At 75.1% G+C, this 55896-nt stretch carries 53 protein-coding genes, 1 rRNA gene and 1 pseudogene (1 of these 55 only partly in view); 30 read left to right on the top strand and 25 right to left on the bottom strand.

Features of this window, described 5'->3' with window-relative positions:
- A 5S ribosomal RNA gene (rrf, locus tag ACPXCB_RS21455) occupies positions 1–109 on the top strand; the annotation flags it as partial.
- Between the two features lie 66 nt (positions 110–175).
- Here the strand turns inward: rrf and ACPXCB_RS21460 are convergent.
- Positions 176–1264, bottom strand: coding sequence for a spore photoproduct lyase family protein (locus ACPXCB_RS21460; protein WP_425877356.1), 1089 nt, complete (start codon positions 1262–1264; stop codon positions 176–178).
- A gap of 75 nt (positions 1265–1339) precedes the next feature.
- Between ACPXCB_RS21460 and ACPXCB_RS21465 the strand changes: the two genes are divergently transcribed.
- Positions 1340–2089, top strand: coding sequence for a DNA-formamidopyrimidine glycosylase family protein (locus tag ACPXCB_RS21465; RefSeq protein WP_425877357.1), 750 nt, complete (start codon positions 1340–1342; stop codon positions 2087–2089).
- Between the two features lie 119 nt (positions 2090–2208).
- Here the strand turns inward: ACPXCB_RS21465 and ACPXCB_RS21470 are convergent, their stop codons facing one another.
- From ACPXCB_RS21470 to ACPXCB_RS21480, 3 genes are read right to left on the bottom strand one after another with little or no spacing between them, the layout of a single operon-like run.
- Positions 2209–2508: a BON domain-containing protein gene (locus tag ACPXCB_RS21470; protein ID WP_425877358.1), complete on the bottom strand. Its 300-nt coding sequence runs from the start codon at positions 2506–2508 to the stop codon at positions 2209–2211.
- Positions 2509–2564: 56 nt separating this feature from the next.
- Positions 2565–3224, bottom strand: coding sequence for an STAS domain-containing protein (locus ACPXCB_RS21475; protein WP_425877359.1), 660 nt, complete (start codon positions 3222–3224; stop codon positions 2565–2567).
- Complete coding sequence (locus ACPXCB_RS21480; RefSeq protein WP_425877360.1) at positions 3221–3589, bottom strand: GlsB/YeaQ/YmgE family stress response membrane protein; 369 nt, start codon at positions 3587–3589, stop codon at positions 3221–3223. Before ACPXCB_RS21480 ends, ACPXCB_RS21475 begins: the two co-directional genes overlap by 4 nt.
- A 173-nt stretch (positions 3590–3762) precedes the next feature.
- Between ACPXCB_RS21480 and ACPXCB_RS21485 the strand changes: the two genes are divergently transcribed.
- From ACPXCB_RS21485 to ACPXCB_RS21495, 3 genes are all read left to right on the top strand, one after another.
- A complete protein-coding gene (locus ACPXCB_RS21485; protein WP_425877361.1) occupies positions 3763–4437 on the top strand; it encodes a response regulator transcription factor in 675 nt (224 codons plus the stop codon).
- Positions 4434–5789, top strand: a complete 1356-nt coding sequence (locus ACPXCB_RS21490; protein WP_425877362.1) for a sensor histidine kinase — start codon at positions 4434–4436, stop codon at positions 5787–5789. The genes ACPXCB_RS21485 and ACPXCB_RS21490 overlap by 4 nt, the downstream gene beginning before the upstream one ends.
- A 200-nt stretch (positions 5790–5989) precedes the next feature.
- The gene (locus ACPXCB_RS21495) at positions 5990–6532 is read left to right on the top strand and encodes a GerMN domain-containing protein (RefSeq protein WP_425877450.1); all 543 of its coding nucleotides are present in this window, start codon (positions 5990–5992) and stop codon (positions 6530–6532) included.
- 60 nt (positions 6533–6592) lie between these two features.
- Here the strand turns inward: ACPXCB_RS21495 and ACPXCB_RS21500 are convergent.
- A pseudogene (locus ACPXCB_RS21500) lies at positions 6593–9128 on the bottom strand (CDP-alcohol phosphatidyltransferase family protein).
- A gap of 56 nt (positions 9129–9184) precedes the next feature.
- On the opposite strand from ACPXCB_RS21500, the gene ACPXCB_RS21505 reads away from it, so the two are divergent.
- The 7 genes from ACPXCB_RS21505 to ACPXCB_RS21535 are packed head-to-tail and all read left to right on the top strand — an operon-like array spanning position 9185 to position 14761.
- Entirely contained in the window at positions 9185–10165 is a 981-nt protein-coding gene (locus ACPXCB_RS21505; RefSeq protein ID WP_425877363.1) for a zinc-dependent alcohol dehydrogenase, read from the top strand.
- Between the two features lie 3 nt (positions 10166–10168).
- Positions 10169–10567: a 6-pyruvoyl trahydropterin synthase family protein gene (locus tag ACPXCB_RS21510; protein ID WP_425877364.1), complete on the top strand. Its 399-nt coding sequence runs from the start codon at positions 10169–10171 to the stop codon at positions 10565–10567.
- A complete protein-coding gene (locus ACPXCB_RS21515; protein WP_425877365.1) occupies positions 10568–11605 on the top strand; it encodes a glycosyltransferase family 4 protein in 1038 nt (345 codons plus the stop codon).
- Positions 11602–12423 carry a methyltransferase domain-containing protein gene (locus ACPXCB_RS21520; RefSeq protein WP_425877366.1) on the top strand — a complete coding sequence of 274 codons (822 nt, stop codon included), beginning with the start codon at positions 11602–11604 and terminating at the stop codon, positions 12421–12423. Before ACPXCB_RS21515 ends, ACPXCB_RS21520 begins: the two co-directional genes overlap by 4 nt.
- A gap of 58 nt (positions 12424–12481) precedes the next feature.
- On the top strand, positions 12482–13408 hold the full coding sequence (locus ACPXCB_RS21525) for a lysylphosphatidylglycerol synthase transmembrane domain-containing protein (protein ID WP_425877451.1): 927 nt from the start codon (positions 12482–12484) through the stop codon (positions 13406–13408).
- A gap of 11 nt (positions 13409–13419) precedes the next feature.
- Complete coding sequence (locus ACPXCB_RS21530; RefSeq protein ID WP_425877367.1) at positions 13420–14076, top strand: GTP cyclohydrolase II; 657 nt, start codon at positions 13420–13422, stop codon at positions 14074–14076.
- Positions 14069–14761 carry a RibD family protein gene (locus ACPXCB_RS21535; RefSeq protein WP_393166356.1) on the top strand — a complete coding sequence of 231 codons (693 nt, stop codon included), beginning with the start codon at positions 14069–14071 and terminating at the stop codon, positions 14759–14761. The genes ACPXCB_RS21530 and ACPXCB_RS21535 overlap by 8 nt, the downstream gene beginning before the upstream one ends.
- Here ACPXCB_RS21535 and ACPXCB_RS21540 read toward each other — a convergent pair.
- Positions 14728–15864, bottom strand: a complete 1137-nt coding sequence (locus ACPXCB_RS21540; RefSeq protein WP_425877368.1) for an FUSC family protein — start codon at positions 15862–15864, stop codon at positions 14728–14730. The two genes, ACPXCB_RS21535 and ACPXCB_RS21540, sit on opposite strands and share 34 nt — an antisense overlap.
- 334 nt (positions 15865–16198) lie before the next feature.
- Between ACPXCB_RS21540 and ACPXCB_RS21545 the strand changes: the two genes are divergently transcribed.
- Both ACPXCB_RS21545 and ACPXCB_RS21550 read left to right on the top strand, forming a co-directional pair.
- A complete protein-coding gene (locus ACPXCB_RS21545; protein WP_425877452.1) occupies positions 16199–20728 on the top strand; it encodes a HAMP domain-containing protein in 4530 nt (1509 codons plus the stop codon).
- A gap of 217 nt (positions 20729–20945) precedes the next feature.
- Positions 20946–22556 (top strand): hypothetical protein, encoded by a 1611-nt coding sequence (locus ACPXCB_RS21550; RefSeq protein ID WP_425877369.1) that lies wholly within the window; start codon positions 20946–20948, stop codon positions 22554–22556.
- A 49-nt stretch (positions 22557–22605) separates the two neighbouring features.
- Here ACPXCB_RS21550 and ACPXCB_RS21555 read toward each other — a convergent pair whose 3' ends face one another.
- The 4 genes from ACPXCB_RS21555 to ACPXCB_RS21570 form a co-directional block, all read right to left on the bottom strand.
- Positions 22606–23172 (bottom strand): GNAT family N-acetyltransferase, encoded by a 567-nt coding sequence (locus ACPXCB_RS21555; RefSeq protein WP_425877370.1) that lies wholly within the window; start codon positions 23170–23172, stop codon positions 22606–22608.
- Between the two features lie 100 nt (positions 23173–23272).
- The gene (locus ACPXCB_RS21560) at positions 23273–24112 is read right to left on the bottom strand and encodes an ABC transporter ATP-binding protein (RefSeq protein ID WP_425877371.1); all 840 of its coding nucleotides are present in this window, start codon (positions 24110–24112) and stop codon (positions 23273–23275) included.
- A 47-nt stretch (positions 24113–24159) separates the two neighbouring features.
- Positions 24160–25185, bottom strand: a complete 1026-nt coding sequence (locus ACPXCB_RS21565; protein ID WP_425877372.1) for a FecCD family ABC transporter permease — start codon at positions 25183–25185, stop codon at positions 24160–24162.
- Positions 25182–26258, bottom strand: a complete 1077-nt coding sequence (locus ACPXCB_RS21570; protein WP_425877453.1) for a FecCD family ABC transporter permease — start codon at positions 26256–26258, stop codon at positions 25182–25184. Before ACPXCB_RS21570 ends, ACPXCB_RS21565 begins: the two co-directional genes overlap by 4 nt.
- A 90-nt stretch (positions 26259–26348) precedes the next feature.
- On the opposite strand from ACPXCB_RS21570, the gene ACPXCB_RS21575 reads away from it, so the two are divergent.
- Both ACPXCB_RS21575 and ACPXCB_RS21580 read left to right on the top strand, forming a co-directional pair.
- A complete protein-coding gene (locus ACPXCB_RS21575; RefSeq protein ID WP_425877373.1) occupies positions 26349–27386 on the top strand; it encodes an ABC transporter substrate-binding protein in 1038 nt (345 codons plus the stop codon).
- Positions 27383–28231, top strand: coding sequence for a siderophore-interacting protein (locus ACPXCB_RS21580; protein ID WP_425877374.1), 849 nt, complete (start codon positions 27383–27385; stop codon positions 28229–28231). Before ACPXCB_RS21575 ends, ACPXCB_RS21580 begins: the two co-directional genes overlap by 4 nt.
- A 64-nt stretch (positions 28232–28295) precedes the next feature.
- Here ACPXCB_RS21580 and ACPXCB_RS21585 read toward each other — a convergent pair whose 3' ends face one another.
- Both ACPXCB_RS21585 and ACPXCB_RS21590 read right to left on the bottom strand, forming a co-directional pair.
- Complete coding sequence (locus ACPXCB_RS21585) at positions 28296–28781, bottom strand: GNAT family N-acetyltransferase (RefSeq protein ID WP_327028717.1); 486 nt, start codon at positions 28779–28781, stop codon at positions 28296–28298.
- Positions 28782–28879: 98 nt separating this feature from the next.
- Positions 28880–29377, bottom strand: coding sequence for a DinB family protein (locus ACPXCB_RS21590; RefSeq protein ID WP_425877375.1), 498 nt, complete (start codon positions 29375–29377; stop codon positions 28880–28882).
- A gap of 79 nt (positions 29378–29456) precedes the next feature.
- Between ACPXCB_RS21590 and ACPXCB_RS21595 the strand changes: the two genes are divergently transcribed.
- The gene (locus tag ACPXCB_RS21595; protein ID WP_425877376.1) at positions 29457–29897 is read left to right on the top strand and encodes a hypothetical protein; all 441 of its coding nucleotides are present in this window, start codon (positions 29457–29459) and stop codon (positions 29895–29897) included.
- A 145-nt stretch (positions 29898–30042) separates the two neighbouring features.
- Here the strand turns inward: ACPXCB_RS21595 and ACPXCB_RS21600 are convergent, their stop codons facing one another.
- Positions 30043–30330, bottom strand: coding sequence for a hypothetical protein (locus tag ACPXCB_RS21600; protein ID WP_425877377.1), 288 nt, complete (start codon positions 30328–30330; stop codon positions 30043–30045).
- A gap of 244 nt (positions 30331–30574) precedes the next feature.
- Here ACPXCB_RS21600 and ACPXCB_RS21605 point away from each other — a divergent pair, with 244 nt between their 5' ends.
- From ACPXCB_RS21605 to ACPXCB_RS21615, 3 genes are all read left to right on the top strand, one after another.
- Positions 30575–30937 (top strand): YciI family protein, encoded by a 363-nt coding sequence (locus ACPXCB_RS21605; protein WP_425877378.1) that lies wholly within the window; start codon positions 30575–30577, stop codon positions 30935–30937.
- Positions 30938–31094: 157 nt separating this feature from the next.
- Positions 31095–32339 carry an RNA polymerase sigma factor gene (locus ACPXCB_RS21610; protein WP_425877379.1) on the top strand — a complete coding sequence of 415 codons (1245 nt, stop codon included), beginning with the start codon at positions 31095–31097 and terminating at the stop codon, positions 32337–32339.
- A gap of 137 nt (positions 32340–32476) precedes the next feature.
- Positions 32477–33175 (top strand): class I SAM-dependent methyltransferase, encoded by a 699-nt coding sequence (locus ACPXCB_RS21615; RefSeq protein ID WP_425877380.1) that lies wholly within the window; start codon positions 32477–32479, stop codon positions 33173–33175.
- Positions 33176–33276: 101 nt separating this feature from the next.
- Here ACPXCB_RS21615 and ACPXCB_RS21620 read toward each other — a convergent pair whose 3' ends face one another.
- Entirely contained in the window at positions 33277–34836 is a 1560-nt protein-coding gene (locus ACPXCB_RS21620) for an NAD(P)/FAD-dependent oxidoreductase (RefSeq protein ID WP_425877381.1), read from the bottom strand.
- A 216-nt stretch (positions 34837–35052) separates the two neighbouring features.
- Here ACPXCB_RS21620 and ACPXCB_RS21625 point away from each other — a divergent pair, with 216 nt between their 5' ends.
- Positions 35053–36306 (top strand): hypothetical protein, encoded by a 1254-nt coding sequence (locus ACPXCB_RS21625; protein WP_425877382.1) that lies wholly within the window; start codon positions 35053–35055, stop codon positions 36304–36306.
- Between the two features lie 6 nt (positions 36307–36312).
- On the opposite strand, the gene ACPXCB_RS21630 is transcribed toward ACPXCB_RS21625, so the two are convergent.
- Positions 36313–37536 (bottom strand): MAB_1171c family putative transporter, encoded by a 1224-nt coding sequence (locus tag ACPXCB_RS21630; RefSeq protein WP_425877383.1) that lies wholly within the window; start codon positions 37534–37536, stop codon positions 36313–36315.
- Between the two features lie 12 nt (positions 37537–37548).
- The gene (locus ACPXCB_RS21635) at positions 37549–38025 is read right to left on the bottom strand and encodes a hypothetical protein (protein ID WP_425877384.1); all 477 of its coding nucleotides are present in this window, start codon (positions 38023–38025) and stop codon (positions 37549–37551) included.
- 258 nt (positions 38026–38283) lie between these two features.
- Here ACPXCB_RS21635 and ACPXCB_RS21640 point away from each other — a divergent pair, with 258 nt between their 5' ends.
- Positions 38284–38895: a phosphoesterase PA-phosphatase gene (locus ACPXCB_RS21640; protein WP_425877385.1), complete on the top strand. Its 612-nt coding sequence runs from the start codon at positions 38284–38286 to the stop codon at positions 38893–38895.
- 19 nt (positions 38896–38914) lie between these two features.
- Here the strand turns inward: ACPXCB_RS21640 and ACPXCB_RS21645 are convergent, their stop codons facing one another.
- Both ACPXCB_RS21645 and ACPXCB_RS21650 read right to left on the bottom strand, forming a co-directional pair.
- The gene (locus tag ACPXCB_RS21645) at positions 38915–39319 is read right to left on the bottom strand and encodes a helix-turn-helix domain-containing protein (protein WP_425877386.1); all 405 of its coding nucleotides are present in this window, start codon (positions 39317–39319) and stop codon (positions 38915–38917) included.
- Positions 39320–39752: 433 nt separating this feature from the next.
- Positions 39753–40817 (bottom strand): LacI family DNA-binding transcriptional regulator, encoded by a 1065-nt coding sequence (locus ACPXCB_RS21650; RefSeq protein WP_425877387.1) that lies wholly within the window; start codon positions 40815–40817, stop codon positions 39753–39755.
- A gap of 293 nt (positions 40818–41110) precedes the next feature.
- Here ACPXCB_RS21650 and ACPXCB_RS21655 point away from each other — a divergent pair, with 293 nt between their 5' ends.
- The 6 genes from ACPXCB_RS21655 to ACPXCB_RS21680 all read left to right on the top strand — a co-directional run bounded on the left by ACPXCB_RS21655 (position 41111) and on the right by ACPXCB_RS21680 (position 47655).
- Positions 41111–42262 carry a Gfo/Idh/MocA family protein gene (locus ACPXCB_RS21655; RefSeq protein WP_132234929.1) on the top strand — a complete coding sequence of 384 codons (1152 nt, stop codon included), beginning with the start codon at positions 41111–41113 and terminating at the stop codon, positions 42260–42262.
- Positions 42263–42377: 115 nt separating this feature from the next.
- Positions 42378–43532 carry a dihydrodipicolinate synthase family protein gene (locus ACPXCB_RS21660; protein ID WP_425877388.1) on the top strand — a complete coding sequence of 385 codons (1155 nt, stop codon included), beginning with the start codon at positions 42378–42380 and terminating at the stop codon, positions 43530–43532.
- A 123-nt stretch (positions 43533–43655) separates the two neighbouring features.
- Positions 43656–44453 carry a sugar phosphate isomerase/epimerase family protein gene (locus ACPXCB_RS21665; RefSeq protein WP_425877454.1) on the top strand — a complete coding sequence of 266 codons (798 nt, stop codon included), beginning with the start codon at positions 43656–43658 and terminating at the stop codon, positions 44451–44453.
- Positions 44454–44507: 54 nt separating this feature from the next.
- Positions 44508–44951 (top strand): hypothetical protein, encoded by a 444-nt coding sequence (locus ACPXCB_RS21670; protein WP_425877389.1) that lies wholly within the window; start codon positions 44508–44510, stop codon positions 44949–44951.
- 203 nt (positions 44952–45154) lie between these two features.
- Positions 45155–46540: an FAD-binding oxidoreductase gene (locus tag ACPXCB_RS21675; protein WP_425877390.1), complete on the top strand. Its 1386-nt coding sequence runs from the start codon at positions 45155–45157 to the stop codon at positions 46538–46540.
- The gene (locus ACPXCB_RS21680) at positions 46537–47655 is read left to right on the top strand and encodes a (Fe-S)-binding protein (RefSeq protein WP_425877391.1); all 1119 of its coding nucleotides are present in this window, start codon (positions 46537–46539) and stop codon (positions 47653–47655) included. Before ACPXCB_RS21675 ends, ACPXCB_RS21680 begins: the two co-directional genes overlap by 4 nt.
- Positions 47656–47703: 48 nt before the next feature.
- Here ACPXCB_RS21680 and ACPXCB_RS21685 read toward each other — a convergent pair whose 3' ends face one another.
- The 3 genes from ACPXCB_RS21685 to ACPXCB_RS21695 are packed head-to-tail and all read right to left on the bottom strand — an operon-like array spanning position 47704 to position 51181.
- Entirely contained in the window at positions 47704–49983 is a 2280-nt protein-coding gene (locus ACPXCB_RS21685; protein ID WP_425877392.1) for an FtsX-like permease family protein, read from the bottom strand.
- Entirely contained in the window at positions 49980–50660 is a 681-nt protein-coding gene (locus ACPXCB_RS21690; RefSeq protein WP_425877393.1) for an ABC transporter ATP-binding protein, read from the bottom strand. The genes ACPXCB_RS21685 and ACPXCB_RS21690 overlap by 4 nt, the downstream gene beginning before the upstream one ends.
- Positions 50657–51181, bottom strand: a complete 525-nt coding sequence (locus tag ACPXCB_RS21695; RefSeq protein ID WP_151453153.1) for a PadR family transcriptional regulator — start codon at positions 51179–51181, stop codon at positions 50657–50659. The genes ACPXCB_RS21690 and ACPXCB_RS21695 overlap by 4 nt, the downstream gene beginning before the upstream one ends.
- 80 nt (positions 51182–51261) lie before the next feature.
- Between ACPXCB_RS21695 and ACPXCB_RS21700 the strand changes: the two genes are divergently transcribed.
- Positions 51262–51837, top strand: a complete 576-nt coding sequence (locus ACPXCB_RS21700) for a GNAT family N-acetyltransferase (RefSeq protein ID WP_425877394.1) — start codon at positions 51262–51264, stop codon at positions 51835–51837.
- On the opposite strand, the gene ACPXCB_RS21705 is transcribed toward ACPXCB_RS21700, so the two are convergent.
- The 3 genes from ACPXCB_RS21705 to ACPXCB_RS21715 form a co-directional block, all read right to left on the bottom strand.
- Positions 51808–52395: a TOPRIM nucleotidyl transferase/hydrolase domain-containing protein gene (locus ACPXCB_RS21705; protein ID WP_425877395.1), complete on the bottom strand. Its 588-nt coding sequence runs from the start codon at positions 52393–52395 to the stop codon at positions 51808–51810. The two genes, ACPXCB_RS21700 and ACPXCB_RS21705, sit on opposite strands and share 30 nt — an antisense overlap.
- A 151-nt stretch (positions 52396–52546) precedes the next feature.
- On the bottom strand, positions 52547–54088 hold the full coding sequence (locus ACPXCB_RS21710; RefSeq protein ID WP_425877455.1) for a chitinase: 1542 nt from the start codon (positions 54086–54088) through the stop codon (positions 52547–52549).
- A gap of 227 nt (positions 54089–54315) precedes the next feature.
- Complete coding sequence (locus ACPXCB_RS21715; protein ID WP_425877396.1) at positions 54316–55101, bottom strand: RNA ligase family protein; 786 nt, start codon at positions 55099–55101, stop codon at positions 54316–54318.
- Between the two features lie 166 nt (positions 55102–55267).
- Between ACPXCB_RS21715 and ACPXCB_RS21720 the strand changes: the two genes are divergently transcribed.
- On the top strand, positions 55268–55693 hold the full coding sequence (locus ACPXCB_RS21720; protein ID WP_425877397.1) for a type II toxin-antitoxin system Phd/YefM family antitoxin: 426 nt from the start codon (positions 55268–55270) through the stop codon (positions 55691–55693).
- A 198-nt stretch (positions 55694–55891) separates the two neighbouring features.
- Here ACPXCB_RS21720 and ACPXCB_RS21725 read toward each other — a convergent pair whose 3' ends face one another.
- Positions 55892–55896 carry the final stretch of an ABC transporter ATP-binding protein gene (locus tag ACPXCB_RS21725; protein ID WP_425877398.1) on the bottom strand. The gene runs 1060 nt beyond the window's last position, so the window shows 5 of its 1065 coding nt (coding positions 1061–1065); its start codon lies beyond the right edge, outside the window; its stop codon occupies positions 55892–55894.

Below are 55896 nucleotides of genomic sequence, written 5' to 3' on the forward strand. Positions count from 1 at the left end.
TCATGGCGGAGGGGAAACGCCCGGTTACATTCCGAACCCGGAAGCTAAGCCCTCCAGCGCCGATGGTACTGCACTCGGGAGGGTGTGGGAGAGTAGGACACCGCCGGACAATCTTTCAGTTCAGGGTCACCCTTTTCGGGGTGGCCCTGAACTGCTTTCCGTGAACCGGAGCCGGTCAGAACGCGTAGCGGACGCGGCAGTACGGCGCCTTCGCGGCGATCAGTTCCGTCAGCGCCGCCACGTAGGCGCCCTTGCTGCCGGTGCGGTACCGCACGTTCCAGCCGCCGGTCTGCGACCGCTTCGGCTGCTGGAGATCCGGCCGCCAGAGGATCTCCTCGGCCTTCGGGTGCCAGCCGAGGTTCACCTCGTGCAACCGGTCGTTGTGGGTCAGGAAGATGACCTCGGCGGCGAGCTGCGCCTTGGCGGCGGGCCCGAGCGCGTCGTCGAGCTGGTCGAGCAGCTCCGCCCAGTCGTCCAGCCACCCGTCACGGACCACCACCGGGCTGAAGTTGACGTGCACCTCGTAGCCGGCCGCGACGAAGTCGTCGACGGCGGCCAACCGCTCCGCGACCGGGGACGTCCGGATGTCGAGCAGTTTGGCGTCGCGGGCCGGCATCAGCGAGAACCGGACGCGGGTCCGGCCCCGGGGATCCCAGTCGAGCAGGTCACGGTTGACGTGCTTCGTGGCGAACGTGGCCTTCGCCGTGGGCAGGCCCCGGAACAGGGCCACCAGGTCCCGGACGTTGTCGGAGATGCGGGCGTCCAGCGAGCAGTCGGAGTTCTCGCCGATGTCGTAGACCCAGGCGTCAGGGTCGCACTGGTTCGGCTCACCCTTGACGCCCTGCCGGCCCACGTGCCGGCCCAGGTAGCCGGTGATCCGGTCGATGTTGGCGAAGACCGTCACCGGGTTGCTGTAGCCCTTGCGGCGCGGCACGTAGCAGTAGGCGCACGCCATCGCGCAGCCGTTCGCCGTGGACGGGGCGATGAAGTCGGCCGAGCGGCCGTTCGGGCGGGCGGTGAGGGACTTCTTGACCCCCAGCACCAGGGCCTCCGTCTTGATCCGCACCCACCGGGCCACGTTCGTCTCGTCCCCGTACAGCTCCGGGATGCGGGAGTGGCTCTCGACCTCGACGCGCTCCGCGTCGGGAAAGCGCTCCAGCACGGCCCGCCCACGGGGCAGCGCGGCGGCCTCCGGCTCCACGTAGATCCGGCGGATGTCGAAGAGCCGAGGGTGCGGGACGACGTCGGTCACAAAGAGGGACAACTGCGGACCGATCGCCGTTGTTCCCGCACCCCGGACGCGCCGTTTTCGCGCCCGCGCCGCGGGTACCCGGACCGCATGCCCGAGGGCCACCTCGTCCACCGGTACGCGCGCGACCAGCACGCCGCGCTCGCCGGGCAGGTCCTCGCCGTGTCCAGCCCGCAGAATCGCCTCGACGCCGGCCCGTACGACGGGCGGCGGTTGCGCGCGGTGGAGGCGTACGGCAAGCACCTGCTCTACCACGTCGACGACGCGCCGGCTCTGCACGTGCACCTCGGCATGCGCGGGCTGTTCCTGCGCCACGACGACCCGGCCGTCCCGCCCCGCAAGGGCGTCCGGCTGCGCCTGGCCCGCGCCGACGTCGCGTACGACCTGATCGCGCCCATCCGCTGCGAACCGCTCCCGGACGACGGCGAGCGCGCGCTGCGGGCCTCGCTCGGCCCGGACCCGTTGCGCGCCGACGCCGACGGCGAGGACGCCGTACGCCGGCTCGGCGCCGCCAGGGGCGCGGTCGGCGCGGCGCTGCTCGACCAGGCGGTGTGGGCGGGCCTCGGCAACGCCTGGCGGGCGGAGCTGCTCTTCCTCGCCGGCCTCGACCCGGAAGCCCGGGCGGTCGGGCCGGCGCCGGCCCGCCGGCTGTGGGACCTCGCCGTCGGGTACCTGACGCTGGGCCGCGACGCCGGCCAGGTGGTCAGTGACCCGGCGGCGCCCGACGAGCGGTGGGTCTACAAGCGGCCGACCTGCCGGCGCTGCGGCGCCCGGGTGCGCACGTGGCAGCTGGGCGGTCGCACGGCGTACGCCTGCCCGGTCGACCAGCCCGCGGCCTGACCCGTCCCCGGGACGCCGGTCCGCCGCGACCGCCTCCGACCGGGAGGACCGGCCCCCCCCCTGGCGCCGGACGCCGGGGCGTTCGTCGGGAGCGGGCGCTCGATGAAAGGGGCGGGCGCTCAGTGGCGGGGCCGGCGCGAGGCGGCGAGCCGCAGGACGTTGCAAACGTCGGCGACGCCCCGGACGTCCCAGGCGATCTCGCCGGCCACCCGCCGGGTGTCCGGACCGGCCACGATGCCCGCGAGGATGACGACGCGGTTCTGCACGGTCACCACGATCTGCTGGCGACGGGTGGTCCAGTCGCTGCTCAACCGCTGGGCGACCAGCGCCGCCAACCGGCCGTCCTCGTCGTCCGGCGAGGGGCCCGGCGGCTCGGGGCGGAACCCGCCCTCGTCCGGGTACGGCCAGGGGATGAGCATGGCGTGCTTCCTCTCGATGGTCTGCGGGCCGGGGCCACCCGGGCCCGGCGATCGGGTCAGCGGGACGACGCGTCGGTCACCGCCGCCGTACGGAGGCCGCCCGGATCCGGCCCGGCGGCGACGGCCACCAGCCCCGCGGTGTCACCTGCCCCGCCCGGGGAGAGCCGCCGGACCGCCTCCTGCGGGCTCGCGAAGACCGGGAACAGCCCGTCGAGCCGCATGGTGTGCAGCACGGTGCGGATGAAACGGGACGGAGCGGCCAGGCAGAGCACGGCGCCACGCTCCCGGGCGTCGCGATGGGCCCGGACGAGCAGCGCGAGCCCGCCGGCGTCGATGAGGCGCACCCGGGTCAGGTCGACCACCACGTGTCCGCCGACGTCCACCGCCTGCCGCAGGGCGGCCCGCAGCTCGTCGGCGGTGTTGACGTCGACGTGCCCGGCGGCCGTCGCCGCCGCGACGTCGTCGAGGTGGTCCACGCCCGGCACCCCGCCGCCCGGCGCCCCGCCCTGACCGGTGGCGTCGCCCCCGAGACCCGGCAGACTGCACCGGGGACAGCGGTGCGGGCCCGTGGCGAACGGCGAGCCGCTCCAACCGTGTTCGGCCACCAGCGTCCAGACGACCTCGGCGTCGGGCAGGACGCAGGCGGTGCCCGTGGTCGTGTCCCCGCAGCTGTCGCAGATCAGCGTCATCAGGTGCTCGTCCGGTACGACGGTCATCGTGTCTTCCTCCACGGGAGGTCGGGCCGTGCCACGCGCCGGCCCGCGACCGGCGGCGTCTGGGCGGTGTCGAGGTCCGGCCCCGTCCCGCGCGGGGCGGCGGCGCGCCGAGGACCGGCCGTGGCCGCCACGAGGGCGACGCCGACGACGGCCGAGGCGGCCGGCACGCCGACGCGCCACGCGCCCGACCGGTCGGTGTCGAGGCCGACGATGCGGGCCAGGATGACGCCGAGCAGCGCGGTGACGATCCCCGCCACCAGGGCCAGCCAGACCGGCACCTCCCGCCGGCGCGGGGTCACCCACCAGCCCGCCCCGGCGACGAGGAGACCGACGGCGAGCGCGGTGAGGAGACCGGCGACGGTCATCTGGTCCCTCCTGCCGGGCCGGTCGGCCGACGGCAGCCGGCCCACGGGTGTTCCCCACCACCCTCGGCGTCGCCCGTGGCGCGGGTCACGCGGTTGTATGACAGTTGCGTGACAAAACCGCCGTACGCCGGACACGGTTGGGCGCCCGTCGCCGCCTTGGGGATGATGCCGGTATGACGGACGTGCTGGTGATCGAGGACGACGACCGGATCCGTCTGGCGTTGCTGCTCGCGCTCGAGGACGAGGGCTACCGCGTCCGGGGCGTGGCCACCGCCGAGGAGGGACTGCTGCGGCAGCGTCGGGAGCCGGCCGACACCGTACTGGTCGACCTGATGCTGCCGGGCCTCGACGGCTTCGAGTGCATCCGGCGGCTGCGCCGCGACGACGACGTGCCGATCGTGGTGGTCAGCGCCCGCGACGACACCCACGACATCGTCGCGGCACTGGAGGCGGGGGCCGACGACTACGTGGTCAAGCCGGTGGCGATCAAGGAACTGTCGGCGCGGCTGCGCGCCCTGCGGCGCCGGGCCCGGGCGGCGCCCGACCCCGTACCGGTGCTCACCTTCGGGCGGCTGGAGATCAGCCCGGACGCCGGGGAGGTACGCCTGGCGGGGCAGCCGGTGCCGGTCACCCGCACCGAGTTCCGGCTGCTGTGCGAGCTGGCCGAGCACGCCGGCCGGGTGCTGTCGCGCCACCAGCTGCTGCAACGGGTCTGGGGCTACGACACCGGTGACGAGCGGCTCGTCGACGTGCACGTGGGTCGGCTGCGGCAGAAGATCGAGGACGATCCGGGCAACCCCCGGCACCTGGTCACCCTGCGCGGCCTCGGCTACAAGCTGACCCGGTGAGGCGCCTCGGACTGCGGGCCCGGGTGTCCGCCGGGTTCGCGGTCGGCGCGCTGCTGCTGTCGGCCTCGATGGCGCTGGTCTCGTACGAGCTGACCAGGCGATCCCTGCTGGACGAGCGGGAGCGCACCGCCGTGCGGGCGGCGTACTTCGACGCGGCGGTGGTGCGTACCGGCCTGGACACGGAGGCCCCCGACGTGGTGGAGGTGCTGCGGTCGCTCGACACCGGCGGCAACCGCCGGCCGCTGCTGCACCGCGGCGACGACTGGTACGCCCGTACGGCCGACGCCGGCCTGACCGCCGCCATCCCGGTCGACCTGCAACAGCTCGTCCACGCCGGGGAACCGGCCGTGCAGCGGGTCCGGGTCAACGGCCAGCCCACCCTGCTCGTCGGCCTGCCGCTGGCCCCGTCCACCAGCTACTACGAGCTGACGTCGCTGCGCGAGCTGGACCAGACCCTGCGGGTCCTGGCGCTGGCACTGACCGCCGTGGCCATCGTGGTGGCCGGGTCCGGCGCCGCCCTGGGCTGGTACGCCACCCGGCACAGCCTGCGGCCGCTGACGGCGGTGGCCGACGCCGCGCAGGAGATCGCGGCGGGCAACTTCTCCGCCCGGCTCGCCGCGACCACCGACCCCGATCTCACCCGGCTCTCCACGTCCTTCAACCACATGGTCGACCAGCTCTCCCGGCGTATCGAGCGGGACCGGCGCTTCGCCGCCGACGTCAGCCACGAGCTGCGCTCGCCGTTGCAGACCCTCTCGGCCGCGGCCAGCGTCCTGGCCCGTCGCCGGGCCCACCTCGACGAGCGCACCGCCACCGCCGCCGGTCTCGTGGCCGACGAGATCACCCGGTTCCAGCAGCTGGTCGACGACCTCATCCAGCTCGCCCGCAGCGACCAGCCGGTCGACCGGACGCCGGTCGACGTGGCGGCGCTGGCCCGCCGCGTCTGTCAGGTCCGTGGGCTGCCGGCCACGCTCGTCCGGGTCGGCGCGGGTGTCACGCCCACCTGGCTGGTCGACGAGCGTCGGGTCGAGCAGATCCTGGCCAACCTGGTCGACAACGCGCTGCGCCACGGCGGCGGGCCGGTGGCCGTGCGGCTGTCGCAGCGGAACGGGACGGGGATCGTCGAGGTCGACGACGAGGGGCCGGGCGTGCCGCCGGAGGACCGTGACCCCATCTTCGACCGCTTCGTCCGTGGCCGGGCCGCGCACTCGCGTGGCGACGGCGACGGCACCGGGCTCGGGCTGGCCATCGTCGCGCAGCACGCCGCCGCGCACCGGGGGCGGGCCGGCGCGGGCGACCGCCCCGGCGGGGGCGCCCGCTTCCGGGTCGAGCTGCCCGGGGTGCTGCCGTGACCCGCCGCGCGCCCGTGCAGCCGTCGCCCGCCGTGACCGGTCGCGCGCCCACGAGCCTCCCGCTCGCCGCGACCGGTCGCGCACTCACGAGCCCTCCGCTCGCCGCGACCGGTCGCGCACCCACGAGCCCTCCGTCCGCGTCCCGCCGGTGGGCGTGCCGGTCGGGCCGGTGGCGGGCCGTCGGCGGCGCGCTCGTCGTCCTGGCGCTGCTGGGCGGCTGCGGCGTCCCGACCGAGGGCGCCCCGCGCGCCGTGGCACCCCCGCCCGGGCCGTTCCCCTCGCCGGGGGCGATCGTGGCGACACCGACTCCCACGCTGACGGCGGGGCGGACGACGGAGGTCCTCTGCTTCGTCAGCGACGACCGGCTGGTCCGCATCGAGCGTCGGGTCGACGGCACGCCCACCGTCGACGCCCAGCTCCAGCACCTGCTGGCCGGCCCGACCACCGCCGAGCGCGACCGGGGCCTCACGACGGCGCTGCCCGGGGCCGTGCCGGTCGCCGCCGCCCGGCCCCGGGGCAACGAGGTGGACGTGGACCTCGGCGGGGCCGGCGACGAGACGGGCCGCAGCGACGAGGTCCTCGCCTTCGGGCAGATCGTCTGCACCCTGACCGCCCGCTCCGACGTCGACACCGTGGCCTTCTTCCGGGGCGGGGCCCCGCTGGGGGTGCCGCGCGCCGACGGGTCGCTGTCCCGGCGGCCCCTGACCGCCGACGACTACGCCGGCCTCGTGGCACCCCGCTGACGGGACCGGCCCGCCGGTCGCTCCGAGGGCGGGGCCGCCCACGGTGCCGCGCGGGCGGGTTCAGCCGCCGAAGGCGGTGAGGAACCGGTCACGGAAGGCGTCCATCGGCCAGACCGGCGCGCGCGGCCCGGGCCGGAGTCCCTCGTCCCAGCCCCATCCCGAGATCCGGTCGAGCACGGCCGGGTCCCGGGCGACGACGGTGACCGGCACGTCCCGGCTCGCCCCGGCGCCGGTGACGACCGGGGCGGGCTGGTGGTCGCCGAGGAAGACCAGCACGAGGTCGTCGTCGCCGTGGGTCTCCAGGTAGGACACGAGGGTGCCCAGGGAGTACTCGACGGACCGGCGGTAGCCGGCGCGGGGCTGCGACGACGGGTTGCCGGTGGTCTCGCCGTGGAAGACGGTCCCGTCGCCGACCCGCGACCAGTCGACGAGGCGCGGGATCTTCGTCCAGGGGGAGTGGCTGGACACGAGCGCGATCTCCGCCATCACCGGGGCGCGATCCGCCCGGGAGCGTTCCAGGTGTTCGAAGGTCGCCAGGGTGTACTGGTCGGGCATCGGGGCGTAGCTGAACTTCGGCCCCCGGTAGCCGAGGCTGCGGGCGTCGTAGAAGCACTCGTAGCCGAAGAAGGCCCCCTCCGGCCAGGGCCGGGTGGCGGCCGGCATCACACCCACCGTGCGCCAGCCGGCCCGCCGGAAGGCGCCGCCCAGCGTCAACCGGTCGCTGGCCAGCAGGCTGCGGTGCCGCTGGTCGTTGTCCACCCACATGCCGGACAGCAGCGTGGCGTGGGCCAGCCAGCTGCCGCCGCCGGTGGTCGGTGAGGTGAGGAACCCGCTGCGCGAGGCGAAACCGGCAGCCCGCAGCCGGCGGTCCCCGTCGGCCAGCACGGCACCCACGCCCGGGGCGTACTCCGGGTTCTCCACCGCGTCGCGCCCGTAGCTCTCCACGAAGGCGACCACCACGTCCTTGCCGCGCAGCGCGGTCAGCAGGCGGTCGCCGGGGGCGTCCCGGAACGCGTCGACGCCGACCTGGGCCGCGAAGACCTCCCGGTCGCGCAGCCGGGCGCGCACCTGGCGGGCGTGGTCGCCGACCAGGTCGGTCGCGGCGGCGTCGGCCACCGGCACGCCGGGTGACACCCGCACGCCGAACGTGGCGCAGGCCAGCCAGACCACCACCAGTGCGGCGACCGTGCGCCGGGTGGCGGCGCGGTGCCGCACCAGCAGGGGGGTCAGCCGCAGCACGGACCGCGTCGTCGCGAGGAGCACGGCGGCGAGCAGCAGCACGGCCGCGACGACCGCCCCGGCGGCGCCCGCCCGCCCGGCCGAATCGGTGAGGAACCCGAGCGCGTCGTCGAGCAAAGCCCAGTCGAGCACCAGGTCGAAGGGGCGGCCGAGCGTCGCGAGGAAGCCCAGGTCCGCGACCTTCAGCAGGGCCAGCAACCCGAGCAGCGCGCCGGCGAGCGCCGCCACCGGCCGCCGCGCGCGGGCCGGCAGGGCGAGCAGCACGGCGACCACGAGCAGGCCCTCGAGGGGCACCCGCACGAACGCGCCGGGCGTGAGCCGGGCGGGCTGGTGCGGCGCGGCCAGGGCGAGCAGCACGAGCAGGGCAGCCAGCGCGGTCGTCACCCGCGCCGCGCCCCGCCGACTCCCGCCCGCTCCCTCGGAGGTACGGCCGCGCGCCCCGGCCGCCGACCGGCCGGTCCCGGGCGGCGACGAGGGCCGGTCGTTCATGCACGGCGACGCGGTCGGCTCGGTCGCGGGCGGCGACGAGGGCCGGTCAGTCACGGGCGGCGACGAGGTCGGGGCGTACCGCCGTGGGCCGGATCCTGCGGCGCGGGGCGTCCTGCGGCACCGCCCGGGCCGAGCGGCGCCGCCACAGCCACCCGACGTCGCGGCCGAACGACTCGACGAGCAGCGCCAGCGCGACCGTCAGCACCAGCGCGTCGCCCGGTCCGGGCAGCACCCCGGCGGCTGCGACCAGCAGCAGCACGCCCTGCGCCGCCGCGACGACCTTGCGCCAGTACCTCGGGGGCAGCGGCCGGCGCAGCCAGGGCAGCACCCACCCGGCGGCGACGAACGCGTACCGCATGGCGCCGAGGGCGAGCACCCAGGCACCCACGGCAGGCGCGACGGCCGCCCCGAGGACGAGGATGAGGAACGCGTCGACCTCCATGTCGAAGCGGGCGCCCAGCGCGCTGGCGGTGCCGGTGCGCCGGGCCACGTACCCGTCGACGGCGTCGAGGGCCAGCGCCACGGCGGTGAGGGCGACCAGCACCCCGACCGACGCGGCCCGGTCGACGGCGGTCGGGGCGAGCGCGTCCGCGGTCAGCGCCGTCACGCCGCCGACGAGGAGCGCCCGGGCCAGCGTCACCCGGTCGGCCGGCCCGAGGGCGCACGCGCCCGACCGGCGCAGCCCCCGGTCGAGGATCAGGCACAGCGCCGCCCCGTACGCGGCCCCGGCGAACCAGCCCGCCGGGCCGAGACCGACCGTCGCGGCCAGCCCCGCCAGCAGGACAATCTGGACGATCAGCCCGATCGCCGGGTCTTTTCGAACCGTGGGCACCGTGCCTCCGTGTCTATCGTCGAGGACATCCGACAGGAACTACGGGAAATACCGCCGTTCGGTTCGCCCCGGATGCGGATGAGGAGGAGCCGGTGACCGGTGAGGCGCGCGCCTTCTGGCTGCGTACGCCCGGCGAGGGTGAGATCCGGTCGGCGCCGCTCGCCGATCCCGGCCCGGACGAGGTGCTCGTCCGCAGCCGGTACTCGGGCGTCAGCCGGGGCACGGAGACGCTGGTCTTCGCCGGCCGCGTCCCCGCCGACCAGCACGCGGCGATGCGCGCCCCGTTTCAGGAGGGGGACTTCCCGGCACCGGTGAAGTACGGCTACCTCAACGTGGGGGTGGTCGAGCGGGGCCCGGCCGAGCTGCGCGGCCGGACCGTGTTCTGCCTGCACCCGCACCAGACCGCGTACGTGGTCCCGGCTGGCGCGGTGGTGCCCGTGCCGGACGCGGTGCCGCCCGCCCGCGCGGTGCTCGCCGGGACGGTGGAGACGGCGGTGAACGCGCTCTGGGACGCCGCGCCCCTGGTCGGCGATCGGGTGAGCGTGGTCGGCGGCGGCATGGTCGGCTGCTGCGTGGCGGCGCTGCTCGCCCGCTTCCCGGGCGTGCGGGTGGAGTTGGTCGACACCGACCCGGCCCGGGCGGCCGTCGCCGCCGCGCTCGGTGTCGGCTTCGCCCCGCCGGAGGAGGCCGCCGGCGGGCGGGACCTCGTGGTGCACGCCAGCGCCACCGCCGCAGGCCTGCAACGCTCGCTGGAGCTGCTCCGGCCGGAGGGCACCGTCGTCGAGCTGAGCTGGTACGGCGACCGTACCGTCGCGCTGGCGCTGGGCGGGGCGTTCCACTCCGGACGGCTGAGCGTGCGCGGCAGCCAGGTGGGCGCCGTCGCGCCGGCCCGACGGGGCAGCCGCAGCTTCGCCGACCGGCTGGGGCTCGCCCTGGAGCTGCTCGCCGATCCCGCCTTCGACGCGCTGCTCACCGGCGAGTCCCGCTTCGCGGAGCTGCCCGACGTGCTGGCCCGGCTGACCGCCGGCAGCCTCCCCGCACTGTGCCACCTCATCACCTACGACGGAGAGTGACCCGTGTTCAGCGTGACCGTCCGAGACCACATGATGATCGCCCACAGCTTCCGGGGGGAGGTGTTCGGCCCGGCGCAGCGCCTGCACGGGGCGACCTTCGTCGTGGACGCCACCTTCCGCCGCCCCGACCTCGACGCCGACGGCGTGGTGGTCGACATCGGGCTCGCCACCGACCAGCTCAAGGCGGTGCTCGGGGAACTGACCTACCGCAACCTCGACGACGACCCGGCCTTCGCCGGGGTGAACACGACCACCGAGGTGCTGGCCCGCGCGGTCGCCGACCGCCTCGCCGAGCGGGTCCGCGCCGGCGACCTCGGCCAGGGCGCGCGCGCCCTGGCCGGCATCACCGTCACACTGCACGAGTCGCACGTCGCCTGGGCCAGCTACGAACGGTCGCTCTGAATGGCGACGGTGCACGTCGTGCTGCCGAACGACATCGACGACCCGGCCGAGCCGAGCGGCGGCAACGGCTACGACCGCCGGCTCTGCCGGGGCCTGGCGGCGGCCGGCTGGACGGTCCGCGAACACGCCGTGCCCGGCGACTGGCCCCGCCCTGACCGGGCCGCGCGCGCCGGGCTCGCCACGGTGCTCGCGACGCTGCCCGACGGCTCGCCCGTCCTGCTCGACGGGCTGGTGGCCTCGTGCGTGCCGGAGGTGCTCGCCCCGCACGCCCGGCGGCTGCGCCTCGTCGTCGTCGTGCACCTGCCGCTGGAGCACGACGCCGAGGCCGCCGCCCTGGCCGCCGCCGGCGCGGTCGTCACCACCAGCGAGTGGACCCGGCGACGGCTGCTGGACCGGTACGCGCTGCCGGCCGACCGGGTGCACGTCGCCCGGCCCGGCGTGGACCTCGCCCCGCCCGTGCCCGGGTCCCCGGCCGGCGGGAACCTGCTCTGCGTCGCCGCCCTCGCCCCGCACAAGGGGCACGACGTGCTGGTGGAGGCCCTGGCGGCGGTCGCCGACCTGCCCTGGAGCTGCGCCTGCGTGGGGCCGCTGACCCGGGACCCGGGGTTCGTGGCGGCCCTGCGGCGGCGGGTGAGCGGGCACGGTCTCGCCGACCGGGTGCGCCTGGTGGGCCCGCGCACCGGGGCGGCCCTGCACGCCGCGTACGCCGCCGCCGACCTGCTGGTGCTGGCCTCGCGCCGGGAGACGTACGGGATGGTGGTCACCGAGGCCCTCGCGCGGGGCGTGCCGGTGCTCGCCACGGCGGCCGGTGGGCTGCCCGAGGCCCTGGGCCGCGCGCCCGACGGCGCGGCGCCGGGACTGCTCGTGCCGCCCGACGACCCGGCGGCCCTGGCCGGCGCGCTGCGGCGCTGGCTCGGCGAGCCCGACCTGCGTCGGGCGCTGCGGCGGGCGGCGCGCGGGCGGCGGCGCACGCTCGACGACTGGACGGTCCCCGCGACCGTCGCGGGCGCGGTGCTGGCTGGGACGGCCGCGGCATGACCGGGCACCTGCCGCCGCGCTTCGCGCACTGGCTGGCGCTGCGGGAGCCCGCCGACGCGGCGGCCCGCGCCGACGACCTGGTGGACCTGCTCCGCCCCCGGCTGGCCGGCGCCGGACCGCTCGTCGTGCACGACCTCGGCGCCGGCACCGGCGCGATGGGCCGCTGGCTCGCGCCGCGGCTGCCCGGCCCGCAGCACTGGATCCTGCACGACCGGGACGCCGACCTGCTCGCCCGCGCGGCCGCCGGGATGCCCGCCGCCGGCGACGGCGGCCCGGTCACCGTCGAGGTCCGCCGCGGCGACCTCACCCGGCTGACGGCCGCCGACCTGGCCGACGCGTCGCTGGTCACCGCGTCCGCGCTGCTGGACATGCTCACCGCGGCGGAGGTCGAGCGGCTCGTCGCGGCCTGCGCCGGGGCGGGCCGCCCGGCCCTGCTGGCCCTGTCGGTGACCGGACGGGTGCGGCTCACTCCGGCGGATCCGTGGGACGGGCGGATCGCCGCCGCCTTCAACGACCACCAGCGACGCACGGTCGACGGACGCGCCCTGCTCGGGCCGGACGCCGTGCACGCCTGCGCGGCGGCGTTCGCCCGGCACGGCGTCGACGTGGTCCTGCGGCCCAGCCCGTGGCGGCTCGGCCCGCAGCGGGCGGAGCTGGCCGGCGAATGGTTCACCGGCTGGCTGGCCGCCGCCTGCGAGCAGCGGCCCGAGCTGACCGGCCCGACCCGGGCGTACGCCCGCCGGCGCCGCGCCGAGATCGCCGCCGGCCGGCTCGACGTGCTGGTCGACCACCTCGACCTGCTGGCCGGCTGTGGCTGAACCGGGCGCCCCGCCGGCGCGCGCCCACCGGCGGGGCGAGCGTCCGGGAAGGACCCGGCTGGTGGCACGCCGGTGCTGGCCGTGGGCGCGGACGCTCGGCGGCGGGGGCGTCCTGGCCGTGCTGCTGGGCTGGCTGGGCGCCGGCCCGTTCCTCGCCGGGATCCGCCTGGTCGACGGCCCGGCGCTGGCCGCCGCCGTCGCCATCGGAGCGCTGACCACGGGCTGCTGCGCCTGGCGGTGGAGCCTCGTCGCCAATGGACTGGGGGTGCGGCTGCCGTTGCCGACGGCGCTCGCGCACTGCTACCGGGCGGTGTTCCTGAACTCGACTCTCCCCGGCGGTGTGCTCGGCGACGTGCACCGGGCGGTGCGGCACGGCCGCGACGTCGGCGACGTCGGCCGGGGGGTGCGCGCGGTGGTGTGGGAACGCGTCGCCGGGCAGATCGTGCTGGCCGTCGTGGCGGTGGTCGTGCTCGCCGCGTTCCCGTCGCCGGTGCGGCCCCACCTGCCGGTGGTGGCGGCGCTGCTGGCCGCCGCCGGGCTGGGCGTCGTCCTGCTGGCCCGCGCGCTGCCCACCGCCGGGCCGTCGCGGTGGGCGCGTGCGGCGCGTGCGGCGGCGGCCGACGTCCGCGCCGGGCTGCTCGGTCGCCGCGCCTGGCTGGGCGTGCTCGTGGCCTCCACCGTGGCCGTCGCCGGGCACCTCGCCACGTTCGTGCTGGCCGCGCGCACCGCCGGCTCCACCGCGCCGCTGACCCTGCTGGTGCCGCTGACCGTGCTGGCGCTGCTGGCCATGGGGGTGCCGGTGAACGTCGCGGGCTTCGGCCCCCGCGAGGGCGTGGCCGCGTGGGCGTTCGGCGCCGCCGGCCTGAGCGCCGCCGAGGGCGTCGCCACCGCCACGGTGTACGGGGTCCTGGTGCTCGCCGCCAGCCTGCCCGGCGCCGCCGTCCTGCTGGTCCGCCGTGTCCGCGTGCCCGCCGGCACCGTCTGACGAGGAGCCCGATGTCCGAATCCCCGCCCGCCGCCACGGTCCGTACGCAGGTCACCGTGCCGCTGCGGTTCCCCGACGGATACCTCACCACCGCCCGGGTGTTCTCCTTCGACGGTCTCGTCGACGGCCGGGAGCACCTCGCATTCGGCCTGGGCGACCGGGCCGGCCCCGTCGACAGGGCCACGGCGCGCCCGTCGCCGCCACTGGTCCGCCCGCACAGCGAGTGCCTGACCGGGGACGTGTTCGGCAGCCGGCGCTGCGACTGCGGCCCCCAACTGCGCGAGGCGGTCGAACGCATCGCCGACGCCGGCGGCTACCTGCTCTACCTGCGGCAGGAGGGACGCGGCATCGGCCTGTACGCGAAGCTCGACGCGTACGCGTTGCAGGACGCCGGGCTGGACACCTACGAGGCGAACCTGGCCCTGGGCCACCGGCCCGACGAGCGGGACTACACCGTGGCCGCGCAGATGCTCGCCGCCCTGGGCGTGGACCGGGCCGCCCTGCTGAGCAACAACCCGGACAAGGCCGCACAGCTTCAGCGGCTCGGGGTGACGGTCACCGCGCGCGTACCCACCGGGGTGCACCTGTCCCCGGCGAACGCCGGCTACCTGGCGGCGAAGGCCGGGCGTGGCGGGCACGCCCTCGACCTGCCCCTCGTCCGTGACTGACCGCCCGTACGTCCTGCTCAGCTGCGCCACGTCGATGGACGGCTACCTCGACGACGCGAGCGGGCAGCGGCTGCTGCTGTCCAACGAGGCCGACCTGGACCGGGTCGACGCGGTCCGCGCGGGCTGCGACGCGATCCTGGTCGGCGCGGGCACGGTCCGCCGCGACGACCCGCGCCTGGTGGTCCGTTCCGCCCGGCGCCGCGCCGAGCGCGTCGCGCGGGGCCTGCCCGCCTCCCCGGCCAAGGTGACGGTGACCGGCTGCGGCGACCTGGACCCGACGGCCCGCTTCTTCACCACCGGCGACGCCGACCGGATCGTCTACTGTGCCACCCCGGCCGTGGCGAAGACGGGGGAGCGGCTGGCGGGCCGGGCCACCGTGGTGGACGCGGGCGAGCCGGTGGACCCGGCGTGGCTGCTGGCGGACCTGGCCGGCCGGGGGGTGGACCGGCTGATGGTGGAGGGCGGGGCGAGCGTGCTCGGGCAGTTCCTCACCGCCGGCCTCGCCGACGAGCTGCACCTGGTCCTGGCCCCGTTCTTCGTCGGTGACGGGCGGGCGCCCCGGTTCGTCGGCGACGGGAGCTTCCCCTGGCATCCCGGCCGCCGTGCGCGGGTGGCGGAGACCCGCCAGATCGGCGACGTCGTGCTGGTCCGTTACGCGCTCTCGGAGCGCTGCGACGCCACCTGAGCGGGCACCACCCCGAGCGCCTCGTCCACCCGCTCCAGCACGGCGACGTCGTCGTGGCCGACCCCGCGCAGCAGGTCGATGGCGGTCGCCCGGATCTGGCCGACGATCATCGTGACGGGCAGCGCCGGGTCGGACGCGAGTAGCCGGCCGGCGACCCGGACCGCGGTCATGGCCGCCTCGTCGGCCCGGGCGGCGTGCCGGGCGGCGTCCTCGCCGGTCAGGTCCGTCGCGACGGCCTCGCCGGCGGCGCGTACGGCGGCGGCCAGGGCGGGGATCGCGTCGCCCAGCTCCGGCGGCGTGTCGGTGCACAGCCGGGTCAGCGTCACCCCGGCGCGGGTCAGGACCCGGACGTTGCGCACGGCGTAGTCCAGCTGCCGGGCGGTCGCCTCCACCTCCCGTACCTGCCCGACGTGCCGCCGCCGGCGGACCCGGAACCGCAGCGTCTCCCCGGTGGCCCGGACCGCCGTGCGCAGCCGGTCCACGCAGTCGTCCAGCTCCCGGGCCCGGTCCAGCGCCGTCCGGGCGGCGGTCTCGTCGCAGCGGGCGAGCGCGTCGTCGAGCGCGTCGAGCACCTCGGCGAGGTCGGCGAAGCTCTGCCGGGCCTCCCGCACCAACGGGGCGAGGGGGTCGCGGGCCGCCAGGAGCTGGCTCGCGGCCAGCGCGACCGCGCCGCCGATCAGCGCGTCGACGAACCGGAAGGGCATCAGCGTGCCGCTGGGCGCGGCGACCGCCACCAGGTACATCGCGGAGACCGCCGCCTGCACCACGAGGGTGGTGCGCGCCCCGATCGCCACCATCAGGCCGGTGGTCAGCAGCAGCACCAGGAAGACGGTGCCGGTGCCGGGGCCGAGCGCGTACACCAGCAGTTCGGCGACGAGCACCCCGGCCGCGACCCCGAGCAGGATCTCCACCGTCTGCCGGACCCGCCGTCCCCGTGCCTCGCCGAGGACGACCAGCGCGGCCGTGGGCGCGAAGAACGGGTCCGGGTGACCGATCACCCGCGCGGCGAGCATCCAGGCGACGGTCGCGGCGAGGGTCAGCTCGACCACGGTCATGCCGTCGTCGCGGATCCGCCCGCGCGCGCCCCGCCACCACTGTCGCACCGTCGGCACCCCTCTCCGGCAGGGCGCGCGCTCCACACCGGACCCGCTCGCCGGGCCGGCGTCGAGGACCGCCCCGGCGAGTCCCCCGTTCCGGTCGGACCGGTTCGAGCGTCGCCTCTACCCGCACCGCGCCCCTGGTAACCGTGCTGGTGCGCAGCCGCCGGACGGCCGGCGTCGCGGAAAGCCGGCCGGCGCGCGTGCGGCGACCGGGCTGTGCATACTTGCGCGGTCGATGTTGTGCCGGCGGGCGGGCCCCCGGCTGCTGCGCGAGGTGGTTGTGGTGGTCGAGAAGACGGCGTCGCGGCGCAACCCGGCGACCGGTGGGGCCGCGGCGATGGCCGACCCGGGGCTCCGGCAGCTGTTGGCCGGCCTGACGGCGGTACGCGACGGTGACTTCGGCACCCGGCTGCCGGAGGACGCCGACGGCCTGCTCGGGGAGATCGCCACCGTCTTCAACGGCATGGTCGACCAGTTGTCGCTGTTCACCTCCGAGGTGACCCGGGTGGCCCGGGAGGTGGGCACCGAGGGGCAGTTGGGCGGCCAGGCCGAGGTGCCCGGGGTGTCGGGCACCTGGAAGGACCTCACCGACTCCGTCAACGCCATGGCGGGCAACCTGACCGACCAGGTCCGCGACATCGCCGAGGTGGCCACGGCGGTGGCCCGGGGCGACCTGTCGCAGAAGATCACCGTGGACGTGCGCGGCGAGATCCTGGAGCTGAAGATCACCATCAACACGATGGTGGACCAGCTGTCGTCGTTCGCCGACGAGGTGACCCGGGTGGCCCGGGAGGTCGGCAGCGAGGGCCGCCTCGGCGGCCAGGCCGAGGTGCCCGGCGTGGCCGGCACCTGGCGCGACCTCACCGACTCGGTGAACTTCATGGCCGGCAACCTGACCAGCCAGGTCCGCAACATCGCCCAGGTCACCACGGCCGTGGCCCGGGGCGACCTGTCGCAGAAGATCACCGTCGACGCCCGGGGCGAGATCCTGGAGCTCAAGAGCACCATCAACACGATGGTGGACCAGCTGTCGTCGTTCGCCGACGAGGTGACCCGGGTGGCCCGCGAGGTCGGCACCGACGGGCGGCTCGGCGGTCAGGCCCAGGTCAGCGGCGTGGCCGGCACGTGGCGCGATCTCACCGACTCGGTGAACTCGATGGCGGTCAACCTCACCGACCAGGTACGCAGCATCGCGCAGGTGGCCACGGCGGTGGCCCGGGGCGACCTGTCGCAGAAGATCACCGTCACCGCGCACGGCGAGATCCTGGAGCTGAAGAACACCATCAACACGATGGTGGACCAGCTGTCGTCGTTCGCCGACGAGGTGACGCGGGTGGCCCGGGAGGTGGGCACCGAGGGGCGCCTCGGCGGCCAGGCGGACGTCAAGGGCGTCTCCGGCACCTGGAAGGACCTCACCGAGTCGGTCAACGTCATGGCGGACAACCTCACCGCCCAGGTGCGCAGCATCGCCGAGGTGACCACGGCCGTGGCGAAGGGCGACCTGACGCAGAAGATCCGGGTCGACGCGCGCGGCGAGATCCTGGCGCTGAAGGAGACCATCAACACGATGGTCGACCAGCTCTCCGCGTTCGCCGACGAGGTGACGCGGGTGGCCCGGGAGGTGGGCACCGAGGGCCGCCTCGGCGGGCAGGCCCGGGTGTCCAACGTCGGCGGGACCTGGAAGGACCTCACCGACAACGTCAACGAGATGGCCAACAACCTCACCAACCAGGTGCGCTCGATCGCGTTGGTCGCCACCGCCGTCGCCCAGGGCGACCTGAGCCGGCAGATCACCGTGGAGGCCAAGGGCGAGGTGGCCGTGCTCGCCCAGACCATCAACACGATGGTCGGCACGCTCGGCGCGTTCGCCGACGAGGTGACCCGGGTGGCCCGCGAGGTGGGCACCGAGGGCCGCCTCGGCGGGCAGGCCCGGGTGCCGAACGTGGCCGGCACCTGGAAGGACCTCACCGACAACGTCAACTCGATGGCGAACAACCTCACCGGCCAGGTCCGCAACATCGCCCAGGTCACCACCGCCGTGGCCCAGGGCGACCTGACCAAGAAGATCGACGTCGACGCGCGCGGCGAGATCCTGGAGCTGAAGACCACCATCAACACGATGGTGGACCAGCTGTCGTCGTTCGCGGCCGAGGTGACCCGGGTGGCCCGGGAGGTCGGTAGCGAGGGCCGCCTCGGCGGCCAGGCCGAGGTCGAGGGCGTCTCCGGCACCTGGAAGCGGCTCACCGAGAACGTCAACGAGCTGGCCGGGAACCTCACCCGCCAGGTGCGCGCCATCGCCGAGGTGACCAGCGCCGTGGCCACCGGCGACCTGACCCGCTCCATCACCGTGGACGCCCCCGGCGAGGTCGGCGAGCTGAAGGACAACATCAACTCGATGGTGGAGTCGCTGCGCGAGACCACCCGCACCAACCAGGAACAGGACTGGCTCAAGACCAACCTGGCCCGCATCGCCGGCCTCATGCAGGGCCACCGCGACCTGGACGTGGTCGCCGGTCTGGTGATGAACGAGCTGGCCCCGCTGGTCTCCGCGCAGCTCGGCACGTTCCTGCTGGTGGACGACGGCCCCGGCGGGACCGGCCTGCGGGTCGTCGGCGGGTACGGGCACGACACCTCCGGCCGCCGGTACGCCCTCGGCGACTCGCTCGTCGGGCAAGCCGCGGTGAGTAAGCGGGCCATCGTGGTCGACACCGTGCCGGCGGACTACGTCACCGTCTCCTCCAGCCTCGGCGCCGCCGCCCCGCTGCACCTGGTGGTGCTGCCGATCCTCTTCGAGGACCAGGTGCTCGGCGTCATCGAGCTGGCCAGCATGAGCCGCTTCACGGAGGTGCAGCGGGACTTCCTCGACCAGCTGACCGAGACCATCGGCGTCAACGTCAACACCATCGTCGCCAACGCCCGTACCGACGTGCTGCTCACCGAGTCGCAGCGCCTCGCCGCGGAGTTGCAGGCGCGCTCGGAGGAGTTGCAGGCCCGCTCCGAGGAGCTCCAGCGCTCCAACGCCGAGCTGGAGGACAAGGCGGCCCTGCTGGCCCGGCAGAACCACGACATCGAGACGAAGAACTCCGAGATCGAGCAGGCCCGGCAGGAGCTGGAGGCCCGCGCCCAGCAGCTCGCCCTCGCCTCCAAGTACAAGTCGGAGTTCCTCGCGAACATGAGCCACGAGCTGCGTACGCCGCTGAACTCGCTGCTCATCCTCGCCCAGCTGCTCGCGCAGAACCCGAACCGCAACCTGACCGCCAAGCAGGTGGAGTACGCGACGGTCATCCACTCGGCCGGCACCGACCTGCTCCAGCTCATCAACGACATCCTCGACCTGTCCAAGGTGGAGGCCGGGAAGATGGACATCAACCCGGAGACCTTCGAGCTGGCCGCGCTGCGCGACTACGTCGACGCCACCTTCCGGCCGCTGACCACGCCCCGGGGCCTGGAGCTGGAGATCAGCACCGGGCCGGGCGTGCCGACCGAGCTGCACACCGACGAGCAGCGGCTGCGGCAGGTGCTGCGCAACCTGGTCTCCAACGCGGTCAAGTTCACCGAGAAGGGGCGGGTACGGCTGCGCATCGAGCGGGCCGCGCCGGGCGAGCTGCCCGAGGGGCTCGCCCAGACGGACGTCGTTCTCGCGTTCCGGGTGATCGACACCGGCATCGGCATCGCCGAGCAGCACCTGACCGCGATCTTCGACGCCTTCCAGCAGGCCGACGGCACGACCAGCCGGCGGTACGGGGGCACGGGCCTCGGGCTGTCCATCAGCCGGGAGATCGCCCACCTGCTCGGCGGCCGGATCCAGGCGCACAGCGTGCTCGGCCGGGGCAGCACGTTCACCCTCTACCTGCCCGTCGGGCCGGTGCCCGTCGGGACCGGCGACGCGGCGGGCACGGACGGCCGCCCGACCGGCCCGCTGCCGGCAGCGGGCCGTGCCGGCGCGCTGCCCTGGGCGCCGCCGGCCACGCTGCCGTGGACGCCGCCGGCCACGCTGCCGCCGGCCGTGACCCTCCAGCCCGGCGAGGTCCGCCGGATGCTGGTGCTGGAGCGCCACGACAAGGGGCTGCTGACGCTGCTCGCCCAGGGCGTCGCGGCGGACCTGGGCGACGCCCACCCGCCGGTGGAGATCTCCACCACGGTGGACGTGGCCTCGGCGGTCGAGGCGCTCGCCGCCGGGCGGCACCACGTCCTGGTGCTCCAGCTCGACCTGCCCGACGACGGCGGTACGAACCTGCTGAAGGCGCTGCACGACGATCCGGCGCTGCGTGGGGTGCCCGTGCTGGCGTACCACGGACACCCGCTGCCGTCCGGCTCGCAGGCCCTGGTGCAGGCGCTGACCCACGAGCGGCCGCTGGAGGTCCTGCGCAGCCTGGACGACCTGCGCGAGCGGATCGCCCTGCACCTCACGGCGGTGACGCCGGAGCGGGTGCTGCCGTTCGCCCCGGTGCTGCCCGACGTCCGTCCCGCCGTCGACGCCCTCCCCGGCGACCTGGCCGGGCGCAAGGTGCTGGTGGTGGACGACGACGCGCGCAACGTCTTCGCGCTGACCAACATCCTCGAGCTGCACGGGCTCGACGTGGTGTACGCGGAGAACGGCCGGCAGGGCATCGAGACGCTGATGCGCCACGACGACATCGACCTCGTGCTGATGGACGTGATGATGCCGGAGATGGACGGCTACGCCGCGACGGCGGCCATCCGCGCCATGCCCCGCTACGCCGACCTGCCGATCATCGCGGTGACCGCGAAGGCCATGCACGGCGACCGGGAGAAGAGCATCTCCTCCGGCGCCAGCGACTACGTCACGAAGCCGGTCGACGCCACCGACCTGTTGCAGTGCATCCACCGCTGGCTGCACGGCTGAGGCGTCCCGCCGCGCCCCCGAGGGCGTACCGCCGGGGAGCGCCGCTGCCGCCCTCCCACCCGGGCGCCCCCGCCCCCGCCGCCGGCCCCGGCGGCGGGGGCGAGTCGGATTTCGGCCCGTCACCAATGCGACTTGCCGTATCGGCACGGTGACGCCGGGTGCTCCCATGTCTCCCACTGGTCCGCACCGGGCGGGCCGACGGAAACGGAGAGTGCGAGTGGGACCCAACCTGCTGCGCCGCGTCGCCACGGCGACCGTGGCGCTCAGCTGCGCCGTCATCGGGACGGTGGTGGCGGCGACGGGGCCGGCGGCGGCCAGCCCGATCCGCAACAGCACCCCCTGGTCGGTGCTGCTCTGCAAGTTCAGCGACAAGCCGGCGGAGCCGAAGACCCCGTCGTTCTTCGCCAACTTCCTCACCGACGCCGGCCTCGGCACCTCCGGGGTGGCGGACTACCTGGCCGACCAGTCCGGTGGCCGGGTCTCGCTGGCCGGCTCGGCGGTCCGGGGCTGGTACACGATGCCGTACACCCTGGCGCAGTTCCAGTCGATCGACCGCGGCACCCGCATCCAGCGCTGCGTCGACACCGCCGCGGCCAACGGCTACACCGTCCCCGCCGGGCACCGCACCGCCGTCATGCTCAACGACTGGGTCGACTCCGGGGCCGCCGGCGGGCGGGTGCTGCTCGACCCGGGCGCCTGGAACGTCGGCTTCGCCGCCCACGAGATGCTGCACGGCTACAACCTGGGGCACTCGTTCTCCAACGACACCACCTACCAGAACGCGCCGTGGTCCCAGCCGGGCGAGTACGACGACCCGTGGGACGAGATGAGCGCGATGCACATCTACGCCTTCGCCACGGCGAACTACGGCACGAGCGCGGTCGGGCTCAACGCGTTCCACCGTGACGAGCTGGGCTGGCTGCCGAAGAACCGGGTGTTCACGATGGCCGCCGACGGGGTGGGCTCGCGGAGCATCACGTTGGCGCCGCTGGAGGTGCCCTCGGCGAGCGGCCCGCAACTGGTCCGGATCCCGTTCGACCCCGCCGACACGTTCCACTACTACACGGTGGAGTTCCGCCGCAAGACCGGCTGGAGCGCCGGCATCCCGGCCGACACGGTCCTGCTGCACGAGGTCCGCAACGGCACGCCCACGCTGCTGCGTACCGGGCCCGGCGGCGGTCCGGCCCAGTCGCTCAACGCCAACGGCGTGCAGATCGGCGTGAACTGGATCTCGGGCAACTCCGCGTCGGTCACCGTCACCACCGACGTGGTGAACCGCTGCCTGCAGGGGTACGTCTGGCGGGAGGCCCGGCCGGGTGACATGGTCTGCGTCACCGGGGCCACCCGCAGCCAGGTGTGGGCGGACAACGCAGCGGCCCCGAGCCGCTGGACCAACGGCGCGTACGGCCCGCACACCTGCATCTCCGGCTACGTGTGGCGGGAGGCGTACGCCGGTGACGACGTCTGCGTGACCGCCGCCCAGCGCACCCAGGCGGCCTCGGACAACGCCGCCGCGGCGAGCCGCCGCAACCCGGCGCGCCTGGTCGCCGGGCCGAACACCTGCGTCAGCGGGTACGTCTGGCGCGACGCCGACCAGTCCGACTACGTCTGCGTCACCGGGACGACCCGCTCCCAGGTGCTCGCGGACAACGCCGTCGCCACGAGCCGCTGGGTCAACGGCCCGTACGGTCCGCACACCTGCGTCGCCGGCTACGTGTGGCGCGATGCGTTCCTCGGTGACGACGTCTGCGTCACCGGCACCCAGCGCAGTCAGGCCGCGGCGGACAACGTCGCCGGCCCGGGCCGGGTGCTGCGACCGGGCGGCTGAGCCCTCGACGCTCCCCGGGTGGGCGACCGCCCGGGGAGCGTCCCGCGTCTCAGGGCCGGCCGGCCTCGAACGTCTCCCGGTCGAGGAAGAGCAGCCGGGCCCGCTTGCCGTTCACGTCGATCAGCGGGCCGGCGACGAAGCCGGTGCGCAGGAGCCGCTCGACCGCCTTGTCGTTGCGCGCGTCCGGCTCCATCACGACGCGCCGGTGTCGCGGGTCGGCGAAGACGAAGTCGAGGAACACGCGCAACAGGGTGCCGGTGAAGCCCCGCTCGATCGCGCCGGGCGGGCCGATCAGCAGGTGGGCCCCGTGGTCGCCGGGCTGGACCGGGTAGCACTCGCCGACCGGATCGGCGGCCGGCTCGTAGGTCTGGAACAGCGCCACCGGTGTGCCGTCGCGGTGGGTCAGCCAGGCGTGGTGGGTGGGCAGCGAGTCCAGGTAGCGGTAGATTTCCTCGACCCGGTCCCGCCCGGCGTCGCACATGCCCCAGAACCGGGCGCGTTCCTGGCTGACCCAGGCGTGGATCAGGTCGATGTCGGTGTCGGGGTCGACGGGTCGGATCGTCACCCGGCCGAAGCCGTCGACGTCCTGTCGGTAGGTGCTGGCGAGATCACGCATCGTGGGCCACCGTACGGTGATTCCGGTCGATGCGCGAGTAGGTCGACCCGCGGCGCGGCGCGGGCCGGCCGGCGGCCCGGGCCGCCAGCGCGAACGCCCGTCACCCGCCCACCTTCCCGCCTGCGGCGGTGACCGCCGGGGCGCTCGCGGCGACCCGGCGGCGGGCGGCGGGGACCACCAGCGGGGTGCCGGTCTCCGGGTCGTCGATCACGCGGCAGGGCAGCCCGAAGACCTCCTCGACCAGCTCGGCGGTGACCACCTCCCGGGGCGCGCCGGCGGCGACCACCTCCCCCTCGCGCATCGCGATCAGGTGCGTCGCGTAGCGGGCGGCGTGGTTGAGGTCGTGCAGCACCGCCACCAGCGTGCGGCCCTGCTCCTCGTGCAGCCGGGCGCAGAGGTCCAGGATCTCGATCTGGTGGGCGATGTCCAGGTAGGTGGTCGGCTCGTCGAGCAGCAGCAGGGGGGTCTGCTGGGCCAGCGCCATCGCGATCCACACGCGCTGCCGCTGCCCGCCGGAGAGCTCGTCGACCGCCCGGTCGGCCAGGTCGGCGACCCCGGTGGCGGCCATCGACTCGGTGACCACCCGCTCGTCCTCGCGCGACCACTGCCGCAGCAGCCCCTGGTGCGGGTACCGGCCGCGGGCGACGAGTTCGGCCACGCCGATGCCGTCCGGCGCGACGGACGTCTGCGGCAGCAGGCCGAGGGTGCGTGCCACGCTGCGGGCCGGCTGCCGGTGGATGTCCTCGCCGTCGAGCAGGACCGCCCCGGCGGCCGGCTTCAGCAGCCGGGACAGGGCCCGCAGCAGGGTGGACTTGCCGCAGGCGTTGGGGCCGATGATGACCGTGAAGGACCGGTCGGGCACGGCGACGCTCAGGTCCTGCGCGATGGTCCGCCGCTCGTAGGCGAGGGTCATCGCGGTGCCGCTCAGCCGGGACTGCATGCTCGGTGCTCCGTTCTCGTCGTGGGTGGCCCGCCGGCCGCGCCCGGTCACAGCCGGCCGGCCCGGCGCTCGGTGGCCAGCAGCCAGACCAGGTAGGCGCCGCCGAGCACGCCGGTGACCACGCCGACCGGCAACTGGTGCCCGGGGAAGGCCCGCAGCGCGAGCTGGTCGGCGGCGACCAGGAGGACCGCGCCGACGGCCGCCGAGGGCAGCAGGTTCGGCCCGGGGGCCCGGGTCAGCCGCCGCGCGAGGTGTGGCGCGGTGAGGGCCACGAAGTTCACCGGCCCGGCGGCGGCCGCCGCGAGGGAGACCAGCAGCACCGCCGCCGCCAGCACGACGAGGCGCAGCCGCTCCACGCGTACGCCGAGGGCGGCGGCGGTGTCGTCGCCCATCTCGACCAGCCGCATCGCCGGCCCGTAGCCGGCCAGCATGAGGGGCACCAGCACGCCCAGCGCGATCAGCAGCGGCAGCGCGTTCGACCAGCCGCGACCGTCGAGGCTGCCGGTGAGCCAGAGCACGGCGCGGGCGGCGTCCATCAGCGGGGCCCGGGTGAGCAGCCAGCCGTTGACGCCGGTGAGGATCGCCATGGTGCCGATGCCGACCAGGATCAGCCGGTACCCGTGCACGCCGCGCCGCCAGGACAGCGCGTAGACCAGCGCGCCGGTGACCAGCCCACCGGCCACCGCCGACGAGGCCAGCGCCACGCTGCTGCCGCCGAGCACCACCACGACGAGCGCCCCGGTGGCCGCACCCTGGGTGAAGCCGAGCATGTCGGGGCTGCCCAGCGGGTTGCGTACCAGGGACTGGAAGACCGCGCCGGCCAACGCGAGCGCGGCGCCGACGCAGAGGGCGGTGACCACCCGGGGCAGCCGCAGCTCGGTGACGATGAACTCCTCGGCCGGGGTGCCCCGGCCGGTGAGGGCGCGCAGCACGGCGGCGGGGCTCATCGGGTAGTCGCCGCTGCCGATGGCGAGCACGCCCAGCGCCAGGGCCAGCAGCACGCAGGTGACGCCGACGGCGACGGCGCGGGGACGCAGCCGCAGGGACAGGCCGCCGGTACGCAGGGTGATCACGGATGGGCCACCCGTCCGCGCTGCACCAGCCAGAGGAAGAGCGGCCCGCCCGCCACGGCGGTCACGAGCCCGACCTGGAGCTCGCCGGGGCGGCTCAACACCCGCCCGAGGACGTCGGCGCCGAGCAGCAGCACCGGTGCCAGCACCGCGCAGTACGGCAGCAGCCAGCGCAGGTCCGGCCCGGTGAGCGCGCGCACCAGGTGCGGCACCAGCAGCCCGACGAAGACGATCGGCCCGCAGGCGGCGGTGGCGGCGCCGCAGAGCAGCGTGATCGCCAGGATGACCGCGCCCCGGACCAGGGCCGGGCGGGCGCCGAGGGCGCGCGCCGCGTCGTCGCCGAGGGCGAGGGCGTTGAGCGGGCGGGCGACGGCCAGGGCGACCAGCAGGCCCGCCGCCATGAACGGCGCGACCGTGCGGACGGTCGACGGTTCGGCGCCGGCCAGCGAGCCGACCGTCCAGAACCGCAGCCGTTCCAGCGAGGCCGTGTCCACCAGCATCACCGCGCTCACGTACGAGTAGAGGGTGGCGTTGAGCGCCGCGCCGGCCAGGGCCAGCCGGGCGGGGGTGGCCCCGCGCCCGCCGCCGACGGCGTACACGGCGGCGGTGACGGCGGCCGCGCCGAGCAGCGCGAACCACACCTGCCCGCCGACGCCGCCGATGCCGAACAGCAGCGCCCCGGTGGCCACCGCCGCGGAGGCGCCGGCGTTGATGCCGAGCAGGCCGGGGTCGGCGAGCGGGTTGCGGGTCAGCGCCTGCATGACCGCGCCGGCGACGCCCAGCGCCGCCCCGGCGAGCAGGCCGAGCAGCGTACGCGGCAGCCGCATGCGGTGCACGACGGCGTACTCGGCGGCGTCGCGGTCCAGCAGGCCCTGCCACACGTCGGTGAGGGGGAGTTGTTTGGCGCCCACGGCGATGCTGAGCACCGCGACGGCCGCGAGCAGCAGCACCGACGCCGCGAGCCCGGCGGCCCGCAGCGCGGCCCGGCCGGGCCGGCGTACGGCCGGCGGTGCCGGCGGCGCGCCGACGCGGGAGGAGAGGGTGGCGGACAGTGTGGGCTCCGATTGGTGCGGAATTCCGAACGGGACTTGACAGCCGTTTAGGTTAGGTTAACCTAACCCCGCTGTCCATGGTCATTCGCCCGACCCTGATCGAAAGACACCGCCATGCCGCATCCCGTGTCCGCCCGCCGCCTCTCCCGCCGGGGCCTGCTGGCCGCCGGTGGCGCCGCCACCCTGGCAGCCCTGCTCGCCGGCTGCGGCGGGGACGAGGACTCCGCCACCCCCACCGCCAAGGACTCCGGCGGGCCGTGGTCGTTCACGGACGACCGCAACGAGAAGGTGAGCGCCCCCGCCCGGCCGACCCGGGTGGTCGCCTTCACGGGGGTCGCCGCCGCACTTGTCGACTTCGGGCTCGACAAGCAGATCGTCGGGGTGTTCGGCGAGACCAAGCGCTCCGACGGCAGCAAGGAACCGCAGGCCGGCGACCTCGACGTCGAGTCCGTGGAGATCCTCGGCAACGTCTGGGGCGAGTTCAACCTGGAGAAGTACGCCGCCCTGCGGCCCGAACTGCTCGTCACCCACATGTACGACCCGGGCGCCTTCTGGTACGTGCCGGACGAGAGCAAGGGCAAGATCCTCCCGCTCGCCCCCACCGTCACCGTGACCACCGCGCGGGTGCCGATGACCAAGCCGATCGAGCGGTACGCGCAGCTCGCCGAGTCCCTCGGCGCCGACCTGTCCGCGAAGAAGGTCACCGACGCCAAGGCCCGCTTCGAGGCCGCCGCCGAGTCGGTCCGCCAGGCGGTCAAGGCCAACCCGGGCATCAAGGTGCTCGCCTGCTCCGGCAGCCCCGACCTGTTCTACGCCTCCAACCCCAAGGTCAGCACCGACCTGATGTACTTCGCCGAGCTGGGCGTCGACATCGTCGTCCCCACCAAGCTGGAGGCCGGCGACTACTTCGAGGCGCTGAGCTGGGAGAACGCGGGCAAGTTCCCGGCCGACCTGCTCCTGCTCGACAACCGCAGCACCGCCCTTCAGCCCAAGGACCTGGCCGCGAAGCCGACCTGGCAGCAGCTGCCGGCGGTCAAGGCCAACCAGGTAGCCGCCTGGGACGCGGTGCCCCGCTTCTCGTACGCCGGCGCCGCGCCGCTGCTGGAGAACCTGGCCACCGCCATCAAGGGCGCGAAGAAGGTCACGTCGTGACCACCGCCGTCGCCGTCCAGTACCGCCTCTTCGCCGCGCAGGTCGTCGGCGCCCGCCGCGTCGGCGCCTCCCTGGTCCGGGTCACCTTCGGTGGGCCGGAGCTGGCCGACTTCGCCGGTGGCGGCCGGGACCAGAGCGTCTCGCTGTTCCTGCCGCACCCCGGTCAGCCCGCGCCGGTGCTCCCCGCCGAGGCGGGGGAGGACTGGTTCGGCGCCTACCGGGCCATGGACCCCGACGTGCGCGCGGTGATGCGCTCGTACACCATCCGGGAGCAGCGTCCCGAGGCTGCCGAGGTGGACATCGACTTCGTCAGCCACGGCGACACGGGCCCCGCCTCCCGCTGGGCCCGGCACGCCCTGCCGGGCGACCGGGTGGTCCTGCTCGGCCCGGCCGTGCACGACAACCGCAGCGTCTGCTTCCGCCCGCCGGTCGGCACCGACTCCGTCCTGCTGGTGGCCGACGAGACCGGGCTGCCCGCCGCCGCCGGCATCCTGGCCTGGCTGCCGCCCGGCACCCCGGTACGGGCCTGGATCGAGGTTCCCGACGCGGGGGACATCCAGGAACTGCCCACCGAGGCGCGGGCCGAGGTGCGCTGGATCGTGCGGGGCGCCACCGTCGCCCCCGGCAGCAGCCTGCTGGCGGACGCGGTGCGCGCCGCCCGGCTGCCGAGCGCCAACCCGTACGTCTGGATCGCCGGCGAGTCCTCCATGGTGCGCTCGGTGCGCCGGCACCTCGTCGGCGAGCGCGGCCTGAACCGCCGCCACGTCACCTTCTCCGGCTACTGGCGCCGGGGCGCCTCCGAGGACGCCCTGCGCGCCGAGGCCGTCGCCTCGGCCACCGCCTGACGATGCCCGCCGCGCGCCGCGTCCCGCCCCGATGGGACGCGGCGCGCGGCGTCCGGCCGGTCGCTCAGAACTCCCGGTACATCACGTGCAGGCCCACCCGGCCGAGGGTGGGATGCCGGAACGCGCCGGGCACCGTGCCCACCACGTCGAACCCCTCCCGCCGGTACAGCTCCACGGCGGTGGCGTTGCTCGCCACCACGGCGTTGAACTGCATGCCGGCGTACCCCCGCTCGCGGGCCCAGTCGACCGCGTGCCGGCACAGCGCGGTGCCGACGCCCCGCCCGCGCGCCGCGCGGGCCACCATGAAGCTCGCGGTGGCGACGTGCGCGCCCGGCCCGGGGCGGTTGGTGCCCATCTTCGCGGTGCCCAGCACCGCGTCGCCGTCGACCGCGACCACCGTCCGGCCGGGCGCGGCCTCCACCCACATGTCGTACGCCTGCTCGGCGGTCAGCTCCGGGTCGTAGGGGAAGGTCTCCCGCGCCCGGACCACCTCCTGGACGATCGGCCACACCTGGGCCCAGTCGGACTCGTGGAACTCGCGGATCCGCATCCGGCGGATGCTAGGGACGCTCCGGTGCGGCGGCAAGGCGTTTACCGGCGGGGAGGGCGCGCCGGCGGCCCCGGGACGCCGAGGTGGACGTCCGCGCACTACCCGTCGACGAGCTGCTCCCGGAGGATGTCCGCGTGCCCGCAGTGCTGGGCGAGCTCGCGCAGCACGTGGAGATACACCCACCGCAGCGGAAGCGGGCCCCGCCGGTTGCCGTGCAGGATGTCGTCCATGCCCAGGGACGACGTCGCGCGGCGTGACGCCTCGCAGGCCTCGCGGTGTGCGCGCTGGACGGTGGCGATCGTGTCGTCGTCATCGAGGATGAACGACTCGTCCGGCGTCGCGGGGATGCCGATCTCAGCGCGCGACCGGCACGTGACGGCTTCGTCGAACCAGACCTTCTCGACGAAGGTCACGTGCTTCACGAGGCCCAGCAGCGTGGTCCTTGAGGCCACCAACGAGCGGCGCGCCTGTTCCTCCGTCAGCCCGTCCAGGCAGCCGTTGAGCGCGCGACGGTGCTCGTCGAGGAACGACTCGAACTGGGCCCGGGCTGGCTGGGCGACGACCTGGTCGGCGAAGGTGGGCGGGTAGGAGGGCATGGGAGAAGCATTCCAGACCGGCCCGCTCGCCGCGGCCGGGGCTGTCGTCGGCCGGCGGTCGACAGGCTAGTTTGCTCGGATGAGTTCCCTCGATGACGTCGCGAGGCGTGACGGTTGGCGGTGCTGGGTGTGCGACGAGCCGGTCGACGCCGGCAGGTCGGTGAACGACCCGCGTGGTCCCAGCGTCGACAGCCGTACCGCCGACAGGAAGGCCAAGGTCGCCGAGCGACTCGCGCACCGTGCCTGCAACACCCGCAAGGGCGCGGTCAAGGCGGTCATCGCCTGGCCGGACCACCTGCACGTGGTGGAGCCCGCGCCACTGATCACCGTCGCCGAGCGACTCGAACGCAAGGGTGGCCGCGAGCTGGTCGCCCGCTGTCCGAGCGAGAAGGACGCCCAGGAGGCGGCGGACTGGCTGGTCGACCGGTTCTCCCGGCTGGTGCCCGGACTACCGGTGACCGCGAGCGTCGACGCGGGCGGCGGACAGTACCTCGTCACCCTGGCCGCCGGCCGCCGCTGACCGGTGGCCCTGGTCGGCGCGTCGCCGACCAGGGTCCGATCCGTGAGCGTCCGGCAGCCCGGGACCCGAGCCGCCACCGGCGCTGCGGCACACCGCGCTCACCGGCCGTCTCCAGCCGGTGGCGTCGGTGGGCGATCACTTCCGATCAGAAGGGGGGTGCGTCCTCGCCCATCAGCGCCAGCACGACGCCTCCCTTCCCGCTCTTGAGGCCCTGGACCACGACCTTGCCGGTGCTGCCGTCGGGCAACTCCAACGTGAAGGTCTTCCCGATCGCGTTCTTGGGGCCGTTGCCGGCGCTGTTGGCGGGTCGGAAATCGCCCGCCCACGGCGGGGTCCCACCCTTGCGGGCGGGCTCGGCGAAGAGGGCGGCGGTGCCGGGGGTCCGGGTGCCGTCGGAGGAGAGGAGCACTGAGGCGCTGCGATAGGTAGCCATATGCGCCAAGGCTATCCCGGATCGCGCCCGTTCGCGCCACCACAACTGCCGGGTGACGCGAACGGCTTCGGCAGACGACGGTGACCTCGTCTCACCCTCGTGCCACATCCTGGACCTCGATTCTCCGAAGATGGTGTCGTATCGGGGCGTGGCCGTTCGTGGAACCGGTGTGCGGCGGCCCGGCCGGGCCGTCGGACACGAGGAGCCGGGCAGGGCCCCCGTCCGGGGGCTGGGAGGAGACGACATGACGGAGTACCTGATCACCTTCAACGACGAGTGGGTGCCCGAACACACGGCGGAGCAGCTTCGCGAGAAGAGCAGGGCCAGCTGGGCCGTGATGGCGGACATGCAGGCCGCGGGCGTCCTGCTCTTCAGCAACGGAGGGCTCGACCGGTCCACCGCGGTGTGCAGCGTCGAATCGGTCGACGGCAGGCCCGTCTTCACCGACGGCCCGTACGTCGAGACCAAGGAGCACCTCGGCGGCTTCGCCGTCGTGGACGTGCCCGACGACGAGGCGGCGCGACACTGGGCCGGCAGGCTCGCGACCGCGCTCGACTGGCCGCAGGAGGTGCACCGGTTCCGAGGCCCCGGGGCGCGCCCGGCGTAACGGCTCCGGGGAGAAGCGAGCGTGGTGCCCGGATACCTGCTGTCCGTCCACGCGACGTGGCCCTGGCCCTCGCCGCCGAGGGGTCGAGAGCGTGCCGCGGTACGGTCGAGGTGCGTCCCTTCCGAACCGGGGAATCCGTCCGAGCGCTGCCGGAGCCATGACCGATCTCACCGTCGAGCAGGCGATCACCCGTGTCCACCACGAGGAGTGGGCGCGGGTGGTCGCCGGCCTCGCGCGCCGTTTCGGCGATCTCGACGTCGCCGAGGAGGCGACGGCCGAGGCGTTCGTGGCGGCCGCGGAGCGATGGCCGCGCGAGGGCGTACCGTCCAATCCCGGCGGTTGGCTCGCCACCACCGCGACCCGCAAGGCGATCGACCGGCTCCGTCGCGAGTCACAGCGCGACGCCAAACACCAGGCGGCCCGGATCGTGTTCGACGACACCCCTGCTGAGCCGACCGGCCCGGTCGAGGACGACCGGCTCAGACTGATCTTCACCTGCTGCCACCCCGCGCTCGCGTTGGAGGCCAGGGTGGCGCTCACCCTGCGCCTGCTCGGCGGCCTCACCGTGCCCGAGATCGCCCGCGCCTTCCTGGTGCGGGAGACCACCATGGCGCAGCGGATCACCCGCGCCAAGGCGAAGATCAAGGCGGCACACATCCCCTACCGGGTGCCCTCGGCCGACGACATCCGCGAACGGCTCGCCGGCGTGCTCGCGGTCGTCTACCTCGTCTTCAACGAGGGCTATCTCGCCAGCGAGGGCAACGACCCGGTGCGCGTCGACCTCACCGAGGAGGCGATCCGCCTCGGCCGCCTGCTCCGGACCCTCCTCCCGGACGACGGCGAGGTGGCCGGCCTGCTCGCCCTGATGCTCCTCACCGACGCCCGGCGGCCGGCGCGCGTGTCCCGCACCGGGGAACTGGTGACCCTCGCCGAGCAGGACCGCGGCGCCTGGGACCGCACCCTCATCGCCGAGGGCAACGCCCTCCTGCGCGAGCGGATCGAGGCGGTGGCGACCGGCGGCGGCCCACCCGGGCGCTACCAGCTGCAGGCCGCGATCAACGCGGTCCACACCGACGCCCCGTCCAGCCGGGACACCGACTGGCCCACCATCGTCGCCCTCTACGGGCGCATGTCGCTGCTCGACCCCTCACCGATCGTGCGGCTCAACCGGGCGGTCGCGGTCGCCGAGGTCGACGGCCCCGGGGTCGGGCTCGCCGAGATCGACCGGCTCGCCGAGGCCCTCGACGGCTACCACGCCTTCCACGCCGCGCGCGCCGACCTGCTGCGGCGACTCGGGCGCGGCGGCGAGTCGCGGACCGCGTACGACCGGGCCATCGGTCTCGCCGGCAACCCCGCGGAGCGGGCCTACCTCACCCGCCGCCGCGACCAGCTCGCCGGCTGACCGCCACGTGGAGCCAGCCCGTTCCCGTCCACCTGCCGTGACCGGCGCCGACCGGAGCGCGGCAGAGGCAGCGGTGGCTCGACGACCCTGGCAGGATCGCGCTTTCGACCCTGCCGCGATGCCGAGGAGACAGCCTGGTGAAGGCCGACCACTACGACAGTTTCGCCGAGCGCTACAGCGCGGACAACGACTCCAACCTGATCAACGGCCACTACGAGCGGCCCGCGATGATCGGGCTTGCCGGGGACGTGAACGGCCGGCGGATCCTCGACGCCGGCTGCGGTTCGGGTCCCTTGTCCGCGGCGCTTCGCGAGCGAGGGGCCATCGTGACCGGCTTCGACTCCAGCCGCGCGATGGTCGAGCTGGCCCGACGGCGGCTGGGCGGGGACGCCACGCTGCTGGTGGCCGACCTCGGTGAGCCGCTTCCCTTCGCCGACGCCGCGTTCGACGACGTCGTCGCGTCCCTGGTCCTGCACTACCTGGAGGACTGGACCGCGCCCCTGGCCGAGCTGCGACGAGTCCTGAGGCCAGGGGGTCGCCTCATCCTGTCCGTGAACCACCCGATGGTCTACACGGCAGTGAACCCGGGCGCCGACTACTTCGCCCTCGCACGGTGGTCGGAGGAGTACACCTTCGACGGGCACACCGCGGAGCTGACCTACTGGCACCGGCCGTTGCACGCGATGACGGCTGCGTTCACCGACGCGGGCTTCCGCCTGTCGGTCGTCAGCGAACCCCCCATGTCTCCCGAGACCCCGCGTGAGATCCTGCCGCCACATCTCGTGGACCGCACCACGTTCATCTGCTTCATCTTCTTCGTCCTCGAAGCGCACTGAGTCCGGGCCGGTCCGCCACCGGCCTTCCCGCCCGGGCCTGCGCCGACGGTGCCGAACCCTTCCGGGCCTGCGCCGACGGTGCCGAAAGCGCAGTCGGCGGCTCAGCCGAGGCGCACGTGGGCCGGCCGTTCGGGCCGGCCGGTGCCGGTGCCGTCGAGCGTCGTGCCGACCGGTACGGCGGGCCGGGCCGGTACGACGGGCGCGTCCCGGCCGGTGCCCCGGTGGCCGTCCCCGTCGTGGCTCGACTCCTCGTGGTAGTCCTGCTCCACGTTGACCGACCACACGTCGTGGCGGGTGCCGCAGGCGATGTTCTCGGCGGTGAGCATCGCCGTCAGCATCGAGTGGTCCTGGTTGTTGTACCGGTGCATGCCGTTGCGGCCCACCGGGTGGACGTTGGGCACCTCGCGGGCCAGCCAGTCCCGGATCACGTCGACGTTGTGCTGGTAGCGCTCGTCGTAGACCGGGTACGCCTTCGGCATCCGCACCACGTACCCGGCCTCGACCACCGCCGGCCGGACCAGACCGAGCCGTTCCAGCTCGGCCGTCGCGGCGGCGACCAGCTCGGCGTCCGGCGTACGCCAGGTCTCGTCGTCCTCGAACACGAAGTACTCCAGGCCGAGGCAGGTGCGGCCGTCCTTGACCAGGTGCGGCGACCAGGAGCCGAAGTTCTGGATCCGGCCGACCTTCACCGCCGGGTCGTGCACGTAGATCCAGTTGTCCGGGAACGAGAACTCCTCCGGCACCACCAGCGCGACGGTCAGGAAGTCCCGGTACCGCAGGCCGGCCGCGGCGGCCAGCACCTCCGGAGGGGCCGCCGGGCGCAGCGCGGCGACCAGCTCGGAGATGGGCATCGAGGAGACGACGTGCTCCGCCGGCTCGGTACGCTGCCCGCCGGCCCCGTTGACGGTCACGGCGACGGCCCGGCGGCGCTCCGGGTCCCGGTGCACGGCCGTCACCCAGGTGCCGGTGTCCACCCGGCCCCCGCGCCGGCGCACCTGCTCGGCGCAGCGTTCCCACATCATGCCCGGGCCGAGCTTCGGGTACTGGAACTCCTCGATCAGGCTGGTCACGTCCTTGCGGTTGCGTCTGGGCAGCACCGCGTTGCGGACCGCCTTGGCCAGCGACAGGTTCTTGATCCGCTGCGCGGCCCAGTCGGCCTGCAACCGGTCGGCCGGCATCCCCCAGACCTTCTCGGTGTACGTCTTGAAGAACATCGAGTAGAGCCGCCAGCCGAACCGGGCCGAGACCCACCCCTCGAAGTGCGACTGGTCCTTCGGCGGGCGCAGCCGGGCCCGCGCGTACGAGCCCATGCACAGCACGGCCTCCCGTACGCCGAGGTTGCGCAGGGCGTTCGCCGCGCTCAGCGGGTAGTCGAACAGGGCGCCCCGGTAGTAGATCCGGCTCATCCGGGGCCGCAGCAGGAAGTCCTCGTCGGGCAGGATCTCGTGCCAGAACTCCTCGACCCGGGCCACCTTCGTGAAGAACCGGTGCCCGCCGATGTCGAAGCGCCACCCGTCCCGCTCGACGGTGCGGCTGATCCCGCCCACCACCTCGTCGGCCTCGAACACCCGGACCGCGCTGTCGCGCCGGAGCAACTCGTACGCCGCGGTCAGGCCCGCCGGCCCAGCGCCGATGACCACCGTGCCGTGCTCTTCGCCCATGCCCGTCGCCCCCTGCTTCCGCCTTCCGGAAGCCGCCCGCTTACCCGGCACCGGCCCGAACTCACCCCGGATTCCCGTCCGCTCCCGGGACACCCCGACGGGCGGAGCGCCCGGGGCGCCCCGCGACGCGCCTGGCGCCCGGTTGCGCGCCGACGTGTCAACGGCCCCGGAACGGGGATGTGGCACCGGTCGGGCCGCCGGATCGGGAGACGCGTGATGGACAGTGGGCGGGCCGTCTCGGACCGGCGGTGGCGCACGCTGCCCGTCCGGCTGGCCGGGCGTGGGAACGACCTGCGGCGGGCGGCGTCGCGGGCCGCCGGCCGGGTGCCGGCGCCGTGGCTGTTCGTCCTCGCCGTCTTCCTCGGTACGAAGATCGTGCTCAGCGCCCTCGGGGTGCTCGCGCTGAGCGCCTTCGACGACGTGCCCTGGGCCCCGCCGCCGGACGAGACGATGATGCGCGAGCAGCAGCGGGCGATCTCCGGGCACCGCGCGGTCGCGCTCTGGTTCGCCTGGGACTCCTTCCTCTACGACCGCCTGGCGCAGCTCCCGCTCGACGAGCCGTGGCCCGACTTCGGCTTTCCCCTGCTCTATCCGTTCCTGGCCCGCCCGCTGGCCCCGCTGCTGGGCGGGGACACCGCGCTGGCGTTGCTGCTCATCGCGAACGTCGCGTTCCTGCTGACGCTCTTCTACGCCCACCGGCTGGGCGAGCGGCTGCTCGGCGACGACGCCTCCGCCCGCCGGTTCGTCCGCTACCTCGTGCTGCTGCCGGCCGGGTTCCTGTTCCAGGCGGCGCTGACCGAGTCGCTGTTCCTCTGCCTCGCGCTCGCCGCCTTCCACTACGCCGAGCGGCGGCGCTGGCTGCTCGTGGGCGTCGTCGGCTTCTTCCTGGCGACGAGCCGCTCGGTGGGGTTCCTCGTCGTGCTCCCGCTGGCCCTGGTGCTGCTACGGCAGCACGGCTACCGGCTGGGCCCGCGCGCGTGGTGGACGTACGTGCGCGTCGGCTGGCCGCTGGCGCTGGTGCCCGCCGGCTGGCTGGCGTTCATGGCGTTCTGCCGGTGGCAGAGCGGCGACTGGTTCGCCTACAAGCACGCCCAGGAGACGGGTTGGGGCATCCGGGTGCAGAACCCGCTGGCGGTGCTGTGGCACGGCCTGACCGGCAGCCCGCCCCGCGACGCCCTGCGGGTGTGGGTCGCCGTGCTGGTGCTGGCGGTCCTGCTCGCGGGCGCCCGCCGACTCGGGCTGCCCTATCTCGTGTACGGGCTGACCATGGTCCTGGTGCCGCTGTCGATGGGGCCGCCGGTGTACAAGAGCCTGCTGCGCTATCTGCTGGCCGTCTTCCCGGTCGCCCTCGTGCTGGCCCGCTGGGCCCGCCACGTCGGCGCCGACGCCTGGCTGACCGCCGCCCTGGCCCTGCTCCAGGGCGCGCTCTTTGTCACCTGGCTCGCCTACTGGACCCACTTCATCATCTGAGCCCGCCTACGCCTGCTGCCCGCGCGCCGGCGTACGGGCGGCGACCGCGCGCACCAGTTCCTCGGAGAGCGCCGTCGAGACCAGCGCCAGCCGACTCGCGTCGGCCTGCACGTCGACCTGCGCGACCGCCACGCTCTGCGACTCCAGGGCCGGATCGACCTCCCGCGTCGCCGTCGCCCCCGAGGTGAAGCGCCGGAGCGCCACCAGGACCGCCGCGGCCTCACCGGCGGCGTCGGCACGCTCGCGGCTCCAGCCGGCCGCCACCGCCCGCTGCCGGGCGGCGCCCGCCACGGACTCGTCGAGCGGGCCCAACGCACGCAGGCCGTCGCTGATCTCGACGCAGCGGCGGTAGAGCCGTTCGCCCAGGCGCCACGCCCACCGGGGGTCGACCTCCGGCCGGCGCGGGGGATGCAGGGCGATGGTCGGCATCGCCCGGTACAGCAGGTACCACAACGCGTGCAGGTCGCGGTGCGTGGCGTACCGGCGCGGCCAGGCGCGGACGCCGTCGACCGCCTTGCGTGCCGTCGCCAGCACGAAGCTGGCCCCGATCAGCGACACCGACAGCATGATCAGCGTCTGCGTCGCGGCCGGCTCGGGCCACGGCGGCGCCACCCCGGCCAGCTTGAGGCAGATGAACAGGGCCTTGTGCGCGACGAATCCCGCACCGAAGGCCGCGCCGGCGCTGAGCAGCCGCATGCTGGTCCTCAGCCGGGCGCCGGCGTAGCGCGCGTAGCCGGCGGACACCCGCAGGATGTCCACGACCGTCACCCCGAGGCAGGTCAGGAACGCGAGCATGTAGACGCCGACCGGTGGCAGGTCGCCGTACCGCTCGGCGAAGTGCAGGGGCTCGGATTCGGGGAAGTCGGCCCGCGAGAACGCCGCGACCATCACGCCGAACGCGACGGCGAGGAACACGCCCCGCCGCGCCATCAGCCGGCGTGCCCGCCCGGGGTCGCCCAGGTGCAGGAAGAGGAACTGGATCGCCGCCGCGGCGAGCAGCGCCGAGCCGTGCTCCACCAGCTTGGCGAGATTGGCCACGCCCGACACGCGGTCGAGCAGGCTGTGCACCGGCGCCCACCCGGCGGTGACGGCCACCCCCATCCCCAGGCAGATCCCCGCGCTCGCCAGGATCCTCGGGTTGGCCGGATCTCGACCCAACGCCCTGAGCTTCACCAGGAACGCCACCGCGGCGACGCTGGCGGCGACCAGATGACCGACCGTGACGAGCACCGGATCTCCCGCCTAGTCCGTCAACGCCGCGGCGATGCGGTGCATGACGGCGGCCGTGACGCCGCCCAGCTCGTCGAAGGCCACGTCCTCGCCGCCGCCGTCGAGCCGTGCCCCCAGGTACGTCGCCAGCAGCTCCGCGTCGTGCTCCTGCTGCTCGTCGAACGTGGCGGGGGAGCGGGCGAGCACCCCGTGCGTCGCCGCCGTCTCACCCGCTCCGCCGGCGGAGGGCACCGCCCGCGCGGTGTGCCGCAGGGCGATGTGCATCAGCTCGTGCAGGATCGTCTGGACGCGCAGCACGGGCGGCGCGTCGCGACTGAACAGGACGTAGTCGGTCCCGGAGGTCGCCACCCACAGCCCGCAGGGCCCGGCCTGCCCGTCGACGCTCATCGCGGCGAGTTGGATGCGCCGACCGCGCGTGGTCTCGAGCGCGGACACCAGGCCCCGCACCGTCAGGGGCGACGGCAGGTCCACGTCGAGCTGGCGCAACAACCGCTGTCTCCGACGCCGTCGGTGCCACATCGCCCGCCATCACTCTCCCCGCCGGGCCACCAGCCCGAGAGACCCCCGTGTCGTGTCACCCGCCCGCCGCGTCCACCCCGGACGGTCGACGCCCGTGCCGGCCGCGACGGCGCGGGTGCGGGCAGCATAGCCAAGCGCGACGACACTGTGACGCCCGAGCGGGGCGGAACGTGACAGCTCGCGCCCGCGGTGTGCCCGCCGCCCGGGACGGTCGGCAGAATGTGGACCGTGCACGACGTCATCGACCGCCCCGACCGCCGCACCAGCAGGCTGCTCGCCCGCGCCGCCACCGAGGTCTTCGCCCCGGCGCTGCTGGCCGCGCTGATGCCCGTCGTCGTGGGCCTGCACGCCGCGTCGCCCGTCGAGGCGGGCCTCGCCTGGGCCCTGGTCGGCTCCCTGTTCTGCTCGGTCATCCCCAACAGCCTGATCTGGTGGGGCGTACGCCGGGGCCGGCTGACCGACCACCACATCAGGCGACGGGAACAGCGCCGGCGGCCACTGGCGTACGGGCTGCTGTCCGTGCTGGTGGGCCTCGCCGTGATGATCGGGTTCGGCGCCCCGCGCCCCGTCCTGGCGATGGTCGTCGTCATGTTCGCCCTCGGCCTCGCCGTGACCGTGGTCAACCTGGCGTGGAAGCTCAGCATCCACGCGGCCGTGGCGGCGGGCGCGGCGGCCGTGCTCGTGATCGAGTTTGGACCGGCGCTGCTCGCCTCGGCGCCCGTGGTGGCGCTGGTCGGCTGGTCGCGGGTGCGCCTGCGCGACCACACCGTCGGTCAGGTGGCCGCCGGCACCGTCGTGGGGACGCTCATCGCCGCCCCCACGTTCCTGCTGCTGCGGTGAGCGAAGGCGGGAGCCCGCCCTACGTCCGGCCGCGCCCCGTGGTCTTGTTGCGTGCCTCCAGCGCCGCGACCTGCTCCACGATGGCGCGTAGGCTCGCCCTGGGCGCTCCCGGCGGCATCCGGCGGGCCAGGACGGTGATCGTCTCCAGGTCGGGGTCGCCCTCGCCGTCCGCGGCCACGGTGTCGAAGAAGTAGCCCGGGGGCACCCGGAAGAAGTTGGCGAGCTGCTGGATCGCCGACCGGGTGGGATTGTCCCGCTCGCCGCTCAGCAGGTAGTTGACGTAGCTCGTCGAGAGCCCCGTGGCCCTGGCGACCTCCTCCGGCGAGAAGGGCCTGTCGCCGCCGGGCCGGCGATGCGTCTCGAACAGGTGCCGCAGCCGGTCGGCGAAGGACGTCGATCCGCTGGCCTTGCCGCCGTCGGCCATGACCACCCCTCCCGATCCGACCCGAGGACGCCCACCATAGTGGTTGGGCCGGGTTGCGCCGCCACAATGGTTGCGGGCCGTGGCGGACCGTGCTTGACTGGCCACGCCGACCACTGTTGTGGCAGTGACACCGTAGCGGACAACCATAGTGTGTGGTAGGACACCCGCACCAGCGGGTGTCGACTCCGCGTCGGCCGACGACCGCCAGGCGTGGCACAGGGGGACGGAAACGGGGGATGCGCAAGCCGCTCAGGGCGCGCACCGCACCGCACGCCGGGAAGCAGCCGGCAGGGGGGACCGCAGCCGGTACGGCCGCGCGCATCTGGGGGGCCGTCCTCCGAGCGACCTGGCGCCAGGTGGCCCCGGGCGCCATGCCCGGGGCCACCGACGACGGTGTCCACCGTGGCCGGCCGTCCCGGTGACCGGAGGGTCGTCAGCCGGCTGACGCGCCGGATCCCGCCGCCCGTGGGCGGGCCGGGGTGACCTCGGGGGCCGGCCCGGTGCTGTCCCGGCGCACCACCTCGGCGGGCAGCACCTCGACGCGGGGCGCCGCGGCCCCCGGGTCGAGCGCCAGCGACATCGCGCGGGCCCCCATCTCGACCAGGGGCAGCCGGACGGTGGTCAGCGCCGGGGTGACGTCCCGGGCGATCGGCATGTCGTCGAAGCCGATGACCGACATCTGCCGGGGCACCGCCACCGACCGGGAGCGCAGCAGCGCCAGCGCGCCGATCGCCATCGAGTCGTTGAGCGCCACGACGGCGGTCAGCTCGGGGTCGGCGTCGAGCAGCGCGGCGGTGGCGGCGACGCCGCCGTCGCGGTCGAACTCGGCGTGCCGGACGCGGTGCTCGGGCAGGCTCAGCCCATGCGCGGCGAGGGACTCCCGCAGGCCGGTGAGCCGGTCGGTGGTGGTGGTGAGCACGGCCGGCCCGGCCACCACCCCGATCGCCCGGTGACCGAGTTCGTACAGCTCCTCGCCGATCAACCGGCCGCCGGCGCGGTTGTCCGGCATCACCGCGTCGCCGGAGTGCTCGTGCCGGCCGATGACCGCGACCCGCCCGCCGGTCGCCTCGTACGCGGCGAGCTTCTCGTTGAGCAGCCGGGTGAAGGTGGCGTCGTGGTAGCCCGAGCCGGCCAGGATGATCGCGGCGACCTGCTGGCCGCGCAGCAGCTCGACGTACTCCAACTCGCGGTCCGGGTCGCGGTAGCTGTTGCAGATCATCAGCAGCCGGCCCTGGTCGGTGGCGACCCGTTGCAGGCCCCGGGTGATCTCGGCGAAGTACGGGTCGGAGACGTCGTGCACGATGACGCCCACCGCCACGCGGTGCGAGCGGGCCAGCAGTTGGGCGTGCGCGTTCGGCACGTACTGGAGGTCGGCGACGGCGCGTAGCACGCGCTCGCGGAGCTCCTCGGTGACGGGCTTGCTGCTGCCGTTGATCACCCGGGAGGCGGTCGCGGGCGAGACTCCCGCCCGCCGGGCCACGTCGGACAGGGTCGCCACTGCCGCCCCCTCGGTCGTTTCTCGACGGCCGCGCCCCGGTGCCGGCCATCCGTCACCGTACCGCAGCGAAAGCGCTTCCCCGCCCCGGCGCCCGCCCGCGTGGCCCGGCGGGCGGCGCCGGCCGGGAGACGGGGCGGACAGCCCCTTGCCTGAGGAGGGAGGCGTTCCCTACGCTGCCCAGGAAAGCGCTTGCCTGAGATTCGCCGCCGGGAGCCTCCCGGCGGCGGTGCAGGCGTGGAACAGGTCGCCCGCCGCCGTCCCGGTCGGAGGCGCCCGCGGAGGGAAGGAACACCATGACCCGCAGGTCGATAGGCATCATCGTCAACGGCGTCACCGGCCGGATGGGCTACCGGCAGCACCTGGTGCGCTCCCTGCTCGCCATCCGCGAGCAGGGCGGCGTGCCCTTGGCCGACGGCACGTCGATCTGGCCCGAGCCCGTCCTGGTCGGGCGCAGCGAGACCAAGCTCCGCGAGATCGCCGAGCGGCACGGGCTGACCGACTGGACCACCGACCTGAGCGCGGCGCTGGCCCGCGACGACGTCGAGATCTACTTCGACGCCCAGGTCACCCAGCAGCGGGAGAAGGCGATCCGCCGGGCGCTGGACGCCGGCAAGCACATCTACACCGAGAAGCCGCTGGCCGAGGACACCGAGGGCGCCCTCGACCTGGCCCGGGCGGCGCGCGCCGCCGGCGTGCGTACCGGGGTGGTGCAGGACAAGCTCTTCCTGCCCGGGCTGCGCAAGCTCAAGCGGCTCATCGACGGCGGCTTCTTCGGCCGGATCCTGTCGGTGCGCGGGGAGTTCGGCTACTGGGTGTTCGAGGGCGACTGGCAGCCGGCCCAGCGCCCGTCCTGGAACTACCGCAGCGAGGACGGCGGCGGCATCGTCGTGGACATGTTCCCGCACTGGCAGTACGTGCTGGAGGAGCTCTTCGGCCGGGTGCGTACGGTCTCCTGCCTCACCGCCACGCACGTGCCGCAGCGGGTCGACGAGGCGGGCCGCACGTACCCGGCGACCGCCGACGACGCCGCGTACGGCATCTTCGAGCTCGACGGCGGCGTGGTCGCGCAGCTCAACTCCTCGTGGTGCGTCCGGGTGCACCGCGACGAGCTGGTCGAGTTCCAGGTCGACGGCACCGAGGGCAGCGCCGTGGCCGGGCTGCGCAGCTGCCGGGTGCAGCACCGGGCGGTCACCCCGAAGCCGGTGTGGAACCCGGACCTGCCGGTCACCGAGCCCTTCCGGTCGCAGTGGACGGAGGTGCCGGACAACGAGGAGTTCGACAACGGCTTCAAGGTGCAGTGGGAGGCGTTCCTGCGGCACGTCGTCGCCAACGAGCCGTTCCCGTGGGACTTCCTGGCCGGCGCGCGCGGCGTGCAGCTCGCCGAGCTGGGCCTGCGGTCGGCGCGCGAGGGCGCCCGCCTGGACATCCCGGAGCTGGACCTGTGAGCGCGAGGAGTGAGCCGGGGTCGCGAGCCCCGCAGTCGCGAACGGAAGGTGGACCTGTGAGCGCGAGGAGTGAGCCGGGTCTGCGGGCCCCGCAGTCGCGACCGGAGGTGTCGCTGTGAGCGGGGCTGACGTGGTGCTGCCCGGCGGGCGGCGGTACCGGTTGACCGGGGGCGCCGGCTTCCCGCGCCCCGCCGGGCCGCCGACCAGCCGGATCGCGTACGCCGCCGCGCACGTGGTGGCCGATCCGACGGCCGAGAACATCCCCGGCGCCCCGGCCGTGCTGGACTGGGACCGCACCCTGGCCTTCCGGCACCACCTGTGGTCGTACGGCTTCGGGGTGGCCGAGGCGATGGACACCGCGCAGCGCGGCATGGGCCTGGACTACCCGGCCACCCGCGAGCTGATCCGGCGCAGCGCCGCCGAGGCCCGCGCCGTCGGCGGGCGGATCGTCGCCGGGGTCGGCACGGACCAGCTCCCGCCCGGCCCGGCCACCCTGGCCGAGGTCGCCCGCGCCTACCGCGAGCAGCTCGACGACGTGCGGGCCGCCGGGGCCCGCCCCGTGCTGATGTGCAGCCGCCACCTGGCCGCCGCCGCCCGCGACCCGGAGGACTACCTGCGGGTGTACGACGAACTGCTGAGCGCCGCCGACGAGCCGGTGGTGCTGCACTGGCTCGGCCCGATGTTCGATCCGGCGCTCGCGGGCTACTGGGGGTCGACCGACCTCGACGAGGCCGCCGACGCCGTCGTCGGGCTGATCAAGGCCCACGACAGCCGGGTGGACGGCATCAAGGTCTCACTGCTGGACGCCGACCGCGAGGTGGCGCTGCGCCGCCGGCTGCCCGCCGGGGTACGCCTCTACACGGGCGACGACTTCCACTACCCGGAGCTGATCCGGGGCGACGCGAGCGGCCACTCCGACGCGCTGCTCGGGGTGTTCGCCGCGATCGCGCCGGCCGCCGCCGCGGCGTTCGCCGCGCTGGACCGGGGGGAGCTGGCGGCGTACGACGCGATCTTCGCCCCGACCGTGCCCCTGGCCCGGCACATCTTCGCGGCCCCCACCTGGCACTACAAGACGGGCATCGTCTTCCTGGCCTGGCTGGCCGGGCACCAGGACCACTTCACGATGGTCGGCGGCGCGCAGTCCGGCCGCTCGCCGGCGCACCTGGCCACCCTGCTCACCCTCGCCGACGCCGCCGGGCTGCTGCCCGACGCGGACCTGGCCGCCGCCCGCGCCCGGGCGCTGTTCACGGTGGCGGGGGTGGCCCAGTGAGCGCGAGGAGTGAGCCGGGTTTGCGAGCCCCGCAGTCGCGACCGGAGGTGACCCAGTGAGCGCGAGGAGCGAGCCGGGTTTGCGAGCCCCGCAGTCGCGACCGGAGGTGGCCCGGTGAGCGCGCTGGGGCGGTTCTCGTTCAACCAGGCCACGTCGCAGCACTGGCCGCTGCCCGAGGTGGTCGCCGGCTGCGTCGCAGCCGGGGTGCCGGGGATCGGGTTGTGGCGGGAGCCGGTCGCCGGGTACGGGCTGGCCCGCGCCGCGAAGCTGGTCCGCGACGCCGGCCTCGAGGTCACGTCCCTGTGCCGGGGCGGCTTCTTCACCGCCGACGGCTGGCGTGAGGAGAACCTGCGCGCCATCGAGGAGGCCGCCACCCTCGGCACCTCGGTCCTGGTGCTGGTCTCCGGCGGTCTGCCGGCGGGCAGCCGGGACGTCGACGGTGCCCGCCGGCAGGTCGCCGACGCCATCGCCGAGCTGGCCCCGCACGCGGCGGCGGCCGGGGTGACGTTGGCGGTCGAGCCGCTGCACCCGATGTTCTGCGCCGACCGCTGCGTGGTGTCCACCCTCGGCCAGGCGCTCGACATCGCCGAGCGGTTCGACCCGGGCGTGGTCGGGGTCGTCGTCGACGCCTACCACGTGTGGTGGGACGACACGGTGTACGCGCAGATCGCCCGGGCGGGGGCGCGGATCGCGGCGTTCCAGGTGTGCGACTGGGTCACCCCGCTGCCCGAGGGGGTGCTGCTCGGCCGGGCCCTGCCCGGTGACGGCTGCATCGAGCTGCGCCGGCTGCGGGAGGCCGTGGACGAGGCCGGCTACACCGGGCCGGTCGAGGTGGAGGTCTTCTCGGCCGAGGTGTGGGCCCGGCCCGGCCGGGAGGTCCTGGACGCGTCGGTCGCGGGCTACCTGCGCCACGTCGCCTGACGGCGGGTCCCGGCCGGTCGGGCGGCCGGCCGGGATCCGGGCGAGGATGAGGGGGTGACCGACCGACGGGTGCACCTCGACGACCTCGGCGCGTGGCTGATCAAGGGCAACGCGGACCGGGTCGACCTGGCCGGCCGCTTCGCCCGTGATCCGCGGGTGACGGGCTGGTGCGTACGCCCCGGCTACCGGGCTCGGCTGATGCGCCCCGGTCAGCCGGTGGTCCTCTGGGCCAGTGGCAGCCGCGGCCGGCTCGCGTACGGCGTCTGGGGCGTGGGGCTGGTGGCCGCCGCCGCGGTGCCGGGGGAGCCGGGCGCGACCTGGACGGTGCCGTTGGACCTGACGGTCCTCGACGAGGCGCACCGGGTGCCCCGGGAGTCCTTCCGGAGCGACGCGCGGCTGGCCGGCGCGGAGGTGCTCCGGCAGCCGCAGGGGGCCAATCCGTCCTTTCTCTCGGTGGCCGAGTTCGCCGCGCTGCGCGAGCACCTGCCGCCGCGCTGACGGCCGGGCCCCGGCCAGCCCGATCCGGACCGTCGGCGCCGGTTCGCAGCGGGCGGCGAGTGCGGTGACCCGGACGTAGCCGGCCGGCCCGCCGTCTTCACCCAGCCCCTCCGGCTCTCTATGATCGGTGAAAACTGTCGCCAGACAGCCGGTCACGGGCCGGCAAAAAGCTACAGGCGCGACCGGCGCCGGGAAGGGTGGGCATGGCGCTGTCCGCGACCGTCCTCGCCGAGCTGCGCGGGATCGTCGGCCCGTCGCACGTGCACGACGCGGCCGGCGACCTCGTGGCGTACGCGCGGGACGCCACGCCGCTGTTCTCGCACCGACCGGACGCGGTGGTCTTCCCGGCCGACACCGCCGAGGTCGCCGCGGTGCTGGCACTCGCCACCCGGCACCGGGTGCCCGTGGTGCCCCGCGGCGCGGGCTCCAACCTGTGCGCCGCCACCGTGCCGCTGCGCGGCGGCATCGTGCTGGTGCTGACCCGGCTCAACGCCATCCTGGAGGTCAGCGGGGACGAGCTGCTCGCCCGGACGCAACCGGGCGTGACCAGCGCCGCCCTCGCCGACGCCGCCGCCGCACAAGGCCTGCTCTGGGCGCCCGACCCCGGCAGCCGGACCGTCGCCACGGTCGGCGGCACCATCGCCACCTGCGCGGGCGGGCTGCGCGGCCTGAAGTACGGCGTGACCCGCAACTACGTGCTGGGCCTGGAGGCGGTGCTGCCCACCGGCGAGGTGATCCGCACCGGCGGCCGGCTGTGGAAGGACGTCGCCGGCTACGACCTGACCCGGCTGCTCACCGGCTCCGAGGGCACCCTCGCCGTGATCACCGAGGCGACCGTGGCGCTGCTGCCCGCACCGGCGTCGGCGAACACCGGGGTCGCGTACTTCCCGACGCTGGCCGACGCGGGGGAGGCGGTCGCCCGGGTGATCCGGGCCGGGGTGGTGCCGGCGACGCTGGAGTTCCTCGACCGGGCCTGCATCGACGCCGTGGAGGACTTCGCCCACCTGGGGCTGCGTACCGACGCCGGCGCCCTGCTGCTCTTCGGCGACGACGGCCCGCCCGACCTCGTCGCCGCCCACCTGGACCGGATCGGCGCGGCCTGCGTCGAGGCCGGCGCGGTGGAGGTCACCACGGCCCGCGAGGTCGCCCAGGCCGAGGCGCTGCTGACCGCCCGGCGCTGCGCGCTGCCGGCGCTGTCCCGCCGGGGCGGGGTGACCATCCTGGAGGACGCGACCGTGCCCCGGCCGCGGATCGCCGAGATGGTCGACCGGATCGACGCCATCGCCGCCCGGCACGACGTCGCCATCGCCACCTTCGGCCACGCCGGTGACGGCAACCTGCACCCCACCTGCGTGCTCGACTCGGCCGAGGACCACGACGCGGTACGCCGGGCCGAAGCGGCCTTCGCCGACGTCTTCGCCGCCGCCATCGACCTCGGCGGCACGATCACCGGCGAGCACGGGGTGGGGGCGGCGAAACTGCCGTTCCTCGCCGCCCGCCTCGGCGAGGACCAGCTCGCCCTGCTGCGCCGGATCAAGAGCGCCTTCGACCCGGCGGGCATCCTCAACCCCGGAAAGCTGGGATCATGACCGGCGACGTGTTCGACCCGGAGCAGCTGTCCCGCTGCATCTCCTGCGGGTTCTGCCTGCCGGCCTGCCCCACGTACGCGATGACCGGCGACGAGGCGTCCTCGCCGCGCGGCCGGATCACGCTGATGCGGGCGTTGCAGGACGGCACCCTGCCCCCGGACGACGACACCCTCGCCGAGCAGTCCTCGTTCTGCCTGGGCTGCCGGGCCTGCGAGCCGGTCTGCCCGGCCGGGGTGGAGTACGGCAGCCTGCTGGAGCAGTGGCGGGTGCACCAGTGGCGGGGCTGGCGGCGACCGCTGGTGGCCCGGGCGCTGATGCTGCTGGTCGAGCAGCGGTGGCTGCTGCGGCTGTCCGGCCTCGTCCGCCGCGCCGCCCGCGGCCGGGCCGCCACCCCGGCCCCGACCGCGTCGGCCTCGGGCGCGGCACCCGCTCCCGGATCCGCCGCCGTTGGCGGGGCGGGCGCGCAGCTCATGCTGGGCTGCGTCGAGCGGGGCCTCTACCCGGCGGTCAGTCGGGCGGCGCACGCGCTCGCCCCCGAGTTGGCCGTCCCCACCGTCCAGGGCTGCTGCGGCGCGCTGCACGCCCACAACGGCGACCTGGCCGGGGGCGAGCGGCTGGCCGAGCGGCTCGGCGCGGACCTGCCGGGCACGATCGTCACCACCTCCGGCGGCTGCGCCGCGCACCTGGCGTCCGTACTCGGTCGGGACCGGGTGCGCGAGCTGTCCACCTGGCTCGCCGACCGGCCCGCCGGGGCGGAGCTGCGGGTGGGCGGCCGGCGGGCCAGGGTCACCCTCCAGGACTCCTGCCACCTGCGCAACGGCCTCGGCGTCTTCGCCGAGCCCCGGGCGCTGCTGCGGCAGGTCGCCGACCACGTCGAGCTGCCGTCGGCGGCCGCCTGCTGCGGCGCCGCCGGCACGTACTCGCTGCTGCGGCCGAAGGACTCCCGGCGGATCCTGGACGCGAAGCTCGACGAGATCGAGGCCGCCGGCGTCGACCTGGTGGTGACGGTCAACCCGGGCTGCCTGCGCCAGTTGCGCACGGGGCTGCGCCGGCGCCGGTCGGCCGTACGGGCCGTGCACCTCGCCGAGCTGCTCGCCCGCGTCGAGTCGTCGTAGCCGGCCGGCGCCGCCGCCGGGCGCACCCGCAGTGCACCCGGCGGAGGATCACTCCGTACGGATGCCGTCCGGGCGGGTGAGCCGCCACAGCACCGGCAGGCTGAGCCCCGTCACCAGCAGCACCACGGCCGCCCCGAGGCCGGTGGAGATGCCCAGCGCCGGCCAGGCGACCGTCACCGGCGTCTGCACCATGCGCAGCAGCACCGCGCCGAGGGCGAGCCCGAACACCACTGCCAGGGCGAGCCCGATCACCACCGGCACGGCGCTCTGCCACAGCACCGACCAGCTCAGCGTGGAGCGCCGGGTGCCCACCGCGACAAGCATCGCCAGCAGCCGGCGGCGCTCCCGCAGTTGCTCCAGCACGCCGACCAGCATGCTGGCCCCGATCAGCAGTAGGGTGACCACCGCACCGACGTAGAGGCCGCGCTGGACGTCGACGAACTGGCTGGCCTGGCGGTTCTCGGTCAGCGTGAGCACCGAGGCGTACGGGTCGACGCCGGCGGCGGCGTTGCGGACGTGCTCCACCGCGTCCGGCCGATCGGGCGCGAGCCGCAGGTACGCCTCGGCGCGCAGCGGCCCCAGCCGGGCGGTGTCGACCGCGCCGGGGGTGGCCAGCACCCCGCCCTGCCGGTAGCCGGACGGGTCGCTGCGCGCCGGTGCCTCCCGGGCGGTGCGGGGGACCCGCCAGGTCGCCCCCGGAGCCTCGGGAACCGAGACGGCGGTGCCCGGACCGATACCGGCCGGCCGGCCCTCCTCGTCCGGGACCAGGAAGACGTCGCCGTCGGCGCACCGGTCGAGCCGGGCGAACTCGGCCAGCGCCGCGCAGTCGCCGATCCGCAGGCCGGCGAACGTGTCGGTTTCCGGGACTTCGACCACGGTCCGCAGGGTGGCGTTGCTCGCGGTCACCCCGGGCGCGCCGGCCAGCCGCTCCAGCCCCGCCGTCGCGTCCGACTGCGGGGAGAACTGCACCTGCACCTGGGCCCGGGAGGTGTCCTGGCCGGTGTCGAAGGTGAACCGGCCGGCGACGCCGGCGAAGAGCATCTGCAACCCGATGGTGCCCGCCACGGCGACCGCGATGCCGTTGACCAGCCGCGCGGAGGCGGCGCTGTCGAGCTGGAGGCGGCGCACCGCGAGCTGCCACGCGACCGGGCCGCCGCGCAACCGGCGTACCAGCAGATCGGTGAGCCAGGGCAGCAGGGTGACCACGCCGACCAGCAGGAGCACGGCGCCGGCTGCGGTCTGCCGCTCGCCGCCCAGCGGCGCGACTCCGGCCGCACCGGCCAGCAGCAGCCCGAGCCCGGCGGCCGGCAGCAGCAGCCGCCACACCAGCCGCCGGCGCACGGGCGTCGCCCGCCGGGTCACCCCGAGCGGCTCGACCAGCACGGCGCGCATCGACACCAGCGTCACCACGACGGCGAGCGCCGGCACCGCCAGCGCGACGGCCGCCACCAGCGGCAGCGGCGGGCGCACGTCGGCGGCGTACACGCTGAGGTCCATGAGGGTGACCAGCGGCACCACCTGCCGGCCGAGCGCGAAGAGCACGCCGCCGGCCGCGACGCCGAGCAGGGCGCCGGCGGCGGCCTCCCCGGCGGCGATCCGGCGGACCATCGCGGCGTCGGCGCCGACCAGCCGCAGCGCGGCCAGCCGCCGGTCGCGCCGCTCACCGCCGAACCGCACGGCCGCGCCGAGGAACACCGCGATGGGCAGCAGCAGGACCACGAAGATGACGACCACCAGCACCACCAGCACCGGGTCGAAGGCCTCGCCGGGCAGCCCGCCGCCGAAGGTGTCCAGCCGGGTCGCGTCGTCGGCGGCGAGGGTGTCGCTGCCCAGGTAGTAGGCCAGCTCGCGGGGGCCGGCCAGCCCCTCGTCGGCGATGACGCCGGTGACCGTGGCCCCGGCCAGGCGGGGGGCGAACAGCGCGCCGTCGGCGGAGCCGAGCAGGTCGCGCAGGGCGGGGGAGACCAGCACCTCGCCGGCGCGGGGCAGCGCGGCCACCCCGGGCGGCGCCGGCGCGGCCGGCCCCTCGGGCCGCAGCACCCGGCCACGCACCGGCTGCCCCCGGAACTCGGTGTCGGTCTGGCGGATCAGCACGGTGTTCGCGGCGGCCGGGACCTTCTCGCCCATCCGCAGGTCGTCGCGGGCGTCGCCGCGCGCCTGCCGGGCGTCCAGCGCGCCGGGCACCGCGGCGGCGAGCAGCAGCATCGCCACCCCCACCCCGACGCCGACCGCCGTGAGCACCGCCCGCAGCCAGCCGTCCCGGCCGCCCGTGAACGCCATCCGGGCGCCCATGACCAGGTCGGCCGCGCGGTCGCGCAGCCGCGTCACGCCGCCACCTCCAGGTCCCGGGTGCGGCCGTCGCGGACCACGACCTCCCGATCGGAGTACGCGGCGACCCGCGCCTCGTGGGTCACCAGCACCACCGCCGCCCCGGTGTCGCGGGCGGCGGCGGTGAGCAGCCGCATGACCCGCTCGCCGTTGAGCGAGTCGAGCGCGCCGGTCGGTTCGTCGGCGAAGATCACCCGTGGCCGGGTGACCAGTGCCCGGGCGACCGCCACCCGCTGCCCCTGCCCGCCGGAGACCTCGCCGGGCCGCTTGCCGGCCACCTCGACGACCTCCAGGCGGTCCAGCCACTCGGCGGCCCGCCGCTCCGCCTCGCGCCGACCGACCCGGCCCAGCCGCAGTGGCAGCGCGACGTTCTCCAGGCAGGTCAGCTCCGGTACGAGCTGGCCGAACTGGAAGACGAAGCCGAACTCCTCGCGGCGCAGCGCGCTGCGCTCGGCGTCGCTCAGGGTGGCGAGGTCACGGCCGGCGTAGAGGACCCGGCCGGAGTCGGGCCGGGCGATGCCGGCGAGGCAGTGCAGCAGCGTGGACTTGCCGGAGCCCGACGAGCCCATCACGGCCAGCACCTCGCCCGGGTGGACGCGCATGCTCGCCCCGGCGAGCGCCCGGGTCGGGCCGAACGAGCGGTGCAGGTCCTCGGCGAGGAGCAGCGGGGCGCTCACGACCGCACCGTCGCGGCCAGCTCGTCGAGGCGGGCGGCGGTCAGCTCCAGCCAGCGCAGGTCGGCCTCCAGGTGGAACAGCGCGTGGTCGCAGACCAGCTGCTCGGCGAGGTCGCCGTCGCGCTTGCGGCGGGTCAGCTCGCGCATCATCCGCAGGTGCTCGGCGCGCTGCACGTCGAGCACGTCGGCGGCGGGGCGGCCGGTCAGCAGGGCCAGCACCACCTTGGTGTAGAGGGTGCTCTGCAGGTACGGCTCGGGTTTCTCGGCCCGGGCCAGCCACTGCGCCACGTCGGTGACGCCCGCCTCGGTGATCGCATACCGCTTGCGTTCCGGGCCCTCGCCGGGCTCCACCGCCTCCACCTCGACGAGGCCGCCGCGCAGCAGCCGGGACAGGGTGGCGTAGACCTGCCCGTACGCGAGCGGGCGGGCGTGACCGAAGCGCTCGTCGTAGAGGCGTTTGATGTCGTAGCCGTGGCGGGGGGTGGCCTCGAGGAGGCCCAGGAAGGTCTGTCCGATCGACATGCCGGCGACTATACACACCGCGTATACCGCGAGTGTATAGCGGTACATTGCCCGCTCAACCGTCTGCATCGGAGGTCACCGTGTTCGCCCTGTCCCTGACCGAGGACGCGGAACTGCGTCCCCTGGAGCCCTGGCGGGCCGAGGAGTTCCTCGCCCACCTCGCCCGGGCCCGTACGCACATCGCGCCCTGGGTGTCGCCCTCGTTCCTGGTCGACGACCTGGCCGGTGCCCGGGCCGTGCTCCAGCGCTACGCGGACCTGTGGGCGCGCGACGCCGGCGGCATCTGGGGCATCTGGCAGCGGGGTGAGCTGGTCGGCGGGGTCATGTTGGTCTCGTTCGACGCCGCCAGGGGCGTCTGTGAGGCAGGCTGCTGGCTGGAGCCGGCCGGGGAGGGCCACGGGCTGGTCAGCCGGGCGGTCGGCCGGCTCGTCGACTGGGCGGTACGGGAACGCGGCATCCACCGCGTCGAGTGGCGCACCAAGCCGGACAACACCCGCAGCATCGCCACCGCCCGGCGGCTGGGCATGCGCCTCGACGGGACGCTGCGCCAGGTCTATCCCGGGCCGGCCGGGCGGGTCGACATCGAGGTGTGGTCGGTGCTGGCGCCCGAGTGGCGCGGCGTGCGCTCACACGCCGGCGAGCACCGCGTCGAGTGAGCGGGGCACCCGGTCCGGCTCCAGGGCCGCCACCAGCAGCCGCGCGTACGCGCTCTTGCGGCCGGAACGGGTGCCGAGGAACCGGCGCAACTGCGCCTCGACGGCCCGACCCCGCTGCGCCGGCTGCCGCTGGAACAGGTCGAACGAGCGCAGCTCGCCCTCGGCGGCGAGCACCGCCCGCACCCCCGCGACGCCGACCGCCCGGATCAGCTCGTCCTCCAGGTCGGCCACGCAGACGTGGAACCCGAGGGCCGTCAGGTCGGCCCGGGACAGGTCGACGCCGAAGCCGCAGCGTTCCAGCCCGCGCCGGAAGAAGCCCTCCTCGGCCTCGTCGTAGAGGCCCGCCAGCCGCAGGCCGCGTCCCGCCGGGCCGAAATGGTCGAGGAAGTGGCCGATGTTCGTCGCGCCGCCCATGGCCACCACCCGTACGCCCTCGGCGTCGAGGTCCCGGCCGCGGCGCGCGGCGAGGGTCTCCAGGGCGGCCCTGTCGCTCGGCCCCTCGACGAGCACGACCGTCCGCGCGTCGGTCCCGGGCGCCAGGTCACCGATGCTCCGCACTCCGCCTCCCCGCCCCGATGCCGCTGTGCCCGCCCGGGCAGCGTGGACCGGGCCGGCCCCCGGCGCAACCGGATTGCGGGCGGCAGGGAACCGCCGGGGGTCGGCGGTCGTGCCGCCGCCCGGGCCGGGTGACCCGGGCGGCGGCACCGGCTCAGGGCAGCGCCCGCAGGAACGGTCCGTGGCTCAGGCGGAACTCCCAGGCGTAGAACCGGTCCCAGTTGATCGACCAGGTCATCAGGCCCCGGAAGTCGGGGTTGGTGCCGCTGCGCGGGGTGTACGGGCCGCAGCCCTGCCCCTTCACCAGGCAGGTCACCGCGGCCTGCACCCCGGCCGGGGCGAGGTAGCCGTTGCCGGCGCTGGGGGAGGAGGGCGCGCCGAAGGCCACCTGGTCCTCACGCAGCGGCGGGAACACCCGGTCGGCGTTGCCGGCGACGGGGAAGCCGGCGAGCAGCATGTCGGTCATCGCGATGTGGAAGTCCGCGCTGCCCATGGTGTGGTACTGGTTGTCGAGTCCCATGATCGGCCCCGAGTTGTAGTCCTGCACGTGCAGCACGGTGATGTCGTTGCGCAGCGCGTGGATCACCGGCAGGTACGACCCGGCGCGCGGGTCCTGCCCGCCCCACGGGCCCGAACCGTAGTACTGGTAACCGAGCTGGACGAAGAACGTCTCCGGCGCCATGGTGAGGACGAAGCCCGCCCCGTACCGCTGCTTGAGGGTGCGGATCGCGGAGATCAGGTTGACGATCACCGGCGTGGTCGGGTTGCGGAAGTCGGTGTCCCCGGTGTTCAGGTAGAGCGAGTGGCCCTCGAAGTCGATGTCGAGCCCGTTGAGGCCGTACCGGTCGATGATGGCCGCCACCGACCGGACGAAGGTGTCCCGGGCGGCGGTCGTGGTGAGCTGGACCTGGCCGTTCTGCCCGCCGATGGAGAGCAGCACCTTCTTGCCCTGCGCCTGCTTGGCGCGGATCGCGGCGGTGAACTCGGCCTCGGTCTCGACGCCCGGGCACTCGGCCGCCGGGCAGAGCTGGAACCGGATGTCGCCGGAGGTGACCGTGGTGGGTTCGCCGAAGGCGAGGTTGACGATGTCCCAGTCGGCGGGCACGTCGGCCATCCGCAGGTAGCCCGAGCCGTTGGCGAAGCTGGCGTGCAGGTAGCCGATCAGCGCGTGCCGGGGCAGCCCACCCGTCGGCGGCGGCGTGGTCGGTGGCGGCGTGGTCGGCGGAGGCGTGCTGGGTGGCGGGGTGGTCGGCGGTGGGGTGGTCGGCGGTGGGGTGGTCGGCGGTGCCGTGGTCGGCGGGGTGGTGGGCGTGCCGCCCGAGCAGGGCGCGCCGTTGAGCGTGCAGTTGGTGGGGGAACCGGAGCCGGTGGCCAGGAAGCCGAACGACACCGAGGCGCCGGGGGCCACGGTGCCGTTCCAGGAGCGGTTGGTGAAGGTGTGCCGCTGGCCGACGCTGCTGACCGTGGCGTCCCAGTAGGAGCCGAGCGTGGTGCCCGCGGGCAGGGTGAAGGCCACCTGCCAGCCGGTGATGGTGCTCGGGCCGCCGTTGGTGACGGTGTAGCGGCCCTCCCATCCGGTGCCCCAGTCGGCGGTCTTGACGAAGGTGGCGGTCGGGCCGGCGGCGCGGGCTGGCGCGGCGAGGGTCAGCGTGGTGGCGGTGACGGTGGCGAGGGCCGCGACGGCGGCCAGCAACAGGTTTCGGGCAGGGCGACGCATCCGGACCTCCCGGGTACGAGGGCCGTCGGATCGACGGATGCACAATTATTAGGATTGTTAACTGTAATTGTCCAGGCGTTCGGGCCGGACTTCCCACCGCGTTCCGGCGCCCGTGACGCCGGGTGGCGGGTCGGCGCCCGATCGTCGTCGCCCCGCCGCACCCCCGGTCCGGCGGCGCGCCCAACCGGCGCGCCGCCGAACGGTGGTCAGCGTCGGGTGGCGCGGCGCTTCAGGGTGCGTTCGTAGTCCTGGAACCGCGCCTTGGCGATGGCCGAGCGGTCCGCCGCGCGGAGCACCAGCCCCTCGGACCGGCCGGCCGGACCGTCCAGGGCCACCAGGGTCCGGGGCAGGTGCCCGGTCAGGAACGTGTGCATGCCCTCGATGTCGCGGGGCAGCTCCTCGGCGGGGACGGTCGCCAGCCGGGGCACCGCCGGCAGGCCCAGCGATTCGGCCCGCCCGACGAGGTCGGTCTCCCCGAGGAACCGCTGGCCGCCGCCGTCGCGCCAGGCCGAGATCCGCTGCGCCGGCCAGTCGAGCATCGGCGCGGGGTCGTCCAGCACGGCCACGTCGAAGAGCCGGTGCCCGAGCCGGCGCTCGGCCGTGTACTGCCGGGAGGCGGCGGTGACCTTGCCGCCGTACACCTCCAGGTAGAAGACCGTGATCCGGTCGGCCGCCGCAGCGACCGTCAGTCGCTCGGCCACGTCGCGCAGGGCGTCCACGATGCCGAGCGCGGGGTTGCCGATCAGGTCGCCGCGCGCGTACAGCAGCTCCTCGCGGCTGCCGATCAGGTACGCGCCGTCGGGGAGCACGACGATCCGGGCGTTCGTCCCGTCGACCTTTTCGGTGAGGGTGACCGGCCCGGTGAACGCCACGCACTCCGCCAGCAGCCCGCCGTTGCCGGGGTCCAGGGCGTGGTAGGTGGGGATCGACGGGTACTTGGTCAGCGAGTTGATCGTCCGTAGGTCGACCGTCCGGACGTCGAGGCGGGACACGGCAGCTCCTTCACGTGGCGGGTTGCGCCGCACCGGTTCGCGGCGCGGCGGCGGGCCGGCAGCGTATCCGTTGCGCGGGTCCCGGCTCGCGCCAGTTTCTGGTCCGCTCGTCCATCCTGGACCGTCGGCGTGCGGAAATGTCGTACCCGGGGGCGACCATCCATCCATGGCTGTCCCCGCTCTCACCCCGCACACCGACCAGCCGCGTTCGGTGCCGCTGCGCGAGGCGCGCACCCGGCTCACCCAGCTCGTCGCGCTGGCCGAGTTGACCGACACCGTCACCGTCGTCACCCGCGACGGCGATCCCCGCCCGGTGGCCGCGATCGTCCCGGCGGCCGCCGCCCGCAGCGCCGCCCAGGCGCGTGCCGACGGGGACCGCCTCGCCGCCGTCACCGCCGGCTGGGCCCGGCGCCTCGACGAGGCGCACCGGCGCAGCGCCCACCGGCACGCCGCCGAGCTGCGCGCGGTCACCGCCGCCCTCGCCGAGGCATGGGCCGAACTCGACCGCCGGGTCACCCCGGGCAGCGACCCGGGGCTCGCCCGGCTCCGGGCCGCCCACGCCGACCTGCTGGCCGCCGACCCCGCCGCCTGACCCGCCGGCGTCCTGCGCCGCTCCGCGTCCGCGTCACCCTGGGCTCCGTGCCGCCCTGGGCTCTGTGCCGAGCGGCTGCCTGGCCGTGATCCGGTGCGCGGCCGTCGACCGCGCCCCGACGCCGCCGCGGGCAGCGCTCGCGGCCCCGGTCCAGCAGGGAGAGCCGGGCGGTGCCGCCGGCCCTGGGGCCGCAGGGCGTCAGC

The sequence above is a fragment of the Micromonospora sp. DT62 genome (assembly GCF_049847285.1).
GTDB classification, from domain to species: Bacteria; Actinomycetota; Actinomycetes; order Mycobacteriales; family Micromonosporaceae; genus Micromonospora; species Micromonospora reichwaldensis.

Excerpts from the sequence above, each read along its gene's own strand:
- ACPXCB_RS21675 (WP_425877390.1), top strand. The coding sequence starts at position 45,155 with ATGGCGCTGTCCGCGACCGTCCTCGCCGAGCTGCGCGGGATCGTCGGC.
- ACPXCB_RS21470 (WP_425877358.1), bottom strand. The coding sequence starts at position 2,508 with ATGCTCATCCCCTGGCCGTACCCGGACGAGGGCGGGTTCCGCCCCGAG.
- ACPXCB_RS21555 (WP_425877370.1), bottom strand. The coding sequence starts at position 23,172 with ATGCGTGATCTCGCCAGCACCTACCGACAGGACGTCGACGGCTTCGGC.
- ACPXCB_RS21465 (WP_425877357.1), top strand. The coding sequence starts at position 1,340 with ATGCCCGAGGGCCACCTCGTCCACCGGTACGCGCGCGACCAGCACGCC.
- ACPXCB_RS21515 (WP_425877365.1), top strand. The coding sequence starts at position 10,568 with ATGGCGACGGTGCACGTCGTGCTGCCGAACGACATCGACGACCCGGCC.
- ACPXCB_RS21575 (WP_425877373.1), top strand. The coding sequence starts at position 26,349 with ATGCCGCATCCCGTGTCCGCCCGCCGCCTCTCCCGCCGGGGCCTGCTG.
- ACPXCB_RS21480 (WP_425877360.1), bottom strand. The coding sequence starts at position 3,589 with ATGACCGTCGCCGGTCTCCTCACCGCGCTCGCCGTCGGTCTCCTCGTC.
- ACPXCB_RS21695 (WP_151453153.1), bottom strand. The coding sequence starts at position 51,181 with ATGTCGATCGGACAGACCTTCCTGGGCCTCCTCGAGGCCACCCCCCGC.
- ACPXCB_RS21595 (WP_425877376.1), top strand. The coding sequence starts at position 29,457 with ATGAGTTCCCTCGATGACGTCGCGAGGCGTGACGGTTGGCGGTGCTGG.
- ACPXCB_RS21560 (WP_425877371.1), bottom strand. The coding sequence starts at position 24,112 with ATGCAGTCCCGGCTGAGCGGCACCGCGATGACCCTCGCCTACGAGCGG.
- ACPXCB_RS21625 (WP_425877382.1), top strand. The coding sequence starts at position 35,053 with ATGGACAGTGGGCGGGCCGTCTCGGACCGGCGGTGGCGCACGCTGCCC.
- ACPXCB_RS21610 (WP_425877379.1), top strand. The coding sequence starts at position 31,095 with ATGACCGATCTCACCGTCGAGCAGGCGATCACCCGTGTCCACCACGAG.
- ACPXCB_RS21605 (WP_425877378.1), top strand. The coding sequence starts at position 30,575 with ATGACGGAGTACCTGATCACCTTCAACGACGAGTGGGTGCCCGAACAC.
- ACPXCB_RS21655 (WP_132234929.1), top strand. The coding sequence starts at position 41,111 with ATGACCCGCAGGTCGATAGGCATCATCGTCAACGGCGTCACCGGCCGG.
- ACPXCB_RS21600 (WP_425877377.1), bottom strand. The coding sequence starts at position 30,330 with ATGGCTACCTATCGCAGCGCCTCAGTGCTCCTCTCCTCCGACGGCACC.
- ACPXCB_RS21620 (WP_425877381.1), bottom strand. The coding sequence starts at position 34,836 with ATGGGCGAAGAGCACGGCACGGTGGTCATCGGCGCTGGGCCGGCGGGC.
- ACPXCB_RS21485 (WP_425877361.1), top strand. The coding sequence starts at position 3,763 with ATGACGGACGTGCTGGTGATCGAGGACGACGACCGGATCCGTCTGGCG.
- ACPXCB_RS21475 (WP_425877359.1), bottom strand. The coding sequence starts at position 3,224 with ATGACCGTCGTACCGGACGAGCACCTGATGACGCTGATCTGCGACAGC.
- ACPXCB_RS21585 (WP_327028717.1), bottom strand. The coding sequence starts at position 28,781 with ATGCGGATCCGCGAGTTCCACGAGTCCGACTGGGCCCAGGTGTGGCCG.
- ACPXCB_RS21545 (WP_425877452.1), top strand. The coding sequence starts at position 16,199 with ATGGCCGACCCGGGGCTCCGGCAGCTGTTGGCCGGCCTGACGGCGGTA.
- ACPXCB_RS21645 (WP_425877386.1), bottom strand. The coding sequence starts at position 39,319 with ATGGCCGACGGCGGCAAGGCCAGCGGATCGACGTCCTTCGCCGACCGG.
- ACPXCB_RS21530 (WP_425877367.1), top strand. The coding sequence starts at position 13,420 with ATGTCCGAATCCCCGCCCGCCGCCACGGTCCGTACGCAGGTCACCGTG.
- ACPXCB_RS21720 (WP_425877397.1), top strand. The coding sequence starts at position 55,268 with ATGGCTGTCCCCGCTCTCACCCCGCACACCGACCAGCCGCGTTCGGTG.
- ACPXCB_RS21590 (WP_425877375.1), bottom strand. The coding sequence starts at position 29,377 with ATGCCCTCCTACCCGCCCACCTTCGCCGACCAGGTCGTCGCCCAGCCA.
- ACPXCB_RS21680 (WP_425877391.1), top strand. The coding sequence starts at position 46,537 with ATGACCGGCGACGTGTTCGACCCGGAGCAGCTGTCCCGCTGCATCTCC.
- ACPXCB_RS21520 (WP_425877366.1), top strand. The coding sequence starts at position 11,602 with ATGACCGGGCACCTGCCGCCGCGCTTCGCGCACTGGCTGGCGCTGCGG.